This window comes from Shimia isoporae, from assembly GCF_004346865.1.
GTDB classification, from domain to species: Bacteria; Pseudomonadota; Alphaproteobacteria; order Rhodobacterales; family Rhodobacteraceae; genus Shimia; species Shimia isoporae.
Genome location: NZ_SMGR01000005.1, coordinates 57672 through 113041 on the forward strand (window position 1 = coordinate 57672; position 55370 = coordinate 113041).

Below are 55370 nucleotides of genomic sequence, written 5' to 3' on the forward strand. Positions count from 1 at the left end.
AGACATGCACATCGACGCCGGCGAGATTCTCGCCATCATCGGAGCCAACGGAGCGGGCAAAACAACGCTGATGCGCTCCATCACCGGACTGCTGAAAAACGGCGCGAACCAGATACTGCATGCGGGTGCCGACATCGGTGGACTGCGCGCAGACGAAATCGCCACACGCGGTATCGCCATGGTGCCGGAAGGTCGCCAGCTCTTTCCCTCCTTGTCGGTAAAGGAAAACCTGATGATCGGCGCGCAAGTCGGGCGTAAGGGCCCATGGGATTTGCAGGCGGTCTACAAACTCTTCCCCATTCTGGAAGAACGCAAGGACCAGCAGTCCACATCGCTGTCGGGAGGCCAGCAACAAATGGTCGCCATCGGCCGCGCCCTGATGTCCAACCCCGATCTTATCCTTTTTGACGAGATCAGCCTCGGCCTAGCACCGGTCATCATCAAAGACATCTACCGCGCTCTGCCCGGCATCATCGGCGAAGGCATGAGCGCCATCATTGTAGAGCAAGACATCGCACAGGCGCTGAAAGTCTCCTCAAGGGTCTACTGCCTCCAAGAAGGCCGCGTCTCGCTCGAAGGCGCATCTGACACAGTTTCGCGCGAGGAAATTTCCCGCGCCTATTTCGGGATCGAATAATATGGATTGGCTGAACGCAATCGTGCAAGGCACGCTTCTGGGCGGTCTCTATGCCCTCTTCGCGGCTGGTTTGTCGCTGATTTTCGGCGTCATGCGACTCGTTAATATCGCGCACGGCGATCTCATCGTACTCGGCGCGTACCTCGGCCTGACCGTGACCACGGCCACGGGACTGCACCCGCTGATGGCGCTCGCCATCGTCGTACCGGCCATGGCCCTCATCGGCTACGTCCTGCAACGCGGACTGCTCAACCAGACGCTCGGTGATGATCTGTTGCCGCCGCTTCTGGTCACATTCGGCCTCAGCGTTATCATTCAGAATGCCCTTCTCGAAGGCTACACTGCCGACCCGCAAAAACTCTCGGCCGGAGGACTGGAAACCGCCAGCTTCGCCGTCGGCGGCCTCACCCTCGGCGTGTTGCCTGCCGTGACCTTTGCCATTGCGATTGCCGTGATCTGGGGGCTGCAATGGGTGTTTTACCACACCGCTCTCGGTCGCGCCTTCCGTGCTGTGTCCGACAATCAGGACATCGCGCAACTGATGGGCTTAAACAAACGCCACATATTCGGTCTCGCTATGGCCCTTGCCCTGGCTGTCACGGCGGTTGCAGGCATCCTTCTGGGCATCCGCACAAGCTTCGATCCCTCAATCGGCGGCGGCCGCCTGATCTTCGGCTTCGAAGCCGTCATCATTGGCGGGCTGGGCAATCTTTGGGGCACTTTGGCCGGTGGCGTCATCCTCGGCGTGGCCCAAACGATCGGAGCGAAAATCGATCCCGGCTGGCAAATTCTCGCAGGCCACATCGCCTTCCTGATCATTCTCGCCGTACGCCCCAACGGCCTCTTCCCGAGGATTTCAGCATGAACACCACCCCCTATTCCGTAACCCGATCCTCACAAGCCGCCCGCATCGCGGCCATTCTCGGCGCAGTCACTCTGGTTGTCTTGATCGCCGCGCCCTGGTGGGCCGGTCGCGCCGACATGCGCCTGATGGGAGAACTCTTCCTGTATCTGTCGCTGGCCACGCTCTGGAATCTCATGGCCGGATATGCCGGTCTGGTATCGGTCGGCCAACAGGCCTACGTCGGCTTTGGCGGTTACATGCTCTTTGCCCTAACCATGTTCGGCGGGCTGCATCCGCTTGCCGCAATCGCACTCGCGGGCATTCTGGGCGCTCTGATCTCCATTCCGGTCGCCGTGCTGATCTTTCGTCTGCGTGGCGCTTACTTTGCCATTGGCACCTGGGTCATCGCCGAAGTCTTCCGGCTTGGCTTTGCACAGGTCTCTGCACTTGGCGGCGGCTCCGGTTCCTCTCTGCCAGTGGCGATCGTAAAGTCGTTGGCATCCAAACGCGCCATGCGCGAAAGCCTTTCCTACTGGCTGGCACTTGGCGCCGCAGTGCTTGTGATCTCCGCGGTCTACCTGTTCCTGCGCTCCCGCAAAGGGCTTGCCCTAACTGCGATCCGCGACAACGAAATGGCGGCCAGCAGCCTTGGTATCGACATATGGCGCACAAAATTCATCGTCTACGTCGTGACCTCGGCCTTCACAGCCATGATCGGCGCTTTGATCTTCCTACAGAAGTTGCGCATCTCGCCGGATGCCGCGTTCTCCGTGAACGACTGGACCGCTTTTGTGATCTTTATCGTCGTGATCGGGGGCATCGGCACCATCGAAGGTCCGATCATAGGCACTCTTGTCTTCTTCCTGCTGCGAGAAACGCTGGCCGACCTTGGCACCACCTACCTGATCGTTCTCGGCGTTGTGGCGATTGTGGTCATGCTCAAGGCCCCCAAAGGCATTTGGGGTCTGATCCGCAGCCGCTTCGAACTCCAGATATTTCCCCTCGGCTATCGCGTCACCAAACGCAACTGACACTAAGGAGCCGCCCCAATGGCCAAGCAAAAAACCATCATCACCTGCGCAATAACCGGCGCAATTCATACCCCCACGATGTCCGATGCGTTGCCTTACACCTATGACGACATTGCCCAACAGGCGATGGACGCTGCCGAGGCCGGGGCTTCCATCCTCCATCTGCATGCTCGCGACAACGAAACCGGTGCGCCTTCGGTAGACCCAAACGACTTTGCTCCCTTCCTGCCGCGCATCAAACAGGCGACCGACGCCGTCCTCAACATCTCCACCGGCGGTTCGCTAACCCTCTCCATTCAAGACCGCATCACTCCGGCAAAAACCTTCTCGCCGGAAATGTGCTCCATGAACATGGGGTCGATGAACTTTTCGTTTCACCCTTTGGCAAATCGCTACAAAGACGACGACTGGAAGTTCGACTGGGAAAAAGACTACGTCGCCAACTCGGATCAGAATATCTTTCGCAACACCTTCCGCGACATCAAGGAAGCTGCCGATACACTGGCTCCGCACGACATCAAATTCGAGCACGAATGCTATGACGTCGGACATCTGTACAACCTGAAATTCTGCATGGACATCGGCCTCTTCAAAGCCCCGATCTTCATCCAGTTTATCTTCGGCATTCTTGGTGGCATTGGCCCCGAAGTCGACAACCTGATCTTCATGAAACGCACCGCCGACCGACTGTTTGGCGACGACTATCGCTGGTCCGTACTCGGCGCAGGTGGAGCCCAGATGTCACTGGCCACCACCGCCAGCCAAATGGGCGGCAATTTGCGTGTTGGCCTTGAGGACAGCCTCTTCCTGTCACGCGGCAAACTCGCTGAAAGTAATGCCGCGCAGGTCTCGAAGATACGCCGCATCGTCGAAGACCTCGGATGTGAAGTGGCCACGCCGGACGAGGCGCGCGAGATTCTGGATCTCAAAGGCGGGGATCGCGTGAATTTCTGACCCGTGAGGATCTTGCGGTCATCGTTTCACCGATGACCGCTACAAACGCACGCAGGCACCTAAATAGCTGCCACGGCACGCCTTATGTGCGCTTTCAAACCGGCCACGAGATCGGTTTCAACCTGACCATGGCGGCGCAATATACCTATGCTGCGCGACAGACGCTGATCGGCGAACGGTACGAAATGCACATCAGCCGCCTTTCCCGCAGACTCCGGAACAAGGGCAACTCCGAGACCTTCCTGAACCATCTCAAGCGCGGTCGAAGTCCGCCCGACTTCGATTTGCCAAACCGCCGTTTGTCGCGCGCGCGCCATCGCCTCATCTATCAGCAAACGGTTGCCCGTGCCGCGCGCGGGCAAGATTAGAGCCTCCTTTTGGAAGTCCCCCCAGTCCACCTGAGATTTCGTTTTCAACGGGTGCTTAGCGGGCACCGCCAAAACAATGCTTTCGTCAAAAAGCGGGTCGAATTCGATCGCCGGATCCAGTGCCGGAATAGACGAGATCCCGAAATCGGCATCACCCTCTGCGACGGCTTCCGCAACCTCATTCGCCGGTACGTCGATCACCCTGATCCTTGCCGATGGCCTACGCCCCCCGAACGCCTTGAGTGCAGGTATCACAATCCGCCCGATCACCGTCGGAATGCTTGCAACCGTGATTACGGTGTTGCGTTGATGGGCAAATGCCACGCTTTCGTCCCGCATGGCGCGCGCCGTTTCCTCAGCATCCTGCAAAATTGCCTCCGCCCGCGCCTGCAAACGCTTTGCCGCAAGCGTGGGTTTTACGGCGCGTGTGGTGCGTTCGAAGAGTTGGCTGTCCAACGCCTCTTCCAACTTCTGGATACGCCGCGTCACGGCAGACTGAGAGAGATTAAGACGCTCGGAGGCGGCGTGGAACGACCCGGTTTCCTTCACGGCGAGAAACGCTTCCAGATCGCCGAAATCATAATTGATGCTCATGGCGCATCAATCCTCCACAATCAGACATTTGTCAAATCAACATAGCAGGCGTACCCAGGAAACAGCCAAGGAAACAAGCCATGACGCAATATGATATCGCTGTGATAGGCGGCGGAAACGCAGCCCTTTGCGCAGCCATGACAGCCGCCGAGGCCGGTGCCAAAGTTCTTATTCTGGAAACCGCGCCAAAGGCATATCGCGGGGGGAACTCGCGGCACACCCGCAATTTCCGCTGTATGCACAGCGCCCCTCTCGGCCCTCTCGTAGACAGCTACTCTGAGGACGAGTACTTCGACGACCTGATGAAGGTCACCAAGGGCAAGACCGACGAAACCCTCGCTCGATTGGCCATTCGCACGTCCGAAGAATGCCTTCCTTGGATGGAAGAACACGGCGTGCGTTTCCAGCCCAGCCTGTCCGGCACACTCTCTCTGGCGCGCACAAACGCCTTTTTCATGGGCGGTGGCAAAAGCTTGGTGAACGCTTACTACCGAACCGCCGAGAAGCTCGGCGTGGATGTGTTGTACGAGGCGGCAGTGACCCATCTGGAACTCGATGGCGACCGCATCGCATGGGTCGACTACACCCACGAAGGCCAACCGCACCGCATCAGCCCCAAATCGGTCGTCGTCGCATCCGGCGGGTTTCAGGCCGACACCGACTGGCTCACCCGTGCTTGGGGTCCCGCAGCCAAGAACTTCCTGATCCGTGGCACACCCTACAACCGAGGGGTCGTGCTGGCCGACCTTCTGGAACAAGGCATCAATCAGGTGGGTGACGCGGACCAGTGTCACGCTGTCGCCATCGACGGCCGCGCTCCCAAGTTTGACGGAGGCATTGTAACGCGCCTTGACTGCGTACCTTTCTCGATCGTTGTCAACAAAGAGGCCGAGCGCTTTTATGACGAGGGCGAAGATGTCTGGCCAAAGCGTTATGCCATATGGGGCAGACTCGTGGCCGCACAACCCGATCAGGTCGGCCATGTGGTGATCGACAGCAAATCCATCGACCTTTTTATGCCCTCGGTTTTCCCGCCGCTCAAAGCTGACACCCTCGAAGATCTCGCAGAACTGATGGGAATTGACGGCTCCAAACTCAAAGCCACAGTCGATACCTTCAATGACGCCTGCGGTGACACGTCCGGTTTCCATCCGACCGAACTCGACGGCGTCGCCACCTCCGGCCTGACGCCGCCCAAAACCAACTGGGCCCGCCCGATCACCGAGCCCCCGTTTTACGGGTACTCGTTGCGCACCGGTGTGACCTTCACCTACCTCGGCCTCAAAGTCGACGAAAACGCCCAGTGCAGCACCGCCAACGGCCCCGTCAAAAACCTGTGGGCCGCCGGAGAAACCATGGCCGGATCCATTCTCGGACAGGGCTATCTCGCCGGTTACGGCATGACCATCGGAACCGTCTTCGGACGCATCGCAGGCCGGGAGGCCGCCGCCCATGCAAGTTGATCTAATTCAGGAAGCCCGCCGTCAGGCCGAAATCTGCAACGCCTGCCGCTATTGCGAGGGCTATTGTTCGGTCTTTCCCTCCCTGCACGCCAACCGGTCCTTCAGCGACGGTGACATCACGCAGCTGGCAAACCTCTGCCACAACTGCCGGGGTTGCTACTATGCGTGCCAATACACCGCCCCGCACGAGTTTGACCTGAACCTTCCTGCGGCATTGGCCGAAGTGCGCCGCGACAGCTGGGAAACCTATGCTTGGCCGCAGCCGCTGGCCCGTCGTTTCAACACCCACGGTGCCGCAATCGCATTGGCGCTGGTCCTCGGGTTCGCCCTTCTCTTTGCAGCCATCAAAGCCCTCGGCTCGGCGGGGGGCGAAGGCTTCTACGCAGTCCTGTCCCACAACGCCATGGTCGCAATCTTCGCGCCGGCCTTCCTCCTGCCCCTCGTCAGCATCGTCATCGGTCTGCGCAGGTATTGGCGCGACGTAGGTGGCCAACGCCTCACACTTGCGGATATCACAGGCGCTTTCGGACGGGCCGCCAGGATGCAAGATCTTGCAGCTGGTCACGGGGAAGGCTGCAACTTCGAAGACGAAGACCGTTTCAGCCAGGGCCGTCGCCACGTGCATCAGGCCATCATGTATGGGTTCCTGTTGTGCTTCGCCTCGACCTCATCGGCCACTGTGCTGCACTATGTCTTCGACATGCCCGCGCCCTACGCATTGTTTTCTCTGCCGAAGCTGCTTGGTATCTCCGGAGGTCTCCTGTTGACCTTTGGCTGCGCAGGGATGGTCGCCCTGAAACTTAAATCGGACCGTCACGTCGGCGATGTCAAAGCTTTCGGCGGCGACATCGCGTTCATCACGCTACTAGGCTTTGTCGGGCTCTCAGGTCTGGCGCTTTATGCTCTTGGCAGCACCCCTGCGATGCCGGCACTGCTGGCAATTCACCTGGGGGCCGTGCTCACATTCTTCCTGCTCACGCCTTTCACAAAAATGGCGCACGGCTTCTTCCGCCTGACCGCCTTGATCCGTGACGCCCAGCGCAAACGCCTGTCCCAATAAGGTTTTTCAATCACGAAAACTAAGGGTCGTGCGGGTTCACGCCCGCGCGACTTTTTCACGTCGGAGACTCAGTGTCAGGCTCGCGCCCTCTGCCACATCATCAATCGACAAGGCTCCACCTTGACGCTCTGCAACCGACACCGCGATCGCCAGCCCCAAACCACTGCCATCGTTCGAAGAAACCTGCGAAAAACGTCCCAGCGCCACTTCACGATCCGAAGGTGACAATCCGCGACCGTCATCCCTGACGGAAACGCTGACAACGTCTTGCGATGCCTGCATTTCGACCAGAACAGACGCCAAGTCCGGCCCGCCGTGTTTCAACGCATTGTCGATCAGATTTTTGATCGCCTCGCCGATGAATACCCTGTCGCCACGCACCGGCACCGGATGCTCCGGCAGGATCAACTCGAACTCAACGCCTCGGGACAGGATTTCCGGCGCAGCCTCGGCACAGATCGTCTGCACGTGTTCTGTCAGATCAAACTGCTCCTGATGTCCATCGTCCGAAATGTGACGCAGGCGCTCCAGTGAAAGCAGCTGATCTGCCACCCGCGCGGAGGATCGCGCAGCCGCCACCATTTCATCCGTGCGCCGTTCTCGCTCTGCCTCGTTGGGGGCATCCCGCACCGCTTCAGCCATCGATTGAACCGCAGCAGCCGGATTGCGCAGCTGATGGGCCGCATCGGAGATAAAGTCCTGATGCGCTTTGATACTGCTTTCGACCTGCCCAAACAGCTGGTTGAGCGTCCGAACAATACCGCGCGTCTCGGCGGGCACCACGCGCTTGATCCGGCTCAGATCATTGGGGGATCGGATCGAAATCGCGTCCTGCAAATCCGTGAGCGGCCGCAAACCCAGCTTCACGCCAAACCAAACCACCAACACAAGAGTCGTAAGCAACCCGCCAATCAAGGCTGCCGACCGGATCACCAACTCACGCACGAACGCGTCTCTGTCCGCGATACGCTGCCAGACAGTTACCGTGGCATCCCCAGTAAGGTTTTCAATCGTGATCCGCTCTGCAACCTGTAAGACACGCACATCCTCGCCACGATACCGCGCCTCAAAGAAACGAGGGTCAAACAAGCTGGTCGCACGGCTGTCGGGGTTTACTGGAGGATAGGCGTAACCCGTCACGTAAATTCCGCCCGGACCGGTCGCGTGGTAAAAAACCTCGCCGCCAGAGGCATCACGGATGAGATCACGCGTGGAAGGAAGGATCGCATCACCCTCGGACAGAACCACATCTCGGGAAATCGCAAGAGCCGCAGCCAGAAGGCTGCGGTCGAACAGTTCCTCCGCCGTTTGTTGGGCGACGCCAACACGCCAAACGCCCAGAACAATCCCCATAGCCAACAGAGGGGTCAGGATCACCACCAATAGGCGCACCCGCAGCGACGCGCGTCGCATCAGATGGACCGCAGGGCGCATCAGCCGACAACTTCCAGCATGTAGCCCAGACCGCGGGCAGTTTTGATCGACAGGCCGTAGTCCGCAATTCGTTTGCGCAATCGAGAGACATGCGGCTCGATTGCACTGTCTTCCACCTCAGCCCCGACGCCGTAAACGTGCTCGATCAAGTGGGCCTTGGACACAATTCGGCCGCGCCGCTCGATCAGGCACTCCAAAACTGCGGCCTCCTTTCTCGGAACGTCCAGCGCCACACCTGCCGCGCTCACCTTTCGGTTGGCGCGATCGAATTCCAGCCGACCGATGGTTTCAAGACTGGCGAAATCAAGGTTCTTGCGCCGCGACAACGCCCGGATACGCGCTTCAAGCTCGTCCATTTCGAACGGCTTTACGAGATAATCGTCCGCGCCTGTGTCCAATCCCGTGATCCGGTCACTCAGCTCCCCCCGAGCGGTCAGCAGAATAACAGGCGTACCGTCGTCGCGCAGCCGCATAGCGCGCAACACATCGAGCCCGGATTTTTCAGGGAGATTGATGTCCAACACGACCAGGTCAGCGCCTTCCTGTGCCAGAAACCGGTCAGCACTTGCCCCGTCATTGAGCACATCTGCTGCATGCCCGCGATCCCTCAGCCGGTAAGCAATCGCATTGGCCAGCGCTTCATTGTCCTCGACGATCACGATCCGCATTTTTTGATTCCGCAAGCTTGGCGCAAGGTTGGCTTACCATGATCGGCAGATCACGAGGGGAATCAATCCCCGAATTTGGCATTCGCAAAGACGATGAGGACGACAGCGCGAATGTCTGGTCTAAAGGGAGGAACCAATGACCATCGCAAAATTCACCCGCCGTGCGGTTGCCGGTATGATCGCTGCCGCAGGCCTGGCTTTTCCGGCCTCGGCCGAAGTCGATTTCTCCGGCAAGACCATTGAATGGGTGATCCCGTTCTCTGAAACCGGCGGATCGGCCAAGTGGGCCAACTTCTTTGCACCGCTCCTGTCCGAAGCCCTTCCGGGCCAGCCGACAGTGGTCGTCAAATTCATGCCGGGCGCAGGCTCGACCAAAGGCGCAAACTGGTTCCAAAAGGAAAAACACAAAGACGGCACGCTGCTTTTCGGCACGTCCGGGTCCACCCAGTTCCCCTACCTGCTTGGTGATCCCCGTGTCCGCTATGAATACAACGACTGGAACCCGGTCATGGCATCCGGCACAGGCGGTGTTGCATATTTGAACGCCGAGGATGGCGCCAAGTTCGACGGCTCCGCCAACATGTTGCAGGACGTCGACTTCATCTACGGGTCGCAGGGGGCCACCCGTTTGGACCTCGTGCCGCTTCTGGCGTGGAAAATGCTGGGCATGAACGTCGAGCCTGTTTTCGGCATCAAGGGTCGCGGCGACGGCCGCCTGATGTTTGAGCGCGGCGAAGCCACCATCGACTATCAGACCTCCTCCGGATACCTCAAAGGCTCTGCCGAAATGGTGGAAGCCGGTCAGGCAGTGCCGATGATGACCTGGGGCTCTCTGGATGCGGATGGCAACATCGTGCGCGACCCGACTTTCCCGGAAATCGCAACCTTCAAAGAGGTGTGCGAAGCAACCGATGGCTGTGAAACCTCCGGCGAGCAATGGGACGCATGGAAAGCCTTCTTCGTTGCAGGTTTCCCGGTTCAGAAACTGGCCTTCCTGCCCGCTGGCACGCCGCAGGATGTGATCGACACGTACACCAAAGCGTTTGAAGACGTGGTGGCCCGCGCCGACTTCCCGGAGATCTCCTCCAAACGCGTCGGTAAATACTCCGTCTTTACCGGCGCAGGTGCGCAATCCGCACTCGGTACAGCCACCAATGTTCCCGACAGCGCCAAGTCCTATGTCGTGAACTGGCTCAAAGAAGACTACGGCGTCGAGCTCAAGTAAGCCCACGCCGACAGGGACGGCCCCAACCCCTCTTGGGCCGTCCCCTCTTCCCTGATTTTTCCAAAGAAAGGCGGCTCCGATGGAGGCTTTCGCCACAGCTCTTCCCGCGCTCTCTGACGCGTGGGCTCTGATCCTGCAACCTGTTGTTCTGGGCTATCTGGTGCTCGGCGTCGTCATGGGCCTCGCCGTCGGCGTTTTCCCTGGCCTTGGTGGGATCGCAGGCTTGTCGCTCCTGCTGCCTTTCATGTTCGGGATGGAACCCGTGTACGGTCTCGCCCTCATGATCGGTATGGTCGCAGTGGTGCCGACCTCCGACACTTTCGCCTCCGTGCTGATGGGCATACCAGGAAGTTCCGCTTCGCAGGCCACTGTTCTGGACGGCTTCCCGCTGGCCAAGAAAGGCGAAGCCGCACGAGCGCTCTCTGCGGCTTTTGCCTCATCGCTTTTCGGCGGGCTGGTCGGCGCAGCCTTCCTGACCGTTTTCATTCTCGTCGCGCGCCCGATCGTGCTGGCCTTCGGACTGCCCGAGATGCTGATGATTACCATCCTCGGCCTCTCCATGGTGGCGATTTTGGCCGGACGCATTCCGCTCAAGGGGCTGGCGGCGGCAGGGCTCGGCCTGATGATCGGCACCATTGGCGAGGCGGACGCTGGTGGCAGCCTGCGCATGTCCACTTATGACATCCCCTATCTTACGGACGGGCTGAAGCTCGTCATTGTCGGCCTCGGTATCTTTGCGGTGCCGGAAATCGTGTCGCTGCTCCGGCAGGACCGTGCAATCGCCAAAGGCGCAAGCTTGGGTGCCGGCTGGATGGATGGCATCAAAGACTGGTTCGCCAACAAATGGCTGTCGGTCCGCTGTTCCCTGATCGGCGTGACCGTGGGCATCATCCCCGGTCTCGGTGGCTCGGTTGTGGACTGGATCGCCTACGGCCATTCGGTGCAATCCACCAAGGACAAATCCAATTTCGGCAAAGGCGAAGTGCGCGGCGTGATCGGGCCGGAGAGCTCCAACAACGCCAAGGAAGGGGGCGGCCTGGTCCCCACCCTTCTCTTCGGCATCCCCGGTTCCGGCTCCATGGCCATTTTCATCGGCGCAGTCGCGCTTCTTGGCTCCGGCGACATCGAAGTTGGCCCGGGCATGCTCAAGAACAACCTCGACATCACCTATTCCATCGTCTGGCTGCTCGCATTGGCCAACGTGGTGGGAACGTTGCTGTGCATCGCAGCCTCAGGCGGTATCGCAAAGCTGACCACCATCCGTTTCACCTATCTGGCGCCGTTCCTGTTCATGCTGATCAGCTTCGCTGCCTTCCAGTCCGGCCAGAACTTCGAAGACCTACTGGCCCTCTTCGTGATCGGCCTCATCGGCATCTTCCTACGTCGCTTCGACTGGTCGCGCCCCGCGTTCCTGATCGGGTTCGTCCTGTCCAATCCGGTCGAGAAATTCACCAACCAGGCGTTCCAGATCGCGTCTTTCCGGTTCCGCAAGAGCTTTGATGCGGGCATCGAGTATATCTTCTCGCCCATCGTGATCGTGCTGATCATCATCACAGTCTTGTCGGTGGTCATCGGCATTCGTCAGGCCAAATCCATCATGGCCGAAGGCGAGGTTCAATCCGGTTCCAAACGCGCGCCAATTGTTTTCCTGATGGTGATCATCGCCTACCTCGTGGCCGCGTTGATCAACGCCAACATGATCCCCGACTACAATATGACCGACAAGGTAATCCCCCTTGTAGTCGGAGGCTTCTCGCTGCTCTGCTGCCTGATCCTGATGGTACAAATGATGCGCCGCCCCGAAGGCGACAGCATCTTTGCCGACAAGGAAGTCGCAGGTGAAGACGCCGACGCGCCCTACGGCCTGTGGTCCACATTGGCGTGGTTTGCCGCCTTGATTGCGGGAACCGCAGTGGTCGGCTTCATCCTCGCGCTCGTCGCCTTTCTGGTCGCCTTCTTCCGCGTCAGGGCGCAAGCAAGCTGGCCCAAAACCCTCATCCTCACTGCCTGCGGCATCGGCCTGATGTGCTTCATGGCGGGCATCCTGAACCGCGACTTCCCACCCGGCCTGCTGCAATCCGCAGTCGACCTGCCGTGGCCGCTCGGAGGCAACTGATATGAGCAAATCCCAAACAGCTATTCCTTACGTCTTCATGCGTGGTGGCACATCCCGCGGCCCCTACTTCAACCGAGCAGACCTGCCCAAGGATCTCGATCAGCTCGCCGAAGTCCTGATATCCGCCGTCGGTGCCGGACACCCCCTCAACATCGACGGCATAGGCGGCGGCGCGGCCGTGACAACCAAGGTTGCCATGCTGAGCCCTTCCGACGATGACTGGGCCGACATCGACTATTTCTTCGCGCAGGTCTCGGTCGAAGAAAAGCTGGTGGACTTCAAACCGACGTGTGGAAACATCCTTTCCGGCGTCGGACCTGCGGCCATCGAAATGGGTCTGGTCGTCCCGTCGGGTGACACAACCGAAATCAGGATCCGCGCCACAAATACAGGCGCACAGGTCGTTGCCAACGTTGCGACCCCTGGTGGCGCGTTGACCTATGAAGGGACCGCCGCAATCGCGGGCGTGCCCGGGCAGGCCGCTCCTGTCCAGCTAAAATTCATGGGGGTCGTTGGCTCGGCCACCGGCGCTCTGCTGCCCACAGGCAACCTGCGCGACACATTTGATGGAATCGAAGTCACGTGCATGGATGTGGCCATGCCGGTGGTGCTCGCCCGCGCCGGGGATTTTGGCCTGACCGGATATGAGAGCGCCGAGGAGCTTGACGCGAACACTGAGTTCTTTGCCCGGATGGAAGCCATACGTCTTCAGGCAGGCGCAGCCATGGGTATGGGCGATGTGACCAAATCCGTGACTCCCAAGTTTGCCTTTCTGGCACCGGCAAAGAATGGCGGGACGATTGCGACGCGCTACTTCATGCCATGGAAAACCCACCCTTCAATGGCGGTAACCGGAGCACAGTGCATTGCATCCTGCGCGCTGACACCGGGCACTGTGTCGGATGGCCTGCTCGAGCGGCCCGCCGACAGTCCTGCAGAAGTCGTTTTGGAACACGCTTCAGGCACAATCGACGTTTTGGTGGATTTTTCCACCGACGACGGTTTTGATCTGAATGCCGCTGGTCTCGTGCGCACTGCGCGCAAACTCGCGGACGGAAACATCTATGTCCCACGCACTGTCTGGGACGGGGAGGAGACACCATGAGCCTCAAGAACATTCTCGTTGCCTTCAACGGATCGGAAGGCTCCCTTTCCGCGCTCAGATACGCCGCGGCACTGGCAAATGACGATACCCACGTGACTGTACTGCTCGCGCACTCCGGTCACGATGTCATCAACACGCGCGGCATGTGGGTTCCGGACCGCGCCCGCGAAATCATCGCACAGGCCAGCTCTGATTTCCTTGACGAAATCGAGGCCCGGTTCAACTCGGTGAAAGATGACCTGTCGCTCGGAGACCGCCTTCACTTCCGTCGTGAAACAGGTCGCGTAGACGCGATCGTATCCGAAACCGCCCGCGCCTTTGACCTCGTGGTCATTGGTCAAGACTTGCCGTCAGAAGGTGTGGATGAACACGTTTTCCTTCATCCGGACCGCATCGCCTTGGTGAGCGGACGTCCCGTCCTGATTGTGCCACAGGGGCACGACGCAAAGGCAACGCACTCTCATGCCGTGTTGGCTTGGGACGGGGGACGTGCGGCCGCACGGGCGTTGTCCGATGCGTTGGACTTGCTAGAGGATCAGGGCAGAGTGACCGTCCTCAGCGTTGGTGAAACCAACGCGCCGCGCCCCTCCGAGGAACTGATGACCCACTTGGCACGGCACGGAATAACCGCGGATCGCGAAAAAATTCCGGCGACGCCGGGTCCTGCCCGCGCGCTGATCGCCTATTGTCGCGAGAAAGATCCATGCCTTCTCGTGATGGGAGCTTATGAGCACTCCAAGTTCCGCGAAGACTTCCTTGGCGGCATGACAGCCCGCGTGTTTAAGCGCACTCCGATTCCGGTGCTGCTTTCCCACTAATTCGACACCGACGTCATACCGACGTTTTGCAGACATGATGCAGACATGAAAATTCACATACTCGACGATTGGTTCGACACCCTCCGCGGTTTGCCCTGCTTTGCAAAACTACAGGGCCATGACGTAACGGTCTGGACCGATCACACTGACGACATCGCCGAACTTGCCGACCGCTTGGCAGAGGCCGAAGCGCTGGTTCTGTTTCGCGAACGCACCAAGGTGACGCGTGCTTTGTTGGAGCGCCTTCCCAACCTGAAACTGATCAGCCAGCGCGGCGTTTATCCACACATCGACGTGCAGGCCTGCTCCGATCTTGGGGTTCTGCTGTGTTCCAAAATCCCAATGGGCGCAGGTGTGAACTACGCCGCCGCGGAACTCACATGGGCACTCTTGATGATGGGGCTCCGCGACCTCCCAAACCAGATGAAGTCTGCAAAATCAGGCGCTTGGCAGGCTGGCGTTGGCAAAACCATGCGCGGCCGCCGGCTTGGCCTATATGGTTATGGCCGCATCGCAAAGGCCGTCGCTGACTACGCGGATGCCTTCGGGATGGAGACGGTCTGGTGGGCCTCTGAAGCGGGACGCGCCCGCGCAAAGGCGGACGGGCGTCGAGTTGCAGAAAGCCGGGAAAGTTTCTTTGCGAACTGCGACGCGATATCTCTGCATATCCGCCTGAACGACAGCACCCGCGGGATCGTAACCGAGAGTGATCTTGCGCAAATGCCCGAAGGCGCCCTGCTCGTGAACACCTCCCGCGCCGGCCTCATCGCCCCCGGAGCGCTCCTTTCGGCCCTCAACAGCGGTCGCCCCGGCAAAGCCGCCATCGACGTATTCGACGCCGAACCCCTGACCGATCCCACCGATCCGTTGCTTTCCCACCCAAACCTGATCGCAACCCCACATATCGGGTTCGTGACAGAAGACGAAATTGACAAACAATTCAATGACATATTCGACCAGATCGTCGCCTACACCGCCGGAAGCCCGATCCACGTGATCACCGCCTGAGCGACAGGAAAACGCGGTTCACTGGGGGACATTCTGCGCTACGGATCGCATTATTTTGCAAATGCCAACTCCGGCAGGAATGTCGCAATGGCGGGAATGAACATGATCATGATCAACGTGATCACTTCAACCTGAAGGAACCACCAAATTCCGCCGAAAATCTCTTTCAGGGACAACGAAGGGACCACGCCCTTCAGTATGAAGGCATTCAATCCGACCGGCGGCGTGATCAGACCAATCTCGAGAGTCTTGACCACCACGATCGCGAGCCAGATCGGGTGTGCGCCCAACTCGATAAGTGGCGGTACAAAAATTGGTACGGTCAGGAACATCACAGAAACCGGATCAACCATGCAACCAAGGATCAACAACAAGATCACATAGAGGCAAACGATCCCCATCATCGACATATCAAGGCCAACAATGAATTCGGAAAGCGCTCCGGACGCACCGCTGACTGCGAGATAGGATGAAAAGATCAATGCGCCCACGAGAATAATGAAAATCACCGACGTGGTTTGAGCGGTATCCAGAAAAACCTCCCTCAATACCGGAAAAGACAGCCGTTTGCGGACCAGAGCGATTAGAAATGCGCCCACTGCGCCAATGGCTCCGGCCTCCGTGGGGGTGATGATCCCGGCATAAATCCCGCCGATGACAACGCCACCCAAGGTCAGGAAGCTCCAAACACCTTTCAAAGATTGCATCCGTTCTTCGATGCTCGCCTTCGGAAGCGCAGGCGCCATTGCAGGGTTCCGGCTGACACGAATGTAGATCATCACGAGATAGGCCAAGGCTGTCAGCAAGCCCGGGATGACGCCAGCGATCAAAAGCTTTGGCACAGACTCACGGGCGATAATGCCATAGACGATCAGATTGATACTCGGCGGAATCATTCCCGCCAATGTCCCCACTGTCGCAACACAGCCAGCGGCGAGCTTGCGGTTGACTTTCAAGCTCAACATCTCAGGGATCGCAACCCTTCCGAACACGGCCGTCGAAGACGTGGTTGATCCGGAACACGCCGCAAATGCTACCGCCGCAACAGTCGTTGCAATCACCACACTTCCCTTCACGTGGCCAAGCCACGCTCTGGTAGCGCGATAAATGTCCTGCGTGATTCCGGCTTTGGCAGCCACATGCCCCATCAAAAGGAACAAAGGCACAGCACTCAGCGCGTATCCGGATCCGATATCAAAAAGCCGACCGCCAATCGTGTCCAGTGTGATTGTTGTGCCTCGAATCAGCGCGAAGCCCACCGCGCCCGATATCAACAAAGCGATGCCAACCGGCACGCGCATGATCATCAAAAAACCGACCAGTCCGATCACAAGAGGAATTTGAAGCGACTCAATCATTGGATTTCTCATCTTCCACCGGCGCCAAGGCCGCGATGTCATTGACGGCGGCTTCTTCAAGCAGCTCATTTTTTGTGAACAGGCAGATCAGTTGGGTCAGGAAACGCAGAGCGAATAAGGCCAGTCCGACAGGAATACCTGCGCGCGCCCACCAGGTTTTGACTTCGATGACCCCCAGAACAGTGTCGCCCATGACGTAGTTGCTGAAGGCAGACACGCCGCTCGTCCAGGTCAGTGCTGCAAAAAACAAAAAGGCCACTGAAAGGTAGATCGCCTGGGTTGTCTTCTGAACGCTGCGTGGAAGGTAATCATACAGAATCCCCACCGTTATATGGGCGTCTCGCCTTTGCGAATATGCCAGCCCGAGGTAAATCAGATAGACAAACATCAGGCTGACATATTCATAGGCCCCGGGCATGCTCTTTGAGAACAAAGCCCGAGCGAGGACCTCTAGCATCGTAAGTGTCATCATTGTCGCAACGGCCAAGGCCGAAACGTAACAGGCGACCTCCTCCAGTTTCCGTTGCAACCAAATGGCATTGCTGGTCAAAACTGCCATCGAGATGTCCCTCCCCCAAAAAATCGCCTTTTGAATGTCCGTCTCAAAACGTCACCTGCCCCCAAGATCAGGTATGACGCTATTTGCAGACTTCCGGCTTTGCTGCGCCGCCCATGGCCCAAGTCTACAGGCGGCGCGCTTCTCCTAAGGACCCAATCCTAAGCCTACCGAAAGGTTCAGCTTCCCTGGTTCGCTTCGTGCTTTTCCAAAATCATCAAAAAGTCATTCAGAACTTGATGACCAGGCAAGCCGTCCGCTTCGCGTGCGTCCGCCCAACTTTTATAGGTTGCGTCGCGAGCTTCGATCATCTTGGCCCATTCGGCGTCGTCAAATTTAACGACTTCGGTCAGTTCATGCAGGGCAGCATCGGCTTCTACCTCTGCTTCTTCGAGCAAGATACGCGCCTGCACGACAGTCTCGTCACGCACCTCTTCGATCACGGCCTTCACATCGTCCGGAAGCGCATTCCACGCGTCAAGATTGATGGACACAGGCATCGGGAAGTAGAACCAATCCACATCGTCCCAATAGCTGAAAATTTCACCAAAACCGAAAGCGTAGGCATCCGCAGGTGCGCCGATGATAGCGGCCGTGACGACCTTGCGCTCCGCGGCAGCCGGCAACTCACCCCACGGGATGCCATAGACGGTAATGTCGAGCTGTTTGAGTATCTCTGCGGCGCCGCCATGCGCTCGGATCTTTGCGGCTTTCAGATCGTCGATTGTACGGATCGGTTCATGAGACAGCAACTGGATGGACCCCCACTGCCCCGGGAACAGATATTTCTGATTCATCGCCGTGAACTCCGCTTCCACTGTCGCGGTCTGAAAGAGTTCATGTCCGGCCTGAACATGGGCCATTGGATCGCCAGTCATAAATGGAAGCGACGTCACATTCGCAAGCGGAAACAAGCCCGGGTTATATACCGGCGAAAACTCCCCCATATCGAACGCGCCGACCTTGATGTTTTCCGGCTGGCCGGAAAGCTTGCCAAGCGGGCCACCAAAAATGCGCGTGAATTTCACCTTTCCTTCGGTGCGTTTCTCCACTTCGTCCATAAACCAGCGCGTAGCCAGGTTTGATGGCCCTTTGCCCGTAAAGGCATGATATTTTAGATTGATTTCTTGCGCCACTGACGTGGTCGGCGCTGCCATAGCGGCGACGGCAACCAACGCGCTGGCGCAAAGCGATTTGACAAGTTTCATACGATGTTCCTCCCAAAGGTCATTCTGTAGTCTTCACGATCGACAAACAGCCGACCATTGATGTGACGCAGCTGACTTCCGGCTTTCTCCTCCTCGCCGAAACTCTTCTGATACTTATCGCCACTATTAGTTGGTTAATCTCATTTTCTATCCGCGAGGACGGGGGATCACGCCCTGACTTTGCGGAAACCCGCAGCAAAAATGATCAGCACCGCAAAGATCACTTCCGGACCCAGTTTTCCTGTATTTCGCAACCCGCCCGGCGCAAAAGCACCGACACCGGACATTTTTCGCCGACGGTTTTTGCGAGCTTTGCAATCTGTTCGTCGTTGGCATCCGTGTCCAGAACGACCCTCAATTCGATCACGGGAAATGGTGTTCCGATCTCTGCCTTGCCAAAGACGCCCCGGGTATCGAAGTGGCCGCAAACGTCGAATTGCATATCTCTAACGTCCATTTTCATGGAGCCCGCCACGAAGTTGGCGATGACGTTCGTGCAGCCAAGAAAAGACGACAGCATGGTTTCAAGCGGCGTGGCATAAAGGTCTGTTCCACCCCGTTCGGGCGGCTCATCCGTCGCAATCACCTTACCGCGCGCGACCATCTCTGAACGCGCATGGGACACCGCGTGCCCCGCTACGTCGATCTTGAACAGATCAGGCATGACATGTGCCAAGTTTCTCTCCTTTCTTTGCAGCCCAACTGGAAGACCATGCACCCAGTGGGCAGATGCTGATTAATAAACACCACTGACCAAGTTTCATGGTTCAGAACAGCGCCAGTCCCGGCGTTTTGACCCGAGTTCGATAAAGGCTGGTCGATGACGTGAAATACAGATCGCAGAGATCCTCTCCACCCCAGGCGAAATTGGCTGTAAACTCCGCCATGCGAATGACGCCCAAAGTCTCGCCATCAGGCGCGATTACATGAACGCCACCCGGTCCCGTGCAGTAGAGATTTCCCGTGCTGTCGATTTTCATGCCATCCGGATGACCTTCGCCATCGCCTTTGACGACCTCGGTCCAAACGTCGCCACCGCTGGCGTTGCCGGATTTGTCGATGTCAAAAACTCGGATGTGCCTGTTTTCCGTGTCGTTCACAAAAAGACGCGTTTCGTCCAACGAAAAGCAAAGCCCATTGGGCTGACCAAAGTCGCTCGCCAATTGGCTTATGTGGTTGCCGTCAGGCGTCACACAATAAACCCCCTGAGCGCCCAGTTCAGTTTCCCGTTCGACCCCGAAATAGTCCATCCGCCCATAGGTTGGATCGGTGAAAAACACCAATCCATCACTGCGGACGACAACGTCATTTGGGCTGTTCAGTTCTTTGCCACCGAAGTGTGTCGCCAAAGTGTGGAGGGATCCATCAGGTTCGGTTCGCGTCAAGCTTGATGTGGCGTGCTGGCAGGTCAACATCCGGCCCTGACGATCGTAGGTATTACCGTTACCCATGTTGCTCGGAGCCCGAAAGACCGAAACCGCATCATTGGCATCCAGACGGTATAGCGTATCACCCGGAATATCCGAAAAAGTCAGGTGTTTTTCGCGAGGATGCCAGATCGGCCCCTCCAGAAACTTGAAACCATCCGCCACCTTGGTCAGCGACGCGCCTGCATCGATAACCGCGTCAATCCGGATGTCCCAAACATCTACGGTCATGATTGCTGCCTCAATTCTTTGACGCGTTCGCCGCCAGCGAACCAGTCAACGTCCTCGATTTCTTCAAACACCACCCAAACGTTTTCGGCTGGAATACCGGCCGCCTCACTGAGGGACCGCGTTACATCCTGGGTGACCTTCTCCTTGATCCCTTCTGGATCGCGCTCAATCACCTGCTTGACGATGCGAATGTTCACAAATGGCATCTGGGCCCCCTCTCATGTCCAACCGCGCCTTCTCGCGCGGCACCAATGCTTGGAGCGAAACTAGAAAAGGGGTGGTGCGACGTATGCGTGTCCCCGCGCATAGGTTTAGCGGGCCAACGCATCAGATTTGCGGATTCCCGCAAGCCTGCCAATCAGGTGTTTTTGTCCAACCAGTCCTGAAACTGGGTTTCCTCGCGCCGAAGCGTGTCAGCGTTGAGAATGCCACGACTGAGCGCAAGGAAAATTGCGCGGGTGCGCGCGTTGAAACTCGGGCCAAACTCACCCTGCGGAATGTCGCCCCGATCCAGCCCCAGCTTCTGATAGAGATGCTGCAAACGGCTCTGGGCACCCCGTAACGACACCTTGCGGCGGGCCGCCATCGTTTTGTCAGTCAGCCCGAGGCACAGGTCGACAAGCGCCTCGTATTCCAAATCTGTCAAGCTGGAGAACCGGTCATGAGCCCGTTGTTGTACACCGCGTACCTCGCGATCAATCACGCACTGCTCGGCAACAAACACACCCTGAATGGCAAGCTTCAGCTGCTCTTCCGGCGCGGTTTTCAGAACATAGCCATAGACTGCGGCAGGCGGCACGATCCGTGTCACGCCACGAATGTAGGCCTCCTCGGCATAGTTTGACCAAAACAGAATTCGTGTAGCAGGGCTGCGCGCCCAAATCGCCTTCGCCGCGTCAACGCCCGTAACATTTGGCATTTGTAGGTCGAGGATAACACTGTCGAACTCCTCGGATTCAAATGCTTCCAGCGCGACACTGCCATCCGGAGTTACCGTTACGGCCTCTACATCCGGCAGAACCGCCCGTGCGACTCTCTCAAGGAATTCTCGATGCAGTTTGTCGTCTTCCGCAATCAAAAGGCGCATATGATGTCTTTCTTATTCACGCCCCGAAAGAGCCGTTGGGTTTCAGGAAGCCGCGGCATATGGCACCGAAATTGTCACACGCGTGCCCGCATCGTCGTGCCGGTTCTCAAAATTGACCGTCGCAGAAATCAGTTCAGCCCGAGTGCGGATATTATTGATCCCGCTGGCAGACTTCACAGCGTCCTCGCTGATCCCGTTTCCGTCGTCGTCAACACATACATCAATCGACTTTTCACGTGTCGAAACAGTGACTGAAATCTTCGCACAATCTGCATGCTTCAAGGCATTGTTCACCGCCTCTTGCACGATCCGATACACCGCTGTGCGAACTGTTTCAGGAAGCTTGTCCACTTTCCCTCCGGTCCTATCCTCAACATCCCAGACAAGGCTACGGCGACTGTGTTTCATGCAGCGTTCAAGATGGGCATCCACCGCCTCAGAAAATCCGAACAACTGCAAAACGCCCGGCTTCATAGCTTCGACAATGTGGCGTACATCGGCCAGGCAGTGATCCAGATCGTCTTGCAGCAGCGCAAGTTCCTGCGTCGAGAGTTGCTTATCCGCTTCCAACCTGGACATACGCCGCTTAATCCTCGCAAGGTCCGCAAGAGTCTGGTCGTGAAGATCCATACCCAGACGTTGCCTTTCGCGCTCCATACCTTCCGTCAGTTGAAGCGCGCCCATGCGCAGCGCCTTTTCCCGCCCCTTGGCTTCGCTTTCGGCCACCGCTGCGTCTCGCGCTTCCTTGCCCCGTTCCAGCGCAAAGAGATAGGCCGAAACCAGGTCCGCTGCCCCCTGCGTCAAGCCCGCCAGATCCGCATCGTAATAATTCACCTTGTGGCTGGATATCGCCAACGATCCGATGATTTCGCCTTGCACACGCATCGGCACGATGATCCTGCTCCGCAAATTGGCATCGAAAAGCGGTTTGCTGTCCGCTCCTTCGAAATGAAAGCGGTCGTCTTCCCATGCATCATCAGTCAGGATGTAGGGCAACTCTCCCCGCAAAACAGCGCGTATAGGGCTTGTTTCGGTAGGTTTCGCTGGATTGTGCGCGTGGCTCCAAGTGGTGTGCAGGCGCGCTTCATAGCAAATCTGCGTACCTGACGGATGCAACAGTACGATATCGAGGTGGTCGTGCGGTATTAGTGTTCGCAACCCGTCGGCAAAGTTTTCCAATACCAACTCGTAGTCAGTCGGCCCCGCTATTGCCTTCGCAATGGCAAGGAAACACGCCAACGCTTCTTCGGAATTCGGCATCGCCGCCAACACCCTTTCAACCCGTGCCGGCAGTTCATCATACTCCGGCAACCCATTCAATCTGGCACCTCGCCCTAGCTTGATTTCAAACGATATTTCTCATCGGCATGCACGGCGCGACTTGGAATGACTCCACCAAAAAACCATGCACCATGTCACTTCACGGCAAGGCAAGCGCCTGCGAAAGTGTCAAAGGCGCAAGCTTTCTGCGGGTTCCCGCAAACGCCTGCTGACAATCCTATCAAGCAGCAGACAACCGTCGCAAAACGACCTGATCGTTTCTCCGCCCGCTTGGGCACCTCATGATCAACAACGGATGTCGCCAGGACGACTTGAAACGCACGTGCGGACTAAATGGCCTGAAATGGCTTCAGTTCCACCCGCGGTTTCGCCAACGGCTAAAACGGCTTGGAGAATCTGGAACATGCAATGTCCGGAAACACCGCCTCGGATACCCAAAGGAAGGTTTGAGGACGTTCAGCGATTTACAACAACGTTAGTGCGTCCAAGGTCCACGGCGGTTCGTGGCAAAGTTCTCGCCGTACCCACCCTGCCGGATATTGGCTTTGCGCTTGTGTGGTTCACTGACTTGCGCCTGAATGCCATGCTCTTCCGCGTAAGCCAAAGCCGCTTCTTTGCTGTCAAACCGCAACTGCACTTGGCTTTGCGTATCGCCAGATCCAGTCCACCCCATCAAAGGGTCGATCTCACGCGCCTCAGACGGACCATACTCAAGAATCCAGTCTTTGGTTTTCGCAACACCCGACGACATTGCGGTGCGGGCGGGTTGATAGATACGCGCAATCATCAGCTAACTCCTTGGCTGCCTCGCTTTATCACGGATTCCCCCAGTTCCGGCAAGAGCCGAGTTGCCGCAACATGCACGGTGCCGCATCGAATTTTCTTGGAAAGCTTGCAAGCAGCCTCTTGCGCCGAACCAACCACGGGGAGCGAGGGGTGTAATGTGGCCTATCGAGGCAAACATGTCGGCTGCTTGCTGGAATTTAGCTTACGATCTCCCCTCATTATTTGGCAAGTGCGACATATCAAATATTTCACGGAAGACAGGAAAAATTTCCTGAAATTACTGCAATGAGCGATATTTCCTACCAAAATGTCGCAACCAATCCCAAAGACGCCTTCCTCTATCCCGCACAGACACCATTTTGGTCTTCTTCAGTGCCTCTCCCTTTCTGCGCTTGCAAATGACTTTCTGCCGCCATGCAGCATGCCCAACACAGTCTTTTGAAATATCAATGTCATCGCGCGGCCCGAATCCCCTTGAACAAGAACAAAAAGAGATCAAACTAACGCCCAACGAAAGGAATCTGTGCATGGCCCATTCTGTTGAGGCTCCTCTCATGAGCGCCGCCCCTGCGGACCCGAAAAGCCGCCCCAAGCTCGAAGGCGGCCGTCGCATCGTCATGCATACTGAATTTGAGCCTGCAGGGGACCAACCGACAGCAATTGCGGAACTCTCGCAGGGTGTGACAGACGGTGAACGCAATCAGGTTCTGCTGGGCGCAACAGGTACCGGCAAAACGTTCACGATGGCCAAAATCATCGAGGAGACCCAGCGACCCGCCATTATTCTCGCGCCGAACAAAACGCTCGCCGCTCAGCTTTATGGCGAAATGAAGGGGTTCTTTCCGGAGAACTCGGTCGAGTATTTTGTGAGTTTCTATGACTACTATCAGCCCGAAGCCTATGTGCCGCGTTCCGACACCTACATAGAAAAAGAAAGCCAGATCAACGAACAGATCGACCGGATGCGCCATTCGGCAACCCGCGCGCTTCTGGAGCGTGACGACGTGATCATTGTTGCGTCTGTGAGCTGCATTTACGGTATCGGATCGGTTGAGACCTATTCCGCCATGACACTCGATCTGAAAGCGGGCGGCGAATACGATCAGCGGGCTGTCATTGCAGACCTTGTCGCATTGCAATACCGGCGCAACGATCAAGCCTTCCAGCGCGGCTCTTTCCGCGTCCGCGGAGACAGCCTCGAGATCTTCCCGGCCCACCTTGAAGACCGCGCCTGGAAGCTTTCGTTCTTTGGCGAAGAGTTGGAAAACATCACGGAATTCGATCCGCTGACCGGCGAAAAGACGGACACCTTTGAACAGATCCGCGTCTATGCAAACAGCCACTATGTGACGCCCAAGCCCACGCTCAATCAGGCCATTGTCGAGATCAAGAAGGAACTCCGCCAGCGCCTTGATCAGCTGGTGGACGAAGGCAAGCTGCTTGAGGCTCAACGTCTGGAACAGCGCACCAACTTCGATCTTGAGATGCTGGAGGCGCAGGGTTTCTGCAACGGGATCGAAAACTATTCTCGCTATCTGACCGGTCGGGCACCGGGAGAGCCGCCGCCCACTCTGTTTGAGTTTATCCCGGACAACGCCATCGTATTCGCGGATGAATCCCATGTGTCCGTACCGCAAATCGGCGGCATGTACCGTGGCGACTACCGACGCAAGTTCACCCTTGCAGAACACGGTTTCCGGCTTCCTTCCTGTATGGACAACCGCCCACTGAAATTCGAGGAATGGGACGCTATGCGCCCGCAGTCGGTCTTTGTCTCTGCTACCCCAAGCGCATGGGAGCTCGACCAATCCGGTGGCGTCTTTGCGGAACAGGTCATCCGCCCCACCGGCCTTCTGGACCCCGAAGTCGAAATTCGTCCTGTCGAAATGCAGGTCGACGACCTGCTCGATGAAATCCGCAAGGTGTCCGCCGACGGTTTCCGCACGCTGGTCACAACCCTCACCAAACGCATGGCCGAAGACCTCACCGAATACCTGCACGAACAGGGCATCAAGGTGCGCTACATGCACTCCGACATCGACACCCTTGAACGCATTGAAATCCTGCGCGACCTGCGCCTGGGTGCCTTTGACGTGCTCGTCGGCATCAACCTGCTGCGCGAGGGACTGGATATTCCCGAATGCGGCCTCGTCGCCATTCTGGATGCCGACAAAGAAGGCTTCCTGCGTTCGGAAACCAGCCTCGTGCAAACCATCGGCCGCGCCGCGCGCAACGCCGAAGGCCGCGTCATCATGTACGCCGACAGGATTACGGGCTCGATGGAGCGCGCACTGAACGAAACCAACCGCCGACGTGCCAAACAGATGGCCTATAACGAAGAGCACGGCATCACACCGGAAACGGTCAAAAAGAACGTCGAAGACGTGCTCGCCGGCCTGTACCAAGGCGACACGGATCAATCCCGCGTCACCGCCAAGATCGAAAAACCCCTACACGGCGGTAACCTCGAAGCGGTGCTGGATGGCCTGCGCGAAGACATGCGCAAGGCCGCCGAGAACCTCGAATTCGAAGAAGCCGCCCGCCTGCGCGACGAGGTCAAACGTCTGGAAGCGGTGGACCTGGCCGTCGCCGACGACCCCATGGCGCGACAATATGCAGTGGAAGCGGCAGCCGAGAAGGCGGTCAACTCACGCGGCCGGTCAACCGCAGGACGGGCCGGGCAGCGTGGTGGCAATGGGAAGCGGCGGGGGCGGTAGTCCACACCCCAAGGGCCAACGCCGGACCGGTCAAGAAGGGCCGGTGCTGGCTTTGCGGCCTGCGGCCTTGATTCCGGGCCTAGTCAATTATTTCTTTGGAGGTTTCTTTGGCGAAGGCGGCTTTGGTTTGGGTGCTGGCCCTACTCCGGTTTCCTTGTTCATAGATCCGGAACCTCTATTTCCCCTTGTCGGCGGTGGTGCTGGTCTCTTCGCCATTTTCTTCCTATAGCTGTATTCATGACGGACGATACACGACTTGATATAGCCAAGGAAGCACTCCGACAATCGGAATTGATGATTGAGGACACTAACCACCTAGCGACTTCGGCCGATCAAAGAGCCATGGCTTTGGCAGGGACTTTGGCCGCTGTTTCATCTCTTTTGGTAACTCTAGGTGGTACGGCGCCTGCCCCAACTTTCGCGTATATTTCAGCCGGAGGATTTGTTGCTGCCAGCTTCATGGCTGCTGCGTCTTGTTTGCCAAGAGACTTCCATATCCGCGGTCATTGGTGGAGAGATTGGGAAGGACACATCGACGATGGAGATGAATTGTTCCTCGCTCTTTCATCTCAGGCCCAAGAGAACGATCTGCGAATTGATGAAAACTATAGAGCGCTAAAGAAGGCAGGTGCATCAATGAAACGCGCATTTGTCTTTGCCTTTCTGGTGTTCGCATTTTTTGGTGGGGCTCAGGCTGGGGCCATCTTCCTCGCGCTTTAGTTTCACCGTTGCGCCCGACTTAGGGAGGAAGCGAACGCGCTCTCCCGTCGCGCCAAATGCGTGCCATTCAAAAAGCGGCGCACCTTCGGTGCGATGGGGAGGTCGGGCGCGGCATGATGCAAAGCATCATGCTTTTGTGATCTCCCCCATATCGACACACCCCGTCTCCCCATCCTACCCTCTCCCAATGCGCACCCTCCTCATCCCCTTCCTCCTCCTCACCTCCCCCGCCGCCGCGTGGGAGGCCACCCTCGCCGACATCTGCATCCTCACCCATGAGACCGACACAGCGCATGTCCATCTGACCTACGACCCCACGAAACCGCTCTACACCCTCGCGATCACCCGCAAAGATGCCACTTGGCCAGAAGATCCTTGGTTCGCCATCCGCTTCGTCGGCCCGAACGAGATCACCATCTCCACCGACAAACACGCGCTCAGCGACGATGGCCAGACCCTCAACGTCGCCGACAGCGGCTTCTCCAATGTGTTGGACGGGCTGCAATTCAACGCCATGGCCCTTGCGGGAACGCAAACAGACGGTGAGGCCATCGACCTCACCGACGCGGCTCAGGAAGTGCAGAAGTTTCGCGACTGCGCCTCTGCTCAAGTGTCTTGAGTTTGGTCAGAAATCAAAGATGTCGTCGAGAAATCCGCTCATCTTTTTCTTCTTGCGCTTTTTGCCGTCATAACGCGGATCATAGTCACGACCATGCGACTCTGGGCTGCGTTCATAGCTCTGCGGGGGCGGCGGAGGCGCATACGCCGCGGCACGCTCGATGATCTTGTCCAGTTCCCCGCGATCAAGCCAGACACCGCGGCAGGTCGGGCAATAATCAATCTCGACACCGTTGCGATCCGCAATCACCAGCGTCGCACCATCAACCGGACATTTCATCAATCTCTCCTGTGTTATCCTGCAATGCAGATAGTCACGCCCGCGAGACTTGCCCCCCCACGCGGAATAACATTTGCGTCAGTACAAAGATGCTTGACCGCTGTTAGCGCTACCGGATACCGTTTGCCCATGCCAGTTCACAGCCTAGACCACGCCAATATCCGCACCACCAACCTTGAAGCCATGATCGCCTTCTACGAAGACGTGCTCGACATGACCAACGGACCGAGGGCGGACTTCGACTTTCCGGGGGCTTGGCTCTATCTCGGCGATACTGCCGTCGTCCATCTGGTTGGTGTGGAAGGTAATCCACAAACCGAAGGCGACCTTGCTTTGGAACATGCGGCCTTCCGCGCGACGGATCTTGCCGCTTTCATGGCCAAACTCAAAACCCGCGGCGTAGACCACTATCTTGGGTTCCCGCCGGGGGTGCCCATCGTGCAGGTTAATATCCATGATCCGGATGGAAACCACCTGCATGTGGACTTTCACATCGACGAACTCGAAGCAGCAGGTCTGTCCCGATAACGTCCCGCCCAATGTGGACCCCATGACCCCACCTGAACTGCACCGACGTAATACCGACGTGTTGCCGATGTTCTGCAGACCCCCGAAATACTGAAACGACGGGCCTGTTACCTGCTTATTGCAGCCCGTCGCGGGAGGCTTCTACCGCATCGGCAAGCGGCTTGAAGTACTTTACCTCCGCGGAATTTCCACCCCGCATGATGGCAACGGCCTGATCCACGCTTTGCGCATACAGCGCTTGCGCTTCTGGCAAGGCAGCTTCGGTAACGGCGCGAACCCGGAAATTGTAGCGTTCCCGCCCCAAAGACTTGTCGGTGTTCGCGCGCACAAAACTATAGAGATTGCGGTTTATGCGCGTCAGAGCCACTTCCGCTTCCCAATAGGCAGACGCATTTGAAATCACCCGTACAGTGCCTGCATACGCCTGCTGGAAGCAGTCGACTCGGTAAACAGGAGGCGCCTCGGCACAGCCTTCAATGCCGCTCAGAAACGTGGAAACGGTGCGTTCGGTCTGGCTGTTGGAGAATCCCATGTCGCCCTGCTCGGCCCGCGCCGCAGAACCAGCCGCGATTGCCAGTATCGCCAAAGTTAAATTTTTGAACGCCCGCATACACTTAACTCCAAAAGCTTTGGGCAACATGGCCCAAACTGTTTCCGGACACAACCAATCAGCGCACCAAATGGACGGCGCAACGCGCGTGGCGCGCCACATGTGTCGCCGTGCTGCCAAGCAAGACGTCCTGCACGCTCGGTTTTTGAGACGCGACAATGATGCAGTCCACATCATGCGCTTCGCCCCACTTCAGAATACTCTTTCCCACTGGCCCTTCGATCACCACACCTTCTGCTTCCGCAAGGTCCGCTCCCAAACTGGCCAGACTGTCTTCGATTGCTTGCCGCGCTTCATCCTGGAAACCCTCGGGAATGTAATTGGCGGCGTATTTTGGAACCTGCTGCATCACATGCAGCAATGTGACATGCACGCCCTCCGGAGCCAGCAATTGCGCAACGGCGACCGCGCCCGTGGTATTATGGTCCTCGTCAAACGACACCGGCACAAGGATATGCTGATACATCACGCCCCTTCTCTGCGCTTAATCAAAGGCCGCTGCGACCTCGTACATCACCGGTTCAAAACTCCGGCACAGCTGATTTATCTTGCGGTTGCGCTCGCGCATTTCTTCGGTTCGCAACATCGCCTGAAAATCTTCGCGTCGCTCCCACTGGGAATAATTTGCGATGCGCGTTTGCGCATCATTTACATGCAATCCCGCTGCGATAAACCCCTGTTGTTTCGAGATAAAACTGTCATAGGCGTCTGTCAGCGCGTCCATCAAATCCTGACAGGTGCCGGGCGTCATCTCAAAGGTCGTGATCACGGTCTGAAGTTGGGCATCCTTGGCAATCGTAGGCATGTCATCCTCCCTGGCTGTCCCCAGAGTAGACCACGCGCCGCCCTGCTGGCTACATGAATTCCATACCCGCTATGCGGGTGGCGTTAACTTTTTGTTCACCCTATAAGTCAAATTATGAACAGCGAGATGTTCATGTTGTATTCGTTAATGGTATTTCTCGCGCTCGCTCCGGTGCTCCGGGCTGGTCCCTGGCCCCGCGCGCCGGGCGAGCAGTTTACAAGCATTACTGTCGAAGCCCCCACCAGCGCCACAGCGGTCAATCAGGTTTATGGCGCACTATATTTCGAGCGCGGCCTGCCCCGCGAATGGACCCTTGGCCTGGACAGCGGAGCCGACGGACTCGGCTACCAAAAATCTTATGCTTTTTTGCGCCGCCCATTTTTTTCTGGGCGCAGCTCAAGAGCTGCCATCGAACTCGGCGTTGGATATCAAAGCTCGGCGCGCGGGCACGGGTTCGCCATCCGTCCAGCCCTCACATGGGGACGCGGCCTCGAGGTAGTTAACAAGCCAGGCTGGCTGACACTTGATGGCTCTGCCGCCCACATCCCCTTTCTGGAAACAACAATTTTCAAGATCGAAGCGACTGCAGGCCTATCGTGGACCGATGCCTTCAAAACCTTTTTGCAAGCCACATACGAGCAGGAAACCGGCCGCCCCGCCTTCAGCAGTATAACGCCGTCCGCCGCCGTGCAGGTCAGCGACAGCTTCCATCTAATCGGCGGCGTAATCCTGTCAAAGGAACAGAAAACGAAAGTGAAATTCGGAGTCTGGATGTCGTTTTGATTGGCTCACACCTGCGCCCAACCACCGCAATTGAAACCCGCCTGCAACTCACGCATAATGCGGCCAGCATCGGCGTAAATTGACACTGCAAAAGCAGGCGCACGCCAATGAGGTTAGAGGCAGAGACCGGGACTCCCCGGAGGAGATGCACGAATGAAGTCGCTTATCAGCTCCGCAATAGCGGGCGCTTTTTTAGCCGTTTCCATGCCTGCCCCGGCGGAAGCAAGCACCATCTCGCGCGCGTGCATGAAATCCGAACGTACCGGTGCGACCCGCTCGATGTGCCGCTGTATCCAGAAGGTGGCAAACAGCAGCCTTTCGCGCTCGGATCAAAAGCTGGCCGCCAGCTTCTTTGAGGACCCACATAAAGCGCAGGAAATCCGCCAGTCGGACAACCGAAGCCACGAAAAGTTCTGGCTGCGCTACAAGGATTTTGGCACGACCGTTACGGCATCTTGCGGGCATTTGCGCTGAACTCCCCAATTCTTCGCTTGACCTGAGCCTTCCGCTGTATTCACAAAAGATAAATCTGGCGGAGCGCAATCAATGTTGATCAAAGGCGTGACTATTCGCGGTCTTGAGGTTTTTGAAGCCTTGGCCGCTTCCGGCTCGGTGGCGCAGGCTGCCGAGGCCACGGGTCTGTCACAACCCGCCGTAAGCCAACAAATCAAAAACTTGGAAAACGCGCTGGGTGCGGATCTCGTCGATCACACCAAACGACCGATGCAATTGACGCCGGCTGGGCGCGCTTACCTTGCGCGCACCTCGGCAGTGCTGACGCAACTCCGCCTTGCACATTCCGAGTTGGCTGTGATGGACCTCACCCACCTTACTCAGCTGTCCTTGGGCATTATCGATGATTTCGACAATGATCTCACACCGCGGCTGGTAACCGGCTTGGCGGAATCCATGACACGGTGCCAGTTCCGCCTCACCACAGCCCCCAGCCATGAAATTACCGCCGCACTCCGTGACCGTGAACTGCACCTAGGTGTCACGGCCTCAACCGGAGAAGTCTATGATGGGATTACAGAATATCCGTTGGCACGCGATCCGTTCATCCTCGTCACTCCTGCCGGTCTGGTACCGGACGGCGCTGACCCGCGCCCCGTTCTCAACGACTTGCCAATGCTGCGTTATGGCCGCGACCAACTAATTTCCCGACAAATCGAGGCCCATCTGAAGAAGGTGGATTTTGTACCGCCAAACCGGTTCGAAATCGCTTCAAACCCATCTCTGATCGCGATGGTGTCCCGCGGGATAGGCTGGGCGATCACGACACCATTGGGTTTTCTCCGCGCTGCTCGGTTCCATGAAAAACTCGACGCGCACCCGCTTCCCCTGGCACCCTTTGCGCGCAACATCTCTTTGTTGGCAAGCGCGGATTGGGCTGACACTGTTCCGCGAGACATGGCCGAGACGCTGCGACGCCTGATTGACCAGCACATGATCTCTCCGGGCATCGAACGGTTTCCCTGGCTGCGCGGCGAGTTTCGAATTCTAGAGAATTGACTGAACAGTGCAGTTTCGAAAAATCTAAATCCGCAAGCTATCGCGCAACCCCTTTGCGCACGCCTCAATCAGGCTCAAAGCCCCGTCAAAATCACGCGTATAATACGGATCTGGTACCGCATCGGCTCCCGCGTCTGGCGCATAGTCCGTGAACAATCGAACAGGCGTGTCATTTCCCGCCGGACGCAATCGCTCCATGTTGCTCAGGTTGTCTTCATCCATCCCGACTATCAAATCGTATCTGTCAAAATCTTGAGCCTTAAACTTACGCGCCCGCAAGTCCGAGAGGTCATATCCGCGGGCTCGAGCCGCTTCTTGCATCGGCCCATAGGGTGGCTCTCCGACGTGCCAGCCCCCTGTCCCCGCACTGTCCGTTTCTGCCTCTGGAACCATGTCACGAAACACGCCCTCAGCCGCCGGAGACCGACAGATATTTCCAAGACAGACAAACAGGATTTTTTGCGCCATTGTATTCTCACGTTCCAAGACCAGAGACTCCGTAAATGACGATAGCTTCCCCCAGACAGATGCTCAAACCCCTCAGCATCCGGATGAAATATGAACGGTAGAATCGTTATCCTGACAGGCGCTGGAATCAGCGCCGAAAGCGGTTTGGGCACGTTCCGCGACGTCGACGGCCTCTGGACAAAATACGATCTGAACGACGTTGCTACGCCAGAGGGGTTTGCCCGCAATCCCAATCTCGTGATGGACTTTTATAACGCCCGCCGCGCCAATGCTGCTGAAGCCGAGCCAAATGCAGCGCACGAAGCGCTGGCGAGACTGGAAGCCGACTATACAGGCGAGATTCTCATTGTAACTCAAAACGTGGACAGCCTGCACGAAGCCGCAGGAAGCAAGAACGTGCTCCATATGCATGGAGCCCTTAACAGCGCATTGTGCAATGCCTGCCATCACCGCTGGCCGGCGCCTGCGCTGATGGCATCGGATGATCTATGTCCCCGCTGCAACGCCGCGGCCACGCGCCCTGATGTCGTCTGGTTCGGAGAAATCCCTTACGGCATGGATGTAATTGGCGAGGCGCTATCCAAAGCCGATCTCTTTGTCTCAATTGGTACATCCGGTGAAGTGTATCCGGCTGCGAACTTCGTTGCCGAAGCTGACCGATATGGTGCGCACACAATCGAATTGAACCTCGAGCCATCCGCGCGTGCTTCGCGCTTTGCTGAGACACGTTTTGGGCCCGCGACGCAAACCGTTCCGGAATGGGTCAACGACGAACTCGCCCGCACAAAACAGTAAGGCCGCTCCACTTAGGAACGGCCCAGCCAAGACTATCAGGTGATCCTAATGATCGTGTTTTTGCGTCTTGCCATGCATCGGCTTGCGTTCAAGATCGACTGGGATTTCGACAACAATCTCGCCTGCTTTCTCAAAAACAAAAGTGACGGGAACAGTGTCACCGTGCGCCAACCCGGTGCCCAGGCCCATGAACATCACATGATCGCCGCCACGCACAAGGCCATGTTCGCCACCTGCCGGAATGACAAAGCCTTCTTCGACTTCCATCATTTTCATCACACCGTCGCCGGTTTCCTTGTGGGTGTGCAATTCGGTGCGCGCCGCCACTTCGGATTTCACAGACAGCAGGCGATCATCTTCATCACCGGAATTGGCTATAACCATAAACGCACCCGCGTTCTTGGCTTTGGGGTTTGCAACCCGCGCATAGGGATCATTGATGCTGATTTCTGCAAAAGCCGGCATGGCAACGGATGCGGCCGCAATGGCAGCGAGTGAGAGCAATTTGAAGGACATTTGGTTTCTCCTGTCCGGTCATTCTGAACATAAGTTTGTTTTTTCGTAACTTAAGTCCGAACAGGCGGCGCCCGCGCAGCGCCCTTCAAAATTCGAATCAAGTGAGCAACGTCAGGCTCAGTGACGACGAGTCGATGCGCACGCCCTTGAGGGGCAACAATTTGTGCGGTCTCTTCCGCAACCAAGTTCAACAGACTGAGGCTGAACTCGGGGCAGATATGGCTCTCTCCAGTCGGATTGCCTTCGGCATCCACGGCAACCATCACTGGCGTGTGGCCAATGCAATATTCCACATAGCCCGCAACGCCCGGCATGCCACGCGCCACAGCCATGGAGTGCCCTGTCAGAACAAGGGCCATAACAATCAGCGAGGAGAATAATGCGCGCAAGCGGGATGTCATGACGAAGGTATACAAGCCACCGCAGGAAAAACAACGCGACAAATGAAAGCGGCCCCACCAAAAGGCGAGGCCGACCAATCATTTGAAATCAAAAAGGATTAGGCGTTTGCAGCCTGAGCCTTTGCGATGTCTTTTTTGATCTTCAGAGCGTTTGCAGACAGCTCAACATCTTTGGCTTTTGCCAGATACGCATCCAGACCACCGCGGTGATCAACCGAACGCAACGCAGCAGCCGAGATGCGCAGCTTGAAGCCACGGCCCAGAGTTTCGGACTGCAGGGTCACGTCGTTCAGGTTCGGCAGGAAGCGACGCTTGGTTTTGTTGTTGGCGTGGCTGACATTGTTGCCAGTCATCGGGCCTTTTCCGGTCAGTTCGCAACGGCGCGACATGGGTACATCCTCGTTTTTCGGTCTACGGGGACAGTGACCCCGACAATGCAAATGGGCGCCGCCAAGGCTGCGCCCGGAATTTCGTTCGGCGTCTTTAGGCCTGTTTGAGAGGGGCGTCAAGTGATTCAGGGCAATCCATCACACGATGGGCGAAAAAAGGAGACCTGGATAGTGCCTTACCCTAAGCCCGCCCCGCTGTGGCCGACAGGCTCACCGGATCAACCCCCAAGGAACGCAACGCCTCGGCCCATTTGTCCGCGTTTGGCAGATCAAAAACAAGATCGGTCGTAGCCTCGCAAGTCAGCCAACCGTTCTCGCCGATTTCACGCTCTAACTGGCCCGGCCCCCACCCCGAGTAACCAAGCGCCATCAGACTGCGCAAAGGGCCCGCGCCTGTTGCAATAGCCTCGAGGACGTCCTGCGTCGAGGTCATCGAGAAGTCGTCGCCAACTGTCAGGGTATTCAGGTCGGAAATGTAATCGGGAGAGTGAAGTACGAAGCCGCGCCCGCCTTCAACCGGCCCGCCATAGTACAGTGTGCTGTCCAGTTCCGGTCGCGCCAGCGCTATTTCCAGTTGCTCCAGCAACGCCGACAAGTGCATGCCATCGATCGCCTTGTTCACGATCAACCCCATGGCACCGTCTTCGGAATGCGCACATAGAAACACAACGGAATGCGCAAACCGTGGATCCCCCATACCCGGCATCGCGATCAGCAACCTTCCGGTAAGATCAAGGCTTTCAGGGGTATCAGGTATGTCTTGCAAGGGCCGTCCTTATGACTATTTGGCTGTCGTCGTTCCAACATGTGACTCTTCTCGCTGTGAAGCAAGGGCGAGCCCTATGTTTCAGAACTCGCGCGATTTCTCGCCAACATGTGTATTGGCTTTGATCGCACGATGCCCCATCTCTGCCTCATGACACGTACTGCCCTGACCACCGTTTTCTCTTTCGCCCTGATGACCTCTGCCGCGCTCGCGCAGTCCTATGACCGCGTTGTGCAGGCCGAAGTACTTCCCGGCTGGCGAAACGCTGACGGCAGCCATACGGCTGCGCTTCGGATCACACTAAACCCGGGGTGGAAAACGTATTGGCGGGCACCCGGAGATGCTGGCATCCCTCCGAGAATTACATGGCGCGGGTCGCGAAATTTGGGGACTGTTGATCTGACCTGGCCCACTCCGGAAGTTTTTGACCAGAATGGCATGCGCTCCATCGGGTATTCCAACGAGGTCGTTTTACCGGTGCAGATCGCCCCGCAGTCCAGCGACAAACCCATGACGGTTAAGGCGCAGTTGGAGATTGGCGTTTGTCGCGACATTTGCGTTCCTCAAACCCTCAAAGTGAAGGCCGAATTGCCTCCTCTGGGAGAACGAGACGCGCGCATTGCTGCGGCGATGATCGATCAACCGGTCTCTGCATCCGAGGCAAACGTTGGCTCGGTCAGCTGCAAGGTCGCGCCCACACAAGATGGACTGCGTCTAACCGCAACGATTGCCATGCCTCACATGGGGGGCAACGAAATCGCGGTCATTGAGGCTGGCGATCCGTATATCTGGATTGCCGAAGGCACGACGACCCGGCAGGGCAACACTTTAATCGCCGAAACCGAGATGATGCATGTAGAGGAGATTCCCTTCATGCTCGACCGCTCAGCCGTACGCATAACCGTGTTGGGATCAAAGCGCGCCGTTGATATTCAGGGCTGCTCAGGCTGAGGAAGCTGCAGACCGTCGCTTCAACGCGATGCCGGCCGCGCCGAGCGCAAATGCCGAAACGGCAACTAAGAATGCGCCCGCAATGAATACACCCAATGCCGCGATTGGCGAGGTTACCCCGATCAGAGCGGGGAACACTTGCACCATCGCCGGCAAGACCGATCCAAAGGCAACGACCCATCCAAGCGTCGCCACCAGCCAGCCGGCAATAGCCGTTCCTGCCATGATCACGACAGGGCGCACGCCCGGTGCGGCAGAGCCGCGACGCAAAGCCGCCATCTGACGCCCCACGTCGGACTGCATCGCGATCAGGGCGGGTACTACGATCAGCACCAAAATCATTCCAAAACCGAGCCCGTAGACCAGTGTAATCACCGTGGGCTTGAGGAACTGCGCCTGTTGAGACCGCTCAAACAAAAGCGGGGCCAAACCCAAAACTGTTGTCGCAGTGGTCAGGAACACAGGCCGCAATCGGTCGGCCGCACCATCAATAATCGACGGAATAAGACCGCGGTCCTGCGCGTAGTCGTCAATCGTTGTCACCAGGACAATCGAGTCGTTTATGATGATGCCCGTCATGCCCAGCAGACCGATTACCGTGAACATGCTGAGCGGAACATCGTGCATGTAGTGGCCGTAAATCGTGCCAACCAGACCGAAGGGAATGATCGCCATAACCACCATCGGACGCGTCCAACTCGAAAAGACCCATGCCAGAACAAGGTAGATTCCCGCAAGACACAGGATCAGTCCGGTGCGCGCATCGTTCAGGAAATCGTTCTCCTGTTCGGCAAGACCGGACAATCGCCATTCGATCTGCTTTTCGCTTGCAATCGTGGGTAAAATATCACTGCGCAGCTGCTCCATTATGGCTTCGGCCCGCGCTGGGTCGTCTTCGGATATGTCGCCGGTCACATTGATCAGCCGGACCCCGTTTTCGCGTCGCACCGTCGAAAAACCAGTACGGCTCTGCACCGTCACAACATCAGCCAAAGGCACATACTCGCCAAGCGGTGTACGCATCAGGGACCCCTCAAGGAAGTCGGCTGTCAACTCGCCTTCCGGCAACTCCACGCGGATCGCCGCACTGCGTGGTCCGTCCGGATAGGTGGCGGCTTCGATCCCGTTCAGGCGGTGCCTCAGCACCCTGCCAAGGGTGTCGATACTAAAGCCCAGAGCCCGTCCCTGTGCTGTCAACTCAAGGATCAGCTCCTCTTTGTCGTAGCTCAGGTTATCCTCCACCGCTGATACCTCGGGGAACTCGTCCAAAGCCGTCTTAAGGGCTTCACTAGCGGCCTTTAGCGTATCAGCTTCAGCGCCGAAAAATTCGACATCAAGCGAGTCCCCACCCGGCCCAGAGCGCCAACCACGGAAGCTGATTGTCTCGGCAAGCGGATGTCTCTGCACACGGTCCTGCAACTCGGCCACAAACGCGAAACTCGAATACGGCCGCAAGTCTGCATCGATCAATTCGATGGAAATCGAACCCAACAAGTCGCGGTCCAGTGACTCCGCGCCGGGCAAGTTACGCCCTGCGTTGCCGCCAATCTCCGCTATGACATAATCCAGAGGATTGCGGCCGTGACGCTCTTCGTATTCTTTTCCCAACTCTTCTGTGGCGCGCTGCATTTCCCGCATCATTAGCAAGCTGTCCGCGCGTGTTGCTGTGGGCAGCATTGCAAAATTTCCGGTCACGGAACCTCGTTCGGGTGCGTTGAAGAACCTCCATTTCACATCGCCATTGATAAACAGAGCCGCTTGACTGGCCAGCACCAGAACGGCTGCCGCCAAAACCGGATATCGCGCCCAGATCACCAGGCGCATGAAAGGCCTGAACAACCGCTCGCGCACCCACCGGAAACCGACGTTTACAACACGGCTCGGCACGTCGTACCAGTGCTCCTTTGCAGTATGCTTCAAGGCATGCGCCATGTGGTTGGGCAAAATCAGGAAGCACTCCACCAGCGACGCGGCCAGCACCACGATCACGGTAAACGGAATGTCCGCTATCAGCTCCCCGAACCGTCCTGAAATCACGGTGAGGCCAAAAAAGGCAATGATCGTCGTCAGGGTCGAAGAAAACACCGGCATCGACATGCGTCTGGCCGCGTTCTCTGCTGCTTCATAGGGTCCCTCTCCAAGCCGTCTGGCGCGCGCGTCCGCGTGCTCGCCAACAACGATCGCATCGTCAACCACTATGCCCAACGTGATGATCAGCGCAAAAAGCGAGATCATATTGATCGTCAGTCCCGCCATATACATGAGGGCAACAGCCGCGAGCATCGCTGTCGGAATACCTGCTGCAACCCAGAAGGCCGTGCGTGCATTCAAAAACAAGAACAGCAGCACGACCACGAGCATCAATCCCATCGCACCATTGTCGATGAGAATGTTCAAACGCCCCGTGATCGCCTCTGCCCGCGTCCGGATAAGTCGCAACTCCACACCCTGCGGCAAGGTGGATTGGACGAGGGCTGCCACCTCTTCCACCTTGGCTTGCATGGAAATTGCGTCGCCAGAGCTTGTACGATCCACTCGGATCGACATCGCCGGGTTTTCTCCGACAAAGTAGGTTCGATTGCGGTCCACGCCCTCGACGCGAATGCTGGCCACATCTTCCACCAGCAGTTTGGTGCCGTCCGGATTGGACCTTAACGTGATCCCTGCGATTTCGTCGGGAGCGCGTTTTTCGACACCTGTCCGCACGCGTGCCGCGGCACCGCTCACGTCTCCGGCAGGATCAGCATTGACCTCCTGGGCGATGGCGTCCGCGATTTGTGCCAGAGTTATGTCATGCGTGATCAGGTCCACGGAGGAGACCTCGATCACTGTTTCGCGCTCCGCCAATCCCCGGATCGTCGTGCGCGTGACACCTTCGGTATATAGGCGGGCTATGAATTCGTCGGCATACCGTGCGAGCTGGTCCGGGCTCACCGGTCCTGTGATCACGACATCCGTCACTCGATCACGCCATGCGCCTCGCCGAACCGTGGGATCTTCCGCTTCCTCCGGCAGAGTCGTCACCCCATCGACGGCGACCTGAACATCATCGGTCGCCCGCGCCATATCCCAACCGGGCTCAAAATCCAGAGTGATCCGCGCCGTTCCTTCGGTCGACCGGGACGCAGTACTCTCCACCCCTTCAACCACAAGCAAGGCAGGTTCCATTACTTGCACAATGGCGCTGTCTACGTCTTCAGCACCTGCGCCCTCCCACTGCACTGTGACCGTCACAGTTTCGACAATCACATCAGGAAAAAACTGCGCCCGCATCCGGGGAGCGGCTGCCAGACCCGCAAGGATCAGGATCACCAGCAAAAGATTCGCAGCAGTCGCATGCCGTGTGAAGTAGCTCAGCACGCCGCCCGCGCGGGTTCCGAGGGCGCGCACGGGTCAGCCTCCCATCCGTGCGCGCAGACGTTCCACCATCTGCGCAGGCACTTCGGGCTGGCTCAAGGCATTGAGCATCCTCTTTTTCACATCGCCCGGTATGCGATCATTGGCTTCGATGGCCGTCACAAACCTTTGCCGCTCCTCATCGCTCAGAGCGACCATCGCGGGAGCCTCGGGTATTTCTCCTGCGGGTCCGATCGGTTTGACCTTGATGCCAGCGCCCAAAAGCGGCGTGCGCCGCGTCACAACACGCTGCCCCGTCAGCCCGCGTCCACGCACCAGAACCGAGTCACCCTGCCGGCGCAGCAAAGTGACATTTAGCGTGTCCAACCGGTCCTCTTCGCCCACCACAAGCACCGTGCCTGCTGCATCCAGAGCGGTCGCAGGCAACCGAACCACCCGCTCCAACTCCGGCTCCTGAACACGTACCGTGACAAAATCGCCGGGTTTCAGCCCCCGGGCGCCGTCTAGCCGCGCATAAAGAACCCGCCCGGTCTGGCCCTCGCCCACTGCCGCTGCATCACGGGTGATCACGCCAGTCGCCTGCAGGTCCGTGCCCATCACATCCAGCGATACCGTCACTTCGGATTGATGCAACCGGTCGTCCTCATCAAGCAACCGCACGTATTGTGGCGTGGAAACGCGAAACGCCACCTCAAGTGACAAGGGGTCGATCAAGGTTGCAAGGCGCTCGTTCATCGAAACCAACCCGCCCTCGACGGCATTCACCTCAGATAAAGTTCCGGCAAAATCTGCCCGTATTATCGTGTCATCCAAATCGCGCTCGGCTTCGGCCAATGCGATGCGCGTACGTTCGAGGCGTGTTTCCGCCTGATCGATGCGCGCCTCGCCCTGCGCCACGGACCGCCGGTTGGAAAGCACCGCCTGCCGTGCTGACGACAAAGCAAGTTCCGCCGTTTCGACCGCCGCAGCCGTCCCGACACCGCGCGACTGGAGATCAACCTGCCGGTCAAACGCCTTCTGCCTTAACGCCAGCTGTGCCTCAGCTGAAGCGAGCTCATCTTGGGCAAGCTTCAGCGTGCGCACCGCGTCACGGTCTTCTGCCTCGGCATCCAAAAGATCGTTGGCCAATCGATCCAGCGCAAAGCGAGCCTTGCTTGGATCGACCTGCACAAGAACCTCTCCTGCGTTCACACGCGCGCCATCTTCAAAGTTTTCCGAAAGCTGGATAATTGCGCCCGGCGCCGACGCTCGCACTTCAAGGGAACGACGCGACTGCACCTCCCCAAACGCCACAAGCTCCGGCGCGATACGGCCTGCTTCTGCTTCAACGACATTCACCGAAAAAACACGTTCCCGTGCCGGTGGTCCGCTGTTGTCACGCGCCAAACGCTCTTCGAGCGCACCGCGAACCAGATTGCCCGCAAAAAGCAGAAGCCCGGCGGTCACCGCCAGCAGGAAAAGCCCTGTAAGGCTTTGTCTCAAAAACCGCATCTGGCTCCGTCTCCCTCTACGTCGCTCGGCGTTTATGATGCGCCCGACACCGCGAAATGCCAAGGCAACTTAGGGTGATACGCACTTGCCACGAACATCCGTCGAAAAAACTTCGGGGAAATGTCCCCCAAAACTGAAACTCACTTTCGACGCATGTGTTCATCAAGTCGCGGCATGATCTCGACAAAGTTACAGGGACGGTGGCGATAGTCGAGTTGCCACTTGAGGATTTCGTCCCATGCATCCTTGCAAGCGCCCGTACTCCCAGGCAGCGCGAAAAGGTAGGTGCCGTCAGTGACCCCGCCAGTGGCACGGCTTTGAACAGCACTGGTACCTATCTTTTGCATACTTACCATCGTGAAGACCGTTCCAAAGGCTTCGATTTCCTTTTCGTAAACGTCCCGATGAGCCTCTACCGTCACATCGCGCCCGGTAAGGCCTGTGCCGCCTGTAGAAATGATCACATCCACTGCATCGCTCTCACACCAGTCGCGCAATTGCGCCGCGATAAGTGCACGCTCGTCCTGCACTATTTTTCGGTCAGCCAGCTTGTGACCCGCATCTTCAAGACGCGCCACAAGGGTGTCGCCGGAGCGGTCCTCTGCCAACGAGCGCGTGTCACTCACTGTCAGAACAGCAATCCGTACGGGAATAAATTCTTTGCTCTCGTCGATCCTGCTCATTGCTTATCCTTTGGGCTCAACTTCAAACCACGTTCCCGCCGGACCGAGGTTCGCGACATGGCTTTCGCCTACCATGGCACTCCGTCCCCAACAGTCGTGAATATGTCCGCAGACGACCAACGGAGGTTGAATACGCTCGATTGCCTGCAAAACAGCTGTCGACCCCAGCGAAACGCCTTGCGATGTCTTATCCACGACGCCTTTCGGCGGTGAATGCGTGATCAATACGTCCACGTCTTCACATCCGGACAAAAGCTCCGCTCCTTGTGCCTCGGTCAGGTCACAGGACCAATCCTTGAAAGGTGTGACAGGGATAGCGTAGCCGATGCCAAAAAGTTTCAGCCCCGCCACTTCGGTCGTTTCCCCGTGCAAAACCACAGCATTCTCAGGCGCAGCGCCGCGTAATTCGTCTTCGCTCTCATTGTTGCCGGGCACCATCACCACGGGCCCTTTCAGGCCGTCAAGTAAGGCCATCGCCCCTTCCAAATCCAATCGGTGATTGGTGAAGTCTCCCGCCGCGATCACCAAATCAGCATTCCGGCTCATTTCCACAAGCCTGCGCGCCGCCGGTGCTGCGCGATGCAAGTCCGAAAAGGCCAGTACCTTCACGAAATTTCCTCCAGCTTGGCCTTCAGGCTTAACAAATCTGCCCAAGCCTCGCGTTTCATCCCTGGTTGGCGCAAAAGGTAAGCAGGATGGAACATGGGCATCACAGGCTTGCCGAACGCTTCCTGCCAATTCCCCCGCAGTCGCGTGATCCCTCTCCGGCCAAGCACAGCATCGCAAGCAATATTGCCCATCAAGACGATGAGATCGGGCGCAACAATCTCTACGTGCCGCTCCAGAAACGGTTTCAGCATGGCAATTTCTTCAGGCTTGGGATCACGGTTTTGCGGTGGGCGCCAAGGCAATACATTCGTGATGTAAATCGCATCTTTGGACAAAGGCACTTCCCGCCCCATGTCAATTGCGCCGAACATCCGATCCAAAAGCTGCCCGGCACGCCCTACAAAAGGTTTGCCTTCACGGTCCTCGTCACGCCCCGGGGCCTCGCCGATGATCATGACACGCGCTGCCGGGTTGCCGTCCGCAAAGACAAGGTTTCGAGCGCCGCGCTTCAGCTCACAGTGATCAAAGGCCGCCATTGCTGCCCTAAGCCCGTCAAGGTCGGCGACATCGGCTACAGCCTTCCTCGCCTCAACCACAGTATCGATCTGAACCTTTTGCGGCGGTGCATCGACAGGCGGGGGCGTAACCTTGGGCTTGGGAGCTTCTTTTGGCGTTTCATAGCGGTTGACCGGCGAATCCAGCATCGCTTCCGTGGCGCCGAGTTCCACCTGCCAGGCCAAAAGCGCTTCCGCTGTGTAATAATCAAGTGCCGATTCCATGGCCAAACACTAACGTCTCTGCCAAGGTGGTAAAAGACCATGCAATTTCCGGCAAATACCCGCCGATTTTACGAATTTTCATAGCGGCCATGCAGCCAGTGTCCAATGCCACGCTTGCCCTGCAAAAAGGGTCTCCATATAAGCGGCGCGATCGAGACAGAAGGAGAGCCCCAATGACCTTTGGCCACAATCATCTTCTGGGGATCGAGCCCCTGCGGCCCGACGAAATCACCTCTATTCTCGATCTTGCTGACAGTTACGCCGATCAGGCGCGCACCGAGGACAAGCATTCCACTGCGCTCAAAGGCATGACCCAGATAAACATGTTCTTCGAGAACTCGACCCGCACACAGGCCAGTTTCGAAATTGCAGGCAAGCGCCTTGGCGCGGATGTAATGAACATGGCGATGCAGGCCAGCTCGATCAAAAAAGGCGAAACCCTGATCGATACGGCGACAACCTTGAATGCCATGCACCCCGATCTTCTTGTCGTGCGGCACCCGCACTCAGGCGCTGTGGACTTGCTGGCACAGAAAGTGAACTGTGCTGTCCTGAACGCGGGTGACGGTCGCCACGAACACCCAACCCAAGCACTTCTTGACGCGCTAACAATTCGACGCGCCAAGGGCCGCATCCATCGCCTCAACGTAGCGATCTGCGGTGACATCGCCCACAGCCGGGTGGCGCGTTCCAACTTGATTCTGCTGAACAAGATGGAAAACCGCGTGCGGCTGATCGGGCCTCCCACGCTGGTTCCGGGCAGCTTCAAGAACTTCGGCGCCGAGATATACGAAGATATGGAAGAAGGCCTAAAAGACGTGGACGTCGTGATGATGCTACGCCTTCAGAAAGAACGCATGGACGGCGGCTTCATCCCGTCCGAACGGGAATACTATCACCGCTACGGTCTGGACGCCGCCAAACTGGCGAACGCCAAGGATGACGCAATCATCATGCACCCGGGCCCTATGAACCGCGGTGTTGAGATCGACAGCGAGATCGCCGACCACCCAACCCGCTCCGTCATTCAGGAGCAGGTCGAGATGGGCGTCGCTGTCCGTGCCGCAGCAATGGACCTTCTGGCGCAGAATCTGCGCGCCCGACGGGCCGAAGCTGCCAATCATCCGGTCGAGGTCTAAACGTGGAAGATCCCAAAGATCCGAAGATGAGCGGCCGCGTCGCAACCGTGGCTCTGATTGTCATGTTTGCCTTTGTCGGTCTCATGATCTGGATCGGAGGCTGAGCGCGTGCATGTCTCGGCCTCAGAACGCGGTCTGGTGCGGCTTTTCGCCGTCGACTTGCCGTCTGAGGAGGTCGAGGCGTTTCGCGAGTCCGTTTTTGACGGCGACGGTGAACTGATCGACTGGCCGCTGGCCAACGCACTCGGAGCTTTTGATCTCGACGAAGACTACATCGAGCTCTTTAACGTGCGTGATCTCGAGGGTCTCGGCCTTCCGGGATACATGGTGCAGGGCTTGGGAATATCCGAGCGCGACGTACAGGAGGACGGCAACCGCCTGTCCGCTCAGCGCGGTTGGGTACTGGTTGTCTTGTCCTCCGCATTTGGCCGCACCGAACAGACCCTCTCCCCGCGCCGCCCGCTAAGGTGGCTGGGCACCTACAAGGAAGAGGGCGCGCGGGTTCGCTATGATCCATTGCCGTCCGCCGGTGCCAAGGGTGCGCCTCTGGATGTGCCCCCCAAACCTGTTACTTCGAACCCATACAAAACGGTTCTTTTGGCCATACTTGCCTTGCCTGCCGCGGCGCTCGTTCTGGGCCTATTGTTTCTTTGGGGAAGTGCGAAATGAGCCAACCCCAATTGCCCGACACCATCCGGCTGCACGATGACGAGGACCTTATCGCGATTTGGCAACCGGCCTTTGGGCCGTTCTTGCGCAAGCTGGTTGTGGTGTCCCTTCTCACTGCTGTTGTGCTTGGCAGGCTGATTTTTGTCTTTACCGATCTATCCGGCGTTTTGTCGTGGACCATCAGCATCCTGGTCTCCGCCGCGCTTTACGCTTTCCTGTTTGATGATGTTTTTGAATGGCGACAACGCCGCGACGATCACTGGGTTTTGACAAACTGGCGTCTGATTTTCGTGAACCCGATGGACGAAAGTGAGCCCGACAGCCTGTCTCTGTCAGATTGCGGCACCGCCAAAGGTTGGATGTGGTGGTCTGTACGTCTGCGACTTTTGCCGCGTGGCGCAATGATCCTGCCCTTCCTGAAAGATCGCAAAGGCGTCGCCGCTGAAATCAACACCGCGGTTTCCACATACAGGTCCGCGCAATCCGCCGGGGGTACCTCATGAGCAGAAAAGACGAAGCCCGCATGGCCCCGAAAACCGAGTTGAATATGGATGAGACCGTGCTGCAGAGTTTCACGGCAGACCGCATGACTTATATTCGGTCATCCGCGTGGCTGGCTGCAGGGGCGATGGCATTTGGCATGATTGCGCTTTGGGCCATGGGCAATCCGCACGTTTGGACCGGCGCCGTCGGCGGCCTTGCAGCCATCGCCGTCCGCACAGCCTACCTAATGAGCGAAGAGCTAGCGGCGCGTTGGGATCTGACCAATCAGCGAGTTCTCGGCCCGGGCACCAAAGCCATCCGTCTGGGTGAGATCAAGGAACTCAACACTCTGGGCTCCGTTGTCCAGATAGTGACCCACTCCGGCGATAAACATCTCATAAAGTTTCAGGCTGACCCTGCGAAAACCATCGCTGCAATCCAGTCATCTCAGGCTGGAGGTCAGACATGACGCTCGATCGCCGTAGCACAACCCCACTCATTGCCTGCATTTGCGCCTTCCAAGGAGAGCCCCAATGACCACACTCTTCACCAACGCCCGCCTGATCGATCCCGCCCGCAACAGCGATGCTCCCGGTTGGGTGCTTGTGCGAGATGGCCTGATCGTGGCGTTTGGCGATGGCGTTTCCCCCGAAAGCGCGGATGAGATTGTAAACTGCAACGGAAAATGTCTCGCGCCGGGCATTGTGGACATTGGGGTCAAGGTCTGTGAGCCCGGAGAGCGACACAAGGAAAGCTACAAAACCGCCGGCTTGGCCGCCGCTGCTGGTGGTGTCACCACAATGGTTACCCGCCCCGACACGCTGCCCGCGATTGATACCCCTGAAGTGCTTGAGTTCGTAGAACGCCGTGCCAATGAGGCCGCCCCGGTCAACGTGGTGTCGATGGCCGCTTTGACCAAGGGGCGCGAAGGCAAGGAGATGACGGAAATCGGTTTCCTAATGGATGCTGGCGCGATTGCCTTCACCGACTGCGACCATGTCGTCACCAACAACAAGGTGCTTAGCCGCGCAATGACCTATGCCCGTGCCAATGGGGCTCTGGTAATGGGCCATCCACAGGACCCGGGGTTGTCCAAGGGTGCTGCCGCCAATGCCTCGAAATTTGCCGCATTACGGGGCCTGCCTGCCGTGTCCCCAATGGCGGAACGTATGGGGTTGGACCGTGATCTGGCGCTCGTGGAAATGACGGGTGTTAAATACCACGCGGATCAAATCACAGCCGCACGCGCCCTCCCTGCATTGGAACGCGCCAAGAAAAACGGCTTCGATGTGACTGCGGGTACTTCGATCCACCACCTTACGCTCAACGAACTGGACGTTGCTGACTACCGAACTTTCTACAAGGTCAAGCCGCCACTGCGGGCCGAAGAAGACCGACTCGCGTTGGTCGAAGCGGTTAAAACGGGCCTGATAGATGTGATCTGCTCCATGCATACGCCGCAGGACGAAGAATCCAAGCGCTTGCCTTTTGAGGAAGCCGCCTCAGGCGCAGTGGGCCTGGAAACTCTGCTGCCCGCAGCCATGCAGCTTTATCAGAACGGCGACCTGTCTCTGCCTCAGCTATTCAAGGCTATGGCTCTCAACCCAGCGAACCGTCTCGGATTGCCAGCTGGCCGGATCGAAGAAGGTGCGCCGGCCGACTTCGTCGTTTTTGATCCTGACGCTCCGTTCATTCTGGACCGCTTCAAACTGCAGTCCAAATCCAAGAACACTCCGTTTGACGGCGCCAAGATGCAGGGTAAGGTGCACGCCACTTACGTGGCCGGAAAGGCCGTCTACCGGAGAGACTAAATGCCCTTGATCGATTCGACCCCCACCGTCCTGATGCTCTGGGCGGTGCTTGGATATCTCTTGGGGTCGGTCCCCTTTGGCATGGTTCTAGCCAAAGTAATGGGGCTCGGCAATTTGCGTGATATCGGATCCGGCAACATTGGGGCCACCAATGTGTTGCGGACCGGCTCAAAGAAAGCAGCCGCGCTGACGCTCGTTCTTGATGGCGGCAAGGGCGCCGCAGCAGTGTTGCTTGCGCGCGGATTGGCTGGCGAAGATGCCGCACAGATCGCGGGCCTTATGGCCTTTATTGGTCACTGTTATCCTGTCTGGCTCAAATTCAGGGGCGGCAAGGGTGTTGCGACATTCCTCGGGCTGATTTTGGCTCTCGCCTGGCCCGTCGGAATTGCCTGTTGCCTTACATGGCTGGTCGGCGCGGCCGTCTCTCGGATTTCCTCATTCGGAGCACTGTTCTCTGCGGGTATGTCCACGGTATGGATGGTGATCCTGGGCCAATCAGAAGCATTTTTGCTAGGTGTTGTACTGACAATCATCGTTTTCTGGCGTCACCGCGAAAACATCAAACGCATGCGCGCCGGTACAGAACCGCGTATTGGGCAGAAATCCTGAACCTGACGGCCCGCAACGGCCCAAATCACACATCTATTTCGAGCGCTTTCTGGCGGAATTGCGCCCGAAGTCTTAATTTCTCCTGTCCCTCAACTCTTCTTTAACGAGTATGCCCAAAAACATCCGCATACTCAGGGCGGAAAATCCCCCATGTGTTCCTCAGGAGGGTGTAAATTGCCGGTCCACTTTGAAGTTTTCCCGCAGTTCCCTCTCATCTACAGCCGTTTTGTGGGCAGCGTTTCAAAAGAAGACGTCAGTGCACGGCTGGCTGGCACCCTGCCTCAAGCAGATAGTTTTTCGGAATTGGCAGAGATAATCGACCTGACCGACGTCACAGAACTTGCAATCACCCCATCTCTCATCTGTGCCATTGCCGATGAAATCGCATGGCAACACAGCGAGATCGGCAGACTTCACAAACTATGCATTTTGCGACCGGCCAGCGCGAGTTGTCCTGGGGTCGATCTGCTTCTGGAGCTTCTGGCCGGACATGGTCAGGAGATGCCAATCATAGTGGTTACTGCACCCTCAGATGCCGTGCGCGAGTTGAAGCTCCCGGCGGAAAGCCTGCGTCTATTGCCGAGGCATTTCATGCCTCCGCTGCATCTCGTATGACCGATACCGGAAACCTTCCGAAAAACTTCACTTGTTAGGTATTTATTTGCTTCCACACACCAGAGTGCCGCAAATTCTACAAGTCCGGACCATACCATGCCGATTCACGCCCGTTACATCGACGCGCTCGACATCATGTATTTCACCTTCACAGGCGTCGTGACCCACGGAGAAGTGCAGTCAAAAGCCACTGAGGTTATCGCAAAAGTGCCACCTACGGTCCGCGCCGAAGTGCTCGATTTCTCAGAAATGGAGCAGTTCGATGTCGGGTTCGGAGAGGTCATGGCGACCCTCAAACTCATTCAAGAGATCAACCAGGATGCGCTCTGGGAGAAAAGCTACTATCTCGTCAAGGGCGGCAAGCTTTCACCACATGTCGTGACAATGATAACGTCGCTGTCCAAAGTGATCGGCGCGCAATACAGCATCGACGTCAGCGACGACCTTGAGGAAGCCCTGGCCACTATGGATCTTCCAGGGGAAGCCGTGACGCACTTCACAGCATCAGCGGTTATGGCAGCTCAGTAGCTGTAGTCCCCATAAATCCGGCTTAGATCGCCGTTCCAGTCGCCGTGAAAACGGTCCAACAATTCGTCCGCGGGCACTTTGCCGCTTTCGACACTGTCTTTCAGAGCATTCAGGAAGTGTGTCTCGTCCGGCACCAACCCGCCCGCGCCCGGGCGCGCCCGCGCTTTCAGCCCGGCCTCGGATATCGCCAATACTTCCCGCGCCAGATCGTGCATTTTCAGGCCACCGACTTCGGCCTGCAGGCCGTCGACGCTTGCTGCCACTCGCAACGCTTCTCGTGTCTCGTCGTCCCATCCTTTGGCAATGTCCCATGCGGCGTCCAAAGCCGTCTGATCATACATCAGCCCCACCCAGAAAGCAGGTAATGCGCAAAGGCGCCGCCAGGGTCCACCATCCGCGCCCCGCATCTCCATGTATTTCTTTATCCGCGCTTCAGGAAATGCTGTGGTCAGGTGGTCTGCCCAGTCGCTCAGCGTCGGAGTTTCCCCTGGAAGTGCAGGCAATTCACCTTTGAGAAAGTCGCGGAAGGACATGCCCAGCGCATCAATGTATTTCCCGTCGCGGTAGACGAAATACATAGGCACATCGAGTCCATACTGAACCCAGCGCTCGAAACCGAAGCCATCCTCGAAAACAAATGGCAGCATACCCGTCCGCGCGGCGTCCAGATCGCGCCAAACACGGCTGCGCCAGCTCTTGTGCCCGTTGGGTTTGCCGTCAAGGAATGGAGAGTTGGCAAACAGAGCCGTCGCCACTGGCTGCAGGCTTAGGGCGACGCGCAGTTTCTGCACCATGTCCGCCTCGCTTTCAAAGTCGAGGTTCACCTGCACAGTGCAAGTCCGGTACATCATGGTTTTCCCCATAGTGCCGACCCGGTCCATGTAGTCGGTCATCAGCTTGTAACGCCCCTTCGGCATCACCGGCATTTCCTCGTGCGTCCACTCCGGTGCCGCACCCAGACCAATAAAGCCGACCCCGATCTTGTCGGCGATATCTTTCACATCGCGAAGATGCTCATTCACTTCGTCACAGGTCTGGTGGATGTTTTCAAGCGGCGCACCGGACAGCTCCAACTGGCCACCCGGTTCAAGACTGACGTTCGCACCATCCTTTTCAAGACCGATCAGCTTGCCGCCTTCTTCCAGAGGGGTCCAGCCGTGGCCGTCACGCAGCCCTTCCAGGACCGCCAGAATCGAACGCTCGCCTTCATAGGGCAAAGGCTTGTGCGTGTCCTTGCAGTACCCGAATTTCTCGTGTTCCGTGCCAATGCGCCAGTCTTCACGGGGTTTACAGCCCGAAGACAGGTACTCTGCCAACTGGTCGTGATGCTCAATCGGGCCGCCGCCGGACTGGGGAATGGACATGGGCTCGCTCCGCTCCAAAACTGTCGTGGCGTTCAGTGGTGGGCCGATTTGTCGGGACTGTCAATGTGCTCTCGCGCACAGTTAACTCAGACGACGGTCATCCTTTGCCCAGATCAACACTGGCTCCGGCTTCTGCTCCTGTAGTTTTACCAACATTTGTTCGGTTTGCAGCCCCGGCAAACTGGCGAACGCATCAAACAGCGTCTCCCCCCCTTCAGCATTCACAGGGATGTGAAGCGGTTGACGTCCCGGTTGGTATAGCGCCCAAACTGCGGGTTTGCTCCGCCCGTCAAGCACAAGGCGGCTCAATCCTCGGATAGACACGCTGCCGCCGTTGAGCGGCCCGAAATATGCGACTTCGCCTTCGTCGACTTGCACAACACCCGGTCCACCGGCGCCCCGTCGAAAACGGGCACGCTGGATGCCACTGACGACCAAGGCGATGCCGGCGATCACCACAGCAAACCCCACCCAACGCAAAATACCAGCGCCGCTGGCCCACAAGAGACCGATGGCCAAAACGCCAAGCCCTATCAGAACCTCTCGCCACTTCGCGATGGCAGCCTGCGCTTCAGGTCTTATGAAACTCACTGTGCGTCCTCCCCATGGAACATTGCCATCGACATGCTACCTTTGCGCTGAAATCCGATGGCCTCATAGGCTCGCGCAGCAGGTTCGTTGGCAGCAAACAGGATGGCCTGCTTGACACCTCGCTCTCGCGCCTCTGCCAAATGCAGCGCCACAGCCCGCCGCGCCAGCCCTTGCCCGCGCGTTTCCGGTGGGGTGAACACAGCTCCGATCTGCACAGCGTCTCCCGCTTGGGCATTGAAACCAGTCATTGCAACCGGCAGACCCTGTTTGAACAAGATCCGGTGGCTGCCCCGCGCAATATACCCGTCTATATCCTCTGCTGCTGCCGCGTAACGCTGTGCCTCAGGCGTTCCCAAAACTTCCCCGTGATAAACGGCTCGCCACTGTGTCGCCAACAAACGCAGACTGTCGTCAATCGGAACGACTTCAAAACCGGCGCAGTCAGGGATCAGCATCTGGTCAAGCGCGAGAACATAGCCAGGCTCTTCAGGGTTGAACGCCATTGGACAACCAGCCAATCCGGTTGCTTCCAGAAAATCCGCAACTTGTCGGGAATCCCCACTACATCCCAATAACTTTCGCCCTCGCCACATGGGAGCAGTGGCGGCCCAGTCAACAGCCCTAGCGTCGGGTGCTTGCAGGAGAATGAACCCACTGTTGCTGATGCCGAACACACCCAGCGTGGAACCGGTCTGCGCCCATACCCGCATCCCGTAGGCGTCGCTGCTGCCAAGTCCATGTGCCTCGAGATTGCTCAGGAAAAACATCGAACTCTGGATACGTTCCTTGAGGAACACGACAACCTTGTCCAGATCATTTCCGCCGACCTCCTCCCAGCTCATGACCAGTCGCCCAGCGCTTGCTGCCAAATCGTCATGGCAGCCACTGCAGCCGTATCCGCCCGCAAGATCCGCGGCCCCAAACTGACCACATGCGCAAACGGCAAGGACTTAAGCTTCGCCCTTTCCCCTTCCGAAAAGCCGCCTTCCGGTCCAATCAGAATGGCCCACTGTTTCGCAGAGGATGCTGCCAGCTGCTTGGCCGCGCCAACCTCTGCCTCATCACAAAACATCAACTGCCGCCCATCAGGCCACTCAGTCAACAGCCGCTCCAACTTGGTCAGCTCGGCCACTTCAGGCACATAAGTCCCGCCACATTGCTCTGCCGCCTCAACCGCATGGGCCTGCAACCGGTCCTGCCTGATGCGTTCGGAATTGGTAAACTCAGTCGCCACCGGCACGATCCGTGCCGCACCCATCTCAGCTGCTTTCTCTACGATAAAATCAGTACGCGCCTTCTTGATCGGCGCGAAACACAGCCACAGGTCGGGCGGCATCTGCAACGGCTTCGTCTGTTTACAACAGACCAACTCCCCGTTGCGCTTATTGGCAATACTGATCTCGCAATACCATTCACCATCGCGGCCGTTAAACACCAAAACCGGGTCGCCAACGGCCATCCGCATCACGCCGAACAAGTAATGCGCTTGGTCCCGCACCAGAGGAATGGTTTGCCCTTCCCCCAGCCCCTGCTCTACATACAATCTGACTTTTGCCTGTTTCATGGGAACCTACATATGGCCGACACGCGCCCAACGGAAGAACCAACCGCGCAAGACCCCAAAGGTCAGGTCTCTGATGCCGTCAAAGGCAATTGGGTCGACCATATCGCGCCCGCGTTCTCCCGTCCGTATCTGCGCCTGTCCCGCGCCGACCGGCCAATTGGCACGTGGCTCCTCCTGCTGCCATGTTGGATGGGTCTTGCCCTTGCAATGCTCAGCACTCAAGAAGCCTCTCTGAACGATCTCTGGATCGCAGTGGGTTGCGCGCTCGGATCCTTCCTGATGCGCGGTGCAGGCTGTACTTGGAACGACATCACTGATCGAGAGTTCGATGCACAGGTCGAGCGCACCCGCTCCCGCCCAATCCCCTCGGGCCAAGTCACCGCCAAACAGGCTGCCGCATGGATGGTCCTTCAGGCGGCCATCGCCTTCGGCATCCTGCTCACATTCAACACGGCCGCGATTTTTCTGGGCATTCTGTCGCTCCTGCCCGTTGCGATCTATCCTTTCGCCAAACGGTTTACGTGGTGGCCACAGGTTTTTCTCGGCATCGCGTTCAACTGGGGTGCGCTGCTAGCATGGACAGCTCACACCGGCGAGCTTCAGGCTCCCGCCATCGCTCTTTATGCCGCCGGAATCGCCTGGACGCTTTTTTACGACACGATCTACGCACATCAGGACACGGAGGACGATGCGCTGATCGGTGTCAAATCCACCGCACGCCTGTTCGCTGAAAAAACCCCACAGTGGCTTCAATTCTTCTTGATCCTGACCGTTTCGCTGATGGGCGTTGCCACAGTTATGGCGGCAATAGAAGCGTCCGCCATCGCCCTGCTCATCGCTCTTCTGGGGCCTGTAATCATGGGCTGGCACATGCAATGGCAGCTCCGGATGCTCAAAACCGACGACCCCGACCGCTTACTGATGCTCTTCAGATCCAACCGAGACACGGGCTTGATCGCCGTCGCGTTTTTCGGTTTCGCCCTGTTCCTGTGATTGCAAGCCCGACCCTCAGCGCGTATCTATCGCCCAGACCAGAAAAATAAGACCTGAATGCGACTCTCCTCCCTTCTTATCGTCTTCGCGACCTTCGCCACTGCCGGGCTCCTGTCGGTCGTAGCCGCCAGCTTGTCTGCCGACCTGATCGAAAACACCTCCAAGGAAGCCGTTAAACGCGAGCTCTCGTTGGCTGGACAGGATTGGACAGAAGTGCACGCGGAAGGCCTTCAGGTGTTTCTGGCTGGCACAGCCCCGACCGAAGCCGACCGGTTCCGTGCCATGACCGCAGCCGGTCGAATCGTCGACGCGGCACGGGTGATCGACAATATGCAAGTCACCGCCACAGCCGACATAGCGCCACCCCGGTTCTCAGTAGAAATCTTGCGCAACGATGCCGGTATCTCGCTCATCGGATTGATCCCCGAGAACTCCGACCGTGACGGCATCCTGCGCTCGATCCGCAAGCTTGCCGGAACACAGGACGTCACCGATCTGCTGGAAACCGCGGAATACGATGCGCCCATCGCGTGGCAGGAAAGCCTGAACTACGCCATAAGCGCGCTGCGCGACTTGCCTCGCTCGAAAATCTCCGTCGAGGCCGGACAAGTCAGCATCACCGCAATGGCCAACAGCCCCGAAGACCGTCAGGAACTTTCGGCCAAGCTGGTTCGCAATTCTCCGAGCGTTGTGGACGTCAACCTCAACATCTCCGCACCGCGTCCTGTCATCACCCCTTTTACCTTGCGGTTCCTGATCGACGAAAACGGATCCCGATTTGACGCCTGCTCAGCGGACACCGACCGTGCCCGCACGCGTATCCTGACAGCGGCCCGCAACGCAGGTCTTCCTGCCGGTCGGACCGATTGCACAATCGGTCTGGGTGTGCCCTCCCCGAATTGGGCGGCAGCCGTTGAGACAGCCATCGACGGCCTTGCCGAACTGGGGCATGGATCGGTCACGTTCTCGGATGCCGACATTACCCTGACCGCGGCTATGGGCACTGAACAGGCTTTGTTTGACCGCGTTGTCGGCGAGTTGGACAGTGACTTGCCGGACGTGTTCGCGCTGACCGCAACCTTGCCCGAAGCGCCCGAGACCGACGCAGAAGGCACAACACCCGAATTCACAGCAACACTCAGTCCAGAAGGACTTGTTGCGCTGCGTGGACGACTCGCAAATGAAATCTCCCGCGATACAACCGAAAGCTACGCCCACGCCAAATTCGGTTCCGAACAGGTCTATATGGCTGCCCGCCTTGACGAAACCCTGCCTCAAAGCTGGCCGTTCCGTGTGATGGCGGGGCTGGACGCCTTGGCACAACTGCATCATGGCAAGTTACTGGTCACTCCTGAATCGATCTCCGTGACCGGAAAAACCGGTGACACCGAAACCAACGCGCGGATCGCTCAAATTCTGGCGGACAAGTTGTCCTCCACCGACAACTTTTCGATCGATGTGCTGTATGTAGAAGAACTCGACCCACTGGCGGCATTGCCGACTGTCGAGGAATGCATCGCGGACATTCAGGCTTTCGCCAAGGACAACAAAATCACGTTTGAACCCGGCTCGGGTACATTGGATGCCTCCGCCGCCGATATTCTGGATAGCATCGCCGTCAAAATTTCCGACTGCCCCGAAATGCAACTCGAAATCCAAGGGCACACCGACAGCCAGGGGCGCGAGTCCATGAACCAGGCCCTGAGTCAGACCCGTGCACAATCCGTTCTGACTGCGCTACAGGATCGTCGCATCCTCACCAAAGGGTTTGTTGCCAAAGGGTATGGCGAGAGCCAGCCCATCGCCGACAACGAAACCGAAGAAGGCCGCGAAGCCAACCGCCGTATCGAGTTTGTGCTGGTAACGCCGGAAGCCGGGGAGGCCACGGCCGAAGGCGACGAATCCGAAGCAACAGCCACCGACGCAGAAGCTACGTCCGAAGAGCAAACCGCGGGCGCTGAAGCTGC

General features: G+C 57.7%; 60 protein-coding genes (2 of these 60 cut by a window edge). 30 read left to right on the forward strand and 30 right to left on the reverse strand.

All coding sequences use genetic code 11. The features are described 5' to 3' along the window. The 4 genes in view from BXY66_RS18555 to kce are tightly spaced (at most 18 nt apart) and all read left to right on the forward strand, a layout consistent with a single transcriptional unit that may run on beyond the window. Positions 1–637, forward strand: partial view of an ABC transporter ATP-binding protein gene (locus BXY66_RS18555; protein ID WP_132861908.1) — the 3' portion only. The gene continues 71 nt to the left of window position 1, outside the view; the window shows 637 of its 708 coding nt (coding positions 72–708); its start codon lies beyond the left edge, outside the window; the stop codon is at positions 635–637. 1 nt (position 638) lies between these two features. Next, positions 639–1502 carry a branched-chain amino acid ABC transporter permease gene (locus BXY66_RS18560; protein WP_132861909.1) on the forward strand — a complete coding sequence of 288 codons (864 nt, stop codon included), beginning with the start codon at positions 639–641 and terminating at the stop codon, positions 1500–1502. Then, on the forward strand, positions 1499–2512 hold the full coding sequence (locus BXY66_RS18565) for a branched-chain amino acid ABC transporter permease (protein ID WP_132861910.1): 1014 nt from the start codon (positions 1499–1501) through the stop codon (positions 2510–2512). The genes BXY66_RS18560 and BXY66_RS18565 overlap by 4 nt, the downstream gene beginning before the upstream one ends. 18 nt (positions 2513–2530) lie before the next feature. Then, positions 2531–3466, forward strand: coding sequence for a 3,5-dioxohexanoate:acetyl-CoA acetone transferase (kce, locus tag BXY66_RS18570; protein ID WP_132861911.1), 936 nt, complete (start codon positions 2531–2533; stop codon positions 3464–3466). A 59-nt stretch (positions 3467–3525) separates the two neighbouring features. On the opposite strand, the gene BXY66_RS18575 is transcribed toward kce, so the two are convergent. Next, the gene (locus tag BXY66_RS18575) at positions 3526–4428 is read right to left on the reverse strand and encodes a LysR family transcriptional regulator (RefSeq protein ID WP_132861912.1); all 903 of its coding nucleotides are present in this window, start codon (positions 4426–4428) and stop codon (positions 3526–3528) included. Positions 4429–4508: 80 nt separating this feature from the next. Between BXY66_RS18575 and tcuA the strand changes: the two genes are divergently transcribed. Next, the gene (gene tcuA, locus BXY66_RS18580) at positions 4509–5891 is read left to right on the forward strand and encodes an FAD-dependent tricarballylate dehydrogenase TcuA (RefSeq protein ID WP_132861913.1); all 1383 of its coding nucleotides are present in this window, start codon (positions 4509–4511) and stop codon (positions 5889–5891) included. After that, positions 5881–6951, forward strand: a complete 1071-nt coding sequence (gene tcuB, locus BXY66_RS18585; protein ID WP_132861914.1) for a tricarballylate utilization 4Fe-4S protein TcuB — start codon at positions 5881–5883, stop codon at positions 6949–6951. Before tcuA ends, tcuB begins: the two co-directional genes overlap by 11 nt. A 36-nt stretch (positions 6952–6987) precedes the next feature. On the opposite strand, the gene BXY66_RS18590 is transcribed toward tcuB, so the two are convergent. Further along, positions 6988–8385, reverse strand: a complete 1398-nt coding sequence (locus BXY66_RS18590; protein ID WP_243694435.1) for a sensor histidine kinase — start codon at positions 8383–8385, stop codon at positions 6988–6990. Beyond that, positions 8385–9053 carry a response regulator transcription factor gene (locus tag BXY66_RS18595; protein ID WP_132861915.1) on the reverse strand — a complete coding sequence of 223 codons (669 nt, stop codon included), beginning with the start codon at positions 9051–9053 and terminating at the stop codon, positions 8385–8387. Before BXY66_RS18595 ends, BXY66_RS18590 begins: the two co-directional genes overlap by 1 nt. 136 nt (positions 9054–9189) lie before the next feature. Between BXY66_RS18595 and BXY66_RS18600 the strand changes: the two genes are divergently transcribed. The 5 genes from BXY66_RS18600 (at position 9190) to BXY66_RS18620 (ending at position 15325) form a co-directional block, all read left to right on the forward strand. Next, positions 9190–10278, forward strand: a complete 1089-nt coding sequence (locus tag BXY66_RS18600; RefSeq protein WP_132861916.1) for a type 2 periplasmic-binding domain-containing protein — start codon at positions 9190–9192, stop codon at positions 10276–10278. Between the two features lie 79 nt (positions 10279–10357). Further along, on the forward strand, positions 10358–12394 hold the full coding sequence (locus tag BXY66_RS18605; protein WP_132861917.1) for a tripartite tricarboxylate transporter permease: 2037 nt from the start codon (positions 10358–10360) through the stop codon (positions 12392–12394). Position 12395: 1 nt separating this feature from the next. Beyond that, on the forward strand, positions 12396–13499 hold the full coding sequence (locus tag BXY66_RS18610) for a 4-oxalomesaconate tautomerase (protein WP_132861918.1): 1104 nt from the start codon (positions 12396–12398) through the stop codon (positions 13497–13499). Continuing rightward, on the forward strand, positions 13496–14317 hold the full coding sequence (locus tag BXY66_RS18615) for a universal stress protein (RefSeq protein WP_132861919.1): 822 nt from the start codon (positions 13496–13498) through the stop codon (positions 14315–14317). Before BXY66_RS18610 ends, BXY66_RS18615 begins: the two co-directional genes overlap by 4 nt. A gap of 45 nt (positions 14318–14362) precedes the next feature. Beyond that, positions 14363–15325 (forward strand): D-2-hydroxyacid dehydrogenase family protein, encoded by a 963-nt coding sequence (locus BXY66_RS18620; RefSeq protein WP_132861920.1) that lies wholly within the window; start codon positions 14363–14365, stop codon positions 15323–15325. A 50-nt stretch (positions 15326–15375) separates the two neighbouring features. Here BXY66_RS18620 and BXY66_RS18625 read toward each other — a convergent pair whose 3' ends face one another. From BXY66_RS18625 to BXY66_RS18665, 9 genes are all read right to left on the reverse strand, one after another. Beyond that, the gene (locus BXY66_RS18625; RefSeq protein ID WP_165929247.1) at positions 15376–16683 is read right to left on the reverse strand and encodes a TRAP transporter large permease; all 1308 of its coding nucleotides are present in this window, start codon (positions 16681–16683) and stop codon (positions 15376–15378) included. Continuing rightward, complete coding sequence (locus BXY66_RS18630; protein ID WP_132861922.1) at positions 16676–17242, reverse strand: TRAP transporter small permease; 567 nt, start codon at positions 17240–17242, stop codon at positions 16676–16678. Before BXY66_RS18630 ends, BXY66_RS18625 begins: the two co-directional genes overlap by 8 nt. A 176-nt stretch (positions 17243–17418) precedes the next feature. Beyond that, positions 17419–18447 (reverse strand): TRAP transporter substrate-binding protein DctP, encoded by a 1029-nt coding sequence (gene dctP, locus BXY66_RS18635; protein ID WP_132861923.1) that lies wholly within the window; start codon positions 18445–18447, stop codon positions 17419–17421. 220 nt (positions 18448–18667) lie between these two features. Further along, on the reverse strand, positions 18668–19111 hold the full coding sequence (locus tag BXY66_RS18640) for an OsmC family protein (protein ID WP_165929248.1): 444 nt from the start codon (positions 19109–19111) through the stop codon (positions 18668–18670). Between the two features lie 103 nt (positions 19112–19214). Continuing rightward, a complete protein-coding gene (locus BXY66_RS18645) occupies positions 19215–20105 on the reverse strand; it encodes an SMP-30/gluconolactonase/LRE family protein (RefSeq protein WP_132861925.1) in 891 nt (296 codons plus the stop codon). Then, a complete protein-coding gene (locus tag BXY66_RS18650) occupies positions 20102–20311 on the reverse strand; it encodes a tautomerase family protein (RefSeq protein WP_132861926.1) in 210 nt (69 codons plus the stop codon). The genes BXY66_RS18645 and BXY66_RS18650 overlap by 4 nt, the downstream gene beginning before the upstream one ends. 152 nt (positions 20312–20463) lie before the next feature. Continuing rightward, positions 20464–21192, reverse strand: a complete 729-nt coding sequence (locus tag BXY66_RS18655) for a response regulator transcription factor (protein ID WP_132861927.1) — start codon at positions 21190–21192, stop codon at positions 20464–20466. Between the two features lie 42 nt (positions 21193–21234). Further along, complete coding sequence (locus BXY66_RS18660) at positions 21235–22512, reverse strand: GAF domain-containing sensor histidine kinase (RefSeq protein ID WP_132861928.1); 1278 nt, start codon at positions 22510–22512, stop codon at positions 21235–21237. A gap of 436 nt (positions 22513–22948) precedes the next feature. After that, positions 22949–23260 carry an ETC complex I subunit gene (locus BXY66_RS18665; protein WP_132861929.1) on the reverse strand — a complete coding sequence of 104 codons (312 nt, stop codon included), beginning with the start codon at positions 23258–23260 and terminating at the stop codon, positions 22949–22951. 526 nt (positions 23261–23786) lie between these two features. On the opposite strand from BXY66_RS18665, the gene uvrB reads away from it, so the two are divergent. From uvrB to BXY66_RS18680, 3 genes are all read left to right on the forward strand, one after another. After that, complete coding sequence (gene uvrB / locus BXY66_RS18670) at positions 23787–25976, forward strand: excinuclease ABC subunit UvrB (RefSeq protein WP_132861930.1); 2190 nt, start codon at positions 23787–23789, stop codon at positions 25974–25976. 294 nt (positions 25977–26270) lie between these two features. Continuing rightward, positions 26271–26696 carry a hypothetical protein gene (locus BXY66_RS18675; protein WP_165929249.1) on the forward strand — a complete coding sequence of 142 codons (426 nt, stop codon included), beginning with the start codon at positions 26271–26273 and terminating at the stop codon, positions 26694–26696. A 187-nt stretch (positions 26697–26883) separates the two neighbouring features. Then, entirely contained in the window at positions 26884–27315 is a 432-nt protein-coding gene (locus tag BXY66_RS18680) for a hypothetical protein (RefSeq protein WP_207911350.1), read from the forward strand. A gap of 6 nt (positions 27316–27321) precedes the next feature. Here the strand turns inward: BXY66_RS18680 and BXY66_RS18685 are convergent, their stop codons facing one another. Beyond that, positions 27322–27594, reverse strand: coding sequence for a TFIIB-type zinc ribbon-containing protein (locus tag BXY66_RS18685; protein WP_132861932.1), 273 nt, complete (start codon positions 27592–27594; stop codon positions 27322–27324). A 129-nt stretch (positions 27595–27723) separates the two neighbouring features. Here BXY66_RS18685 and BXY66_RS18690 point away from each other — a divergent pair, with 129 nt between their 5' ends. After that, positions 27724–28122: a VOC family protein gene (locus BXY66_RS18690; protein WP_132861933.1), complete on the forward strand. Its 399-nt coding sequence runs from the start codon at positions 27724–27726 to the stop codon at positions 28120–28122. 115 nt (positions 28123–28237) lie between these two features. Here the strand turns inward: BXY66_RS18690 and BXY66_RS18695 are convergent, their stop codons facing one another. The 3 genes from BXY66_RS18695 to BXY66_RS18705 are packed head-to-tail and all read right to left on the reverse strand — an operon-like array spanning position 28238 to position 29537. Continuing rightward, positions 28238–28732: a hypothetical protein gene (locus tag BXY66_RS18695; protein ID WP_132861934.1), complete on the reverse strand. Its 495-nt coding sequence runs from the start codon at positions 28730–28732 to the stop codon at positions 28238–28240. 58 nt (positions 28733–28790) lie between these two features. Next, positions 28791–29198 (reverse strand): universal stress protein, encoded by a 408-nt coding sequence (locus BXY66_RS18700; RefSeq protein ID WP_132861935.1) that lies wholly within the window; start codon positions 29196–29198, stop codon positions 28791–28793. Between the two features lie 18 nt (positions 29199–29216). After that, positions 29217–29537: an antibiotic biosynthesis monooxygenase family protein gene (locus BXY66_RS18705; protein WP_132861936.1), complete on the reverse strand. Its 321-nt coding sequence runs from the start codon at positions 29535–29537 to the stop codon at positions 29217–29219. Positions 29538–29651: 114 nt separating this feature from the next. Between BXY66_RS18705 and BXY66_RS18710 the strand changes: the two genes are divergently transcribed. The 3 genes from BXY66_RS18710 (at position 29652) to BXY66_RS18720 (ending at position 31832) form a co-directional block, all read left to right on the forward strand. Then, positions 29652–30320 (forward strand): hypothetical protein, encoded by a 669-nt coding sequence (locus BXY66_RS18710; protein WP_132861937.1) that lies wholly within the window; start codon positions 29652–29654, stop codon positions 30318–30320. A 153-nt stretch (positions 30321–30473) separates the two neighbouring features. Further along, the gene (locus BXY66_RS18715; RefSeq protein ID WP_132861938.1) at positions 30474–30794 is read left to right on the forward strand and encodes a hypothetical protein; all 321 of its coding nucleotides are present in this window, start codon (positions 30474–30476) and stop codon (positions 30792–30794) included. A gap of 72 nt (positions 30795–30866) precedes the next feature. Then, entirely contained in the window at positions 30867–31832 is a 966-nt protein-coding gene (locus BXY66_RS18720; protein ID WP_132861939.1) for a LysR family transcriptional regulator, read from the forward strand. A gap of 24 nt (positions 31833–31856) precedes the next feature. On the opposite strand, the gene BXY66_RS18725 is transcribed toward BXY66_RS18720, so the two are convergent. Further along, positions 31857–32300 carry a low molecular weight protein-tyrosine-phosphatase gene (locus BXY66_RS18725; protein ID WP_132861940.1) on the reverse strand — a complete coding sequence of 148 codons (444 nt, stop codon included), beginning with the start codon at positions 32298–32300 and terminating at the stop codon, positions 31857–31859. A 90-nt stretch (positions 32301–32390) separates the two neighbouring features. Here BXY66_RS18725 and BXY66_RS18730 point away from each other — a divergent pair, with 90 nt between their 5' ends. After that, a complete protein-coding gene (locus BXY66_RS18730) occupies positions 32391–33095 on the forward strand; it encodes an NAD-dependent deacylase (RefSeq protein ID WP_132861941.1) in 705 nt (234 codons plus the stop codon). Positions 33096–33140: 45 nt separating this feature from the next. On the opposite strand, the gene BXY66_RS18735 is transcribed toward BXY66_RS18730, so the two are convergent. From BXY66_RS18735 to BXY66_RS18750, 4 genes are all read right to left on the reverse strand, one after another. After that, positions 33141–33611 carry a copper chaperone PCu(A)C gene (locus BXY66_RS18735; RefSeq protein ID WP_132861942.1) on the reverse strand — a complete coding sequence of 157 codons (471 nt, stop codon included), beginning with the start codon at positions 33609–33611 and terminating at the stop codon, positions 33141–33143. A 50-nt stretch (positions 33612–33661) separates the two neighbouring features. Then, positions 33662–34012, reverse strand: coding sequence for a hypothetical protein (locus BXY66_RS18740; RefSeq protein ID WP_165929250.1), 351 nt, complete (start codon positions 34010–34012; stop codon positions 33662–33664). Between the two features lie 98 nt (positions 34013–34110). Further along, positions 34111–34401: a 50S ribosomal protein L28 gene (rpmB, locus tag BXY66_RS18745; RefSeq protein ID WP_132861944.1), complete on the reverse strand. Its 291-nt coding sequence runs from the start codon at positions 34399–34401 to the stop codon at positions 34111–34113. 181 nt (positions 34402–34582) lie between these two features. Next, positions 34583–35158: a YqgE/AlgH family protein gene (locus BXY66_RS18750; RefSeq protein ID WP_132862087.1), complete on the reverse strand. Its 576-nt coding sequence runs from the start codon at positions 35156–35158 to the stop codon at positions 34583–34585. Between the two features lie 159 nt (positions 35159–35317). On the opposite strand from BXY66_RS18750, the gene BXY66_RS18755 reads away from it, so the two are divergent. Further along, complete coding sequence (locus BXY66_RS18755; protein ID WP_132861945.1) at positions 35318–36118, forward strand: protein-disulfide reductase DsbD domain-containing protein; 801 nt, start codon at positions 35318–35320, stop codon at positions 36116–36118. Here BXY66_RS18755 and BXY66_RS18760 read toward each other — a convergent pair. From BXY66_RS18760 to BXY66_RS18780, 5 genes are all read right to left on the reverse strand, one after another. Then, on the reverse strand, positions 36110–39508 hold the full coding sequence (locus BXY66_RS18760) for an efflux RND transporter permease subunit (protein WP_132861946.1): 3399 nt from the start codon (positions 39506–39508) through the stop codon (positions 36110–36112). The two genes, BXY66_RS18755 and BXY66_RS18760, sit on opposite strands and share 9 nt — an antisense overlap. Before the next feature lie 3 nt (positions 39509–39511). After that, positions 39512–40966, reverse strand: a complete 1455-nt coding sequence (locus BXY66_RS18765; RefSeq protein ID WP_132861947.1) for an efflux RND transporter periplasmic adaptor subunit — start codon at positions 40964–40966, stop codon at positions 39512–39514. A 140-nt stretch (positions 40967–41106) separates the two neighbouring features. Beyond that, positions 41107–41649, reverse strand: a complete 543-nt coding sequence (gene moaB / locus BXY66_RS18770; protein WP_132861948.1) for a molybdenum cofactor biosynthesis protein B — start codon at positions 41647–41649, stop codon at positions 41107–41109. A gap of 3 nt (positions 41650–41652) precedes the next feature. Beyond that, entirely contained in the window at positions 41653–42258 is a 606-nt protein-coding gene (locus BXY66_RS18775) for a metallophosphoesterase family protein (protein WP_132861949.1), read from the reverse strand. After that, a complete protein-coding gene (locus BXY66_RS18780) occupies positions 42255–43037 on the reverse strand; it encodes a uracil-DNA glycosylase (RefSeq protein WP_132861950.1) in 783 nt (260 codons plus the stop codon). The genes BXY66_RS18775 and BXY66_RS18780 overlap by 4 nt, the downstream gene beginning before the upstream one ends. A gap of 173 nt (positions 43038–43210) precedes the next feature. Between BXY66_RS18780 and BXY66_RS18785 the strand changes: the two genes are divergently transcribed. The 8 genes from BXY66_RS18785 (at position 43211) to BXY66_RS18820 (ending at position 48891) form a co-directional block, all read left to right on the forward strand. Then, positions 43211–44176 (forward strand): aspartate carbamoyltransferase catalytic subunit, encoded by a 966-nt coding sequence (locus BXY66_RS18785; RefSeq protein WP_132861951.1) that lies wholly within the window; start codon positions 43211–43213, stop codon positions 44174–44176. A 108-nt stretch (positions 44177–44284) separates the two neighbouring features. Continuing rightward, positions 44285–44845 (forward strand): hypothetical protein, encoded by a 561-nt coding sequence (locus tag BXY66_RS18790; RefSeq protein WP_132861952.1) that lies wholly within the window; start codon positions 44285–44287, stop codon positions 44843–44845. After that, a complete protein-coding gene (locus BXY66_RS18795) occupies positions 44842–45348 on the forward strand; it encodes a hypothetical protein (protein WP_132861953.1) in 507 nt (168 codons plus the stop codon). The genes BXY66_RS18790 and BXY66_RS18795 overlap by 4 nt, the downstream gene beginning before the upstream one ends. Then, positions 45345–45797, forward strand: a complete 453-nt coding sequence (locus tag BXY66_RS18800) for a hypothetical protein (RefSeq protein ID WP_243694436.1) — start codon at positions 45345–45347, stop codon at positions 45795–45797. Before BXY66_RS18795 ends, BXY66_RS18800 begins: the two co-directional genes overlap by 4 nt. A 64-nt stretch (positions 45798–45861) precedes the next feature. Continuing rightward, the gene (gene pyrC / locus BXY66_RS18805) at positions 45862–47139 is read left to right on the forward strand and encodes a dihydroorotase (protein ID WP_132861954.1); all 1278 of its coding nucleotides are present in this window, start codon (positions 45862–45864) and stop codon (positions 47137–47139) included. Continuing rightward, positions 47140–47748, forward strand: a complete 609-nt coding sequence (gene plsY / locus BXY66_RS18810; RefSeq protein WP_132861955.1) for a glycerol-3-phosphate 1-O-acyltransferase PlsY — start codon at positions 47140–47142, stop codon at positions 47746–47748. It begins immediately after the preceding gene. A 174-nt stretch (positions 47749–47922) separates the two neighbouring features. Then, positions 47923–48363, forward strand: coding sequence for a hypothetical protein (locus BXY66_RS18815; protein ID WP_132861956.1), 441 nt, complete (start codon positions 47923–47925; stop codon positions 48361–48363). Positions 48364–48459: 96 nt separating this feature from the next. Beyond that, positions 48460–48891, forward strand: a complete 432-nt coding sequence (locus BXY66_RS18820; protein WP_132861957.1) for a hypothetical protein — start codon at positions 48460–48462, stop codon at positions 48889–48891. Here the strand turns inward: BXY66_RS18820 and BXY66_RS18825 are convergent. The 4 genes from BXY66_RS18825 to BXY66_RS18840 form a co-directional block, all read right to left on the reverse strand. Next, positions 48885–50255, reverse strand: coding sequence for a glutamate--cysteine ligase (locus BXY66_RS18825; RefSeq protein ID WP_132861958.1), 1371 nt, complete (start codon positions 50253–50255; stop codon positions 48885–48887). The two genes, BXY66_RS18820 and BXY66_RS18825, sit on opposite strands and share 7 nt — an antisense overlap. A gap of 81 nt (positions 50256–50336) precedes the next feature. Further along, positions 50337–50846: a hypothetical protein gene (locus tag BXY66_RS18830; protein WP_132861959.1), complete on the reverse strand. Its 510-nt coding sequence runs from the start codon at positions 50844–50846 to the stop codon at positions 50337–50339. Then, a complete protein-coding gene (locus BXY66_RS18835; RefSeq protein ID WP_132861960.1) occupies positions 50843–51688 on the reverse strand; it encodes a GNAT family N-acetyltransferase in 846 nt (281 codons plus the stop codon). Before BXY66_RS18835 ends, BXY66_RS18830 begins: the two co-directional genes overlap by 4 nt. Beyond that, entirely contained in the window at positions 51685–52410 is a 726-nt protein-coding gene (locus BXY66_RS18840) for a 16S rRNA (uracil(1498)-N(3))-methyltransferase (RefSeq protein ID WP_132861961.1), read from the reverse strand. Before BXY66_RS18840 ends, BXY66_RS18835 begins: the two co-directional genes overlap by 4 nt. 12 nt (positions 52411–52422) lie before the next feature. On the opposite strand from BXY66_RS18840, the gene ubiA reads away from it, so the two are divergent. Both ubiA and BXY66_RS18850 read left to right on the forward strand, forming a co-directional pair. Beyond that, positions 52423–53403 carry a 4-hydroxybenzoate octaprenyltransferase gene (ubiA, locus tag BXY66_RS18845; protein WP_243694437.1) on the forward strand — a complete coding sequence of 327 codons (981 nt, stop codon included), beginning with the start codon at positions 52423–52425 and terminating at the stop codon, positions 53401–53403. Between the two features lie 57 nt (positions 53404–53460). Further along, positions 53461–55370 carry the 5' portion of an OmpA family protein gene (locus tag BXY66_RS18850; RefSeq protein WP_132861963.1) on the forward strand. It continues 217 nt past the right edge of the window, so only the first 1910 of its 2127 coding nucleotides appear in the window; the start codon lies at positions 53461–53463; its stop codon lies beyond the right edge, outside the window.

Excerpts from the sequence above, each read along its gene's own strand:
- BXY66_RS18600 (WP_132861916.1), top strand. The coding sequence starts at position 9,190 with ATGACCATCGCAAAATTCACCCGCCGTGCGGTTGCCGGTATGATCGCT.
- BXY66_RS18755 (WP_132861945.1), top strand. The coding sequence starts at position 35,318 with ATGACACGTACTGCCCTGACCACCGTTTTCTCTTTCGCCCTGATGACC.
- plsY (WP_132861955.1), top strand. The coding sequence starts at position 47,140 with ATGCCCTTGATCGATTCGACCCCCACCGTCCTGATGCTCTGGGCGGTG.
- BXY66_RS18800 (WP_243694436.1), top strand. The coding sequence starts at position 45,345 with ATGAGCAGAAAAGACGAAGCCCGCATGGCCCCGAAAACCGAGTTGAAT.
- BXY66_RS18720 (WP_132861939.1), top strand. The coding sequence starts at position 30,867 with ATGTTGATCAAAGGCGTGACTATTCGCGGTCTTGAGGTTTTTGAAGCC.
- BXY66_RS18645 (WP_132861925.1), bottom strand. The coding sequence starts at position 20,105 with ATGACCGTAGATGTTTGGGACATCCGGATTGACGCGGTTATCGATGCA.
- pyrC (WP_132861954.1), top strand. The coding sequence starts at position 45,862 with ATGACCACACTCTTCACCAACGCCCGCCTGATCGATCCCGCCCGCAAC.
- BXY66_RS18710 (WP_132861937.1), top strand. The coding sequence starts at position 29,652 with ATGAACAGCGAGATGTTCATGTTGTATTCGTTAATGGTATTTCTCGCG.
- BXY66_RS18730 (WP_132861941.1), top strand. The coding sequence starts at position 32,391 with ATGAACGGTAGAATCGTTATCCTGACAGGCGCTGGAATCAGCGCCGAA.
- BXY66_RS18625 (WP_165929247.1), bottom strand. The coding sequence starts at position 16,683 with ATGATTGAGTCGCTTCAAATTCCTCTTGTGATCGGACTGGTCGGTTTT.
- BXY66_RS18820 (WP_132861957.1), top strand. The coding sequence starts at position 48,460 with ATGCCGATTCACGCCCGTTACATCGACGCGCTCGACATCATGTATTTC.
- BXY66_RS18795 (WP_132861953.1), top strand. The coding sequence starts at position 44,842 with ATGAGCCAACCCCAATTGCCCGACACCATCCGGCTGCACGATGACGAG.
- BXY66_RS18665 (WP_132861929.1), bottom strand. The coding sequence starts at position 23,260 with ATGATTGCGCGTATCTATCAACCCGCCCGCACCGCAATGTCGTCGGGT.
- BXY66_RS18840 (WP_132861961.1), bottom strand. The coding sequence starts at position 52,410 with ATGAAACAGGCAAAAGTCAGATTGTATGTAGAGCAGGGGCTGGGGGAA.
- BXY66_RS18835 (WP_132861960.1), bottom strand. The coding sequence starts at position 51,688 with ATGAGCTGGGAGGAGGTCGGCGGAAATGATCTGGACAAGGTTGTCGTG.
- BXY66_RS18640 (WP_165929248.1), bottom strand. The coding sequence starts at position 19,111 with ATGCCTGATCTGTTCAAGATCGACGTAGCGGGGCACGCGGTGTCCCAT.
- kce (WP_132861911.1), top strand. The coding sequence starts at position 2,531 with ATGGCCAAGCAAAAAACCATCATCACCTGCGCAATAACCGGCGCAATT.
- BXY66_RS18680 (WP_207911350.1), top strand. The coding sequence starts at position 26,884 with ATGCGCACCCTCCTCATCCCCTTCCTCCTCCTCACCTCCCCCGCCGCC.
- BXY66_RS18690 (WP_132861933.1), top strand. The coding sequence starts at position 27,724 with ATGCCAGTTCACAGCCTAGACCACGCCAATATCCGCACCACCAACCTT.
- uvrB (WP_132861930.1), top strand. The coding sequence starts at position 23,787 with ATGGCCCATTCTGTTGAGGCTCCTCTCATGAGCGCCGCCCCTGCGGAC.
- BXY66_RS18735 (WP_132861942.1), bottom strand. The coding sequence starts at position 33,611 with ATGTCCTTCAAATTGCTCTCACTCGCTGCCATTGCGGCCGCATCCGTT.
- dctP (WP_132861923.1), bottom strand. The coding sequence starts at position 18,447 with ATGAAACTTGTCAAATCGCTTTGCGCCAGCGCGTTGGTTGCCGTCGCC.
- BXY66_RS18785 (WP_132861951.1), top strand. The coding sequence starts at position 43,211 with ATGACCTTTGGCCACAATCATCTTCTGGGGATCGAGCCCCTGCGGCCC.
- BXY66_RS18575 (WP_132861912.1), bottom strand. The coding sequence starts at position 4,428 with ATGAGCATCAATTATGATTTCGGCGATCTGGAAGCGTTTCTCGCCGTG.
- BXY66_RS18650 (WP_132861926.1), bottom strand. The coding sequence starts at position 20,311 with ATGCCATTTGTGAACATTCGCATCGTCAAGCAGGTGATTGAGCGCGAT.
- tcuA (WP_132861913.1), top strand. The coding sequence starts at position 4,509 with ATGACGCAATATGATATCGCTGTGATAGGCGGCGGAAACGCAGCCCTT.
- BXY66_RS18595 (WP_132861915.1), bottom strand. The coding sequence starts at position 9,053 with ATGCGGATCGTGATCGTCGAGGACAATGAAGCGCTGGCCAATGCGATT.
- BXY66_RS18620 (WP_132861920.1), top strand. The coding sequence starts at position 14,363 with ATGAAAATTCACATACTCGACGATTGGTTCGACACCCTCCGCGGTTTG.
- BXY66_RS18740 (WP_165929250.1), bottom strand. The coding sequence starts at position 34,012 with ATGACATCCCGCTTGCGCGCATTATTCTCCTCGCTGATTGTTATGGCC.
- BXY66_RS18560 (WP_132861909.1), top strand. The coding sequence starts at position 639 with ATGGATTGGCTGAACGCAATCGTGCAAGGCACGCTTCTGGGCGGTCTC.
- rpmB (WP_132861944.1), bottom strand. The coding sequence starts at position 34,401 with ATGTCGCGCCGTTGCGAACTGACCGGAAAAGGCCCGATGACTGGCAAC.
- BXY66_RS18610 (WP_132861918.1), top strand. The coding sequence starts at position 12,396 with ATGAGCAAATCCCAAACAGCTATTCCTTACGTCTTCATGCGTGGTGGC.
- moaB (WP_132861948.1), bottom strand. The coding sequence starts at position 41,649 with ATGAGCAGGATCGACGAGAGCAAAGAATTTATTCCCGTACGGATTGCT.
- BXY66_RS18565 (WP_132861910.1), top strand. The coding sequence starts at position 1,499 with ATGAACACCACCCCCTATTCCGTAACCCGATCCTCACAAGCCGCCCGC.
- BXY66_RS18695 (WP_132861934.1), bottom strand. The coding sequence starts at position 28,732 with ATGCGGGCGTTCAAAAATTTAACTTTGGCGATACTGGCAATCGCGGCT.
- BXY66_RS18715 (WP_132861938.1), top strand. The coding sequence starts at position 30,474 with ATGAAGTCGCTTATCAGCTCCGCAATAGCGGGCGCTTTTTTAGCCGTT.
- BXY66_RS18725 (WP_132861940.1), bottom strand. The coding sequence starts at position 32,300 with ATGGCGCAAAAAATCCTGTTTGTCTGTCTTGGAAATATCTGTCGGTCT.
- BXY66_RS18630 (WP_132861922.1), bottom strand. The coding sequence starts at position 17,242 with ATGGCAGTTTTGACCAGCAATGCCATTTGGTTGCAACGGAAACTGGAG.
- BXY66_RS18700 (WP_132861935.1), bottom strand. The coding sequence starts at position 29,198 with ATGTATCAGCATATCCTTGTGCCGGTGTCGTTTGACGAGGACCATAAT.
- BXY66_RS18780 (WP_132861950.1), bottom strand. The coding sequence starts at position 43,037 with ATGGAATCGGCACTTGATTATTACACAGCGGAAGCGCTTTTGGCCTGG.
- BXY66_RS18655 (WP_132861927.1), bottom strand. The coding sequence starts at position 21,192 with ATGCGCCTTTTGATTGCGGAAGACGACAAACTGCATCGAGAATTCCTT.
- BXY66_RS18605 (WP_132861917.1), top strand. The coding sequence starts at position 10,358 with ATGGAGGCTTTCGCCACAGCTCTTCCCGCGCTCTCTGACGCGTGGGCT.
- BXY66_RS18705 (WP_132861936.1), bottom strand. The coding sequence starts at position 29,537 with ATGCCTACGATTGCCAAGGATGCCCAACTTCAGACCGTGATCACGACC.
- BXY66_RS18685 (WP_132861932.1), bottom strand. The coding sequence starts at position 27,594 with ATGAAATGTCCGGTTGATGGTGCGACGCTGGTGATTGCGGATCGCAAC.
- BXY66_RS18590 (WP_243694435.1), bottom strand. The coding sequence starts at position 8,385 with ATGCGCCCTGCGGTCCATCTGATGCGACGCGCGTCGCTGCGGGTGCGC.
- ubiA (WP_243694437.1), top strand. The coding sequence starts at position 52,423 with ATGGCCGACACGCGCCCAACGGAAGAACCAACCGCGCAAGACCCCAAA.
- tcuB (WP_132861914.1), top strand. The coding sequence starts at position 5,881 with ATGCAAGTTGATCTAATTCAGGAAGCCCGCCGTCAGGCCGAAATCTGC.
- BXY66_RS18765 (WP_132861947.1), bottom strand. The coding sequence starts at position 40,966 with ATGCGGTTTTTGAGACAAAGCCTTACAGGGCTTTTCCTGCTGGCGGTG.
- BXY66_RS18825 (WP_132861958.1), bottom strand. The coding sequence starts at position 50,255 with ATGTCCATTCCCCAGTCCGGCGGCGGCCCGATTGAGCATCACGACCAG.
- BXY66_RS18615 (WP_132861919.1), top strand. The coding sequence starts at position 13,496 with ATGAGCCTCAAGAACATTCTCGTTGCCTTCAACGGATCGGAAGGCTCC.
- BXY66_RS18675 (WP_165929249.1), top strand. The coding sequence starts at position 26,271 with ATGATTGAGGACACTAACCACCTAGCGACTTCGGCCGATCAAAGAGCC.